The sequence below is a fragment of the Sulfurimonas sp. NWX367 genome, assembly GCF_039667065.1.
Lineage (GTDB): Bacteria > Campylobacterota > Campylobacteria > Campylobacterales > Sulfurimonadaceae > Sulfurimonas > Sulfurimonas hydrogeniphila.
This window is the reverse complement of the sequence record NZ_JALCZM010000003.1, coordinates 173,015-230,685: the sequence shown is the minus strand read 5'-3', so window position 1 is coordinate 230,685 and position 57,671 is coordinate 173,015. Positions and strand designations below refer to the sequence as shown.

At 37.3% G+C, this 57,671-nt stretch carries 57 protein-coding genes and 1 tRNA gene (2 of these 58 running past the window's edge); 39 read left to right on the top strand and 19 right to left on the bottom strand.

All coding sequences use genetic code 11. The features are described from left to right. The 4 genes from MNY28_RS09855 to MNY28_RS09840 form a co-directional block, all read left to right on the top strand. On the top strand, positions 1 to 232 hold the end of the coding sequence (locus MNY28_RS09855; protein ID WP_346389725.1) for a PD-(D/E)XK nuclease family protein. It extends 2,114 nt beyond the left edge of the window; 232 of the gene's 2,346 nt are visible here — the last part of the coding sequence; its start codon lies beyond the left edge, outside the window; its stop codon occupies positions 230 to 232. Between the two features lie 309 nt (positions 233 to 541). Continuing rightward, positions 542 to 829 carry a nucleotidyltransferase domain-containing protein gene (locus MNY28_RS09850; RefSeq protein WP_151899425.1) on the top strand — a complete coding sequence of 96 codons (288 nt, stop codon included), beginning with the start codon at positions 542 to 544 and terminating at the stop codon, positions 827 to 829. Beyond that, the gene (locus tag MNY28_RS09845) at positions 822 to 1,202 is read left to right on the top strand and encodes a HepT-like ribonuclease domain-containing protein (protein WP_230973290.1); all 381 of its coding nucleotides are present in this window, start codon (positions 822 to 824) and stop codon (positions 1,200 to 1,202) included. Before MNY28_RS09850 ends, MNY28_RS09845 begins: the two co-directional genes overlap by 8 nt. Continuing rightward, positions 1,195 to 3,912, top strand: a complete 2,718-nt coding sequence (locus MNY28_RS09840) for a RecB-like helicase (protein ID WP_346389724.1) — start codon at positions 1,195 to 1,197, stop codon at positions 3,910 to 3,912. Before MNY28_RS09845 ends, MNY28_RS09840 begins: the two co-directional genes overlap by 8 nt. 53 nt (positions 3,913 to 3,965) lie before the next feature. Here the strand turns inward: MNY28_RS09840 and MNY28_RS09835 are convergent, their stop codons facing one another. From MNY28_RS09835 to MNY28_RS09810, 6 genes are all read right to left on the bottom strand, one after another. Next, positions 3,966 to 4,343 carry a response regulator gene (locus MNY28_RS09835; protein WP_151899427.1) on the bottom strand — a complete coding sequence of 126 codons (378 nt, stop codon included), beginning with the start codon at positions 4,341 to 4,343 and terminating at the stop codon, positions 3,966 to 3,968. A gap of 10 nt (positions 4,344 to 4,353) precedes the next feature. Beyond that, positions 4,354 to 7,536, bottom strand: a complete 3,183-nt coding sequence (locus tag MNY28_RS09830) for an ATP-binding protein (RefSeq protein ID WP_346389723.1) — start codon at positions 7,534 to 7,536, stop codon at positions 4,354 to 4,356. 3 nt (positions 7,537 to 7,539) lie between these two features. Beyond that, positions 7,540 to 9,006, bottom strand: a complete 1,467-nt coding sequence (locus MNY28_RS09825) for an Hpt domain-containing protein (RefSeq protein WP_346389722.1) — start codon at positions 9,004 to 9,006, stop codon at positions 7,540 to 7,542. An 11-nt stretch (positions 9,007 to 9,017) separates the two neighbouring features. After that, on the bottom strand, positions 9,018 to 9,434 hold the full coding sequence (locus MNY28_RS09820) for a PAS domain-containing protein (RefSeq protein ID WP_151899430.1): 417 nt from the start codon (positions 9,432 to 9,434) through the stop codon (positions 9,018 to 9,020). A gap of 69 nt (positions 9,435 to 9,503) precedes the next feature. Beyond that, a complete protein-coding gene (uvrC, locus tag MNY28_RS09815) occupies positions 9,504 to 11,306 on the bottom strand; it encodes an excinuclease ABC subunit UvrC (protein ID WP_151899431.1) in 1,803 nt (600 codons plus the stop codon). Continuing rightward, a complete protein-coding gene (locus MNY28_RS09810) occupies positions 11,296 to 11,634 on the bottom strand; it encodes a hypothetical protein (protein WP_230973291.1) in 339 nt (112 codons plus the stop codon). Before MNY28_RS09810 ends, uvrC begins: the two co-directional genes overlap by 11 nt. 81 nt (positions 11,635 to 11,715) lie before the next feature. Here MNY28_RS09810 and MNY28_RS09805 point away from each other — a divergent pair, with 81 nt between their 5' ends. From MNY28_RS09805 to MNY28_RS09785, 5 genes are all read left to right on the top strand, one after another. Continuing rightward, the gene (locus MNY28_RS09805; RefSeq protein ID WP_151899433.1) at positions 11,716 to 11,910 is read left to right on the top strand and encodes a hypothetical protein; all 195 of its coding nucleotides are present in this window, start codon (positions 11,716 to 11,718) and stop codon (positions 11,908 to 11,910) included. Continuing rightward, positions 11,910 to 13,361, top strand: a complete 1,452-nt coding sequence (gene nadB / locus MNY28_RS09800; RefSeq protein WP_346389721.1) for an L-aspartate oxidase — start codon at positions 11,910 to 11,912, stop codon at positions 13,359 to 13,361. The genes MNY28_RS09805 and nadB overlap by 1 nt, the downstream gene beginning before the upstream one ends. Beyond that, positions 13,361 to 14,668, top strand: coding sequence for a sodium:proton antiporter NhaD (nhaD, locus tag MNY28_RS09795; protein ID WP_346389720.1), 1,308 nt, complete (start codon positions 13,361 to 13,363; stop codon positions 14,666 to 14,668). The genes nadB and nhaD overlap by 1 nt, the downstream gene beginning before the upstream one ends. 249 nt (positions 14,669 to 14,917) lie before the next feature. After that, on the top strand, positions 14,918 to 16,468 hold the full coding sequence (gene guaA / locus MNY28_RS09790; protein ID WP_151899436.1) for a glutamine-hydrolyzing GMP synthase: 1,551 nt from the start codon (positions 14,918 to 14,920) through the stop codon (positions 16,466 to 16,468). Between the two features lie 126 nt (positions 16,469 to 16,594). After that, on the top strand, positions 16,595 to 17,236 hold the full coding sequence (locus MNY28_RS09785) for a uroporphyrinogen-III synthase (RefSeq protein WP_151899437.1): 642 nt from the start codon (positions 16,595 to 16,597) through the stop codon (positions 17,234 to 17,236). 50 nt (positions 17,237 to 17,286) lie between these two features. On the opposite strand, the gene MNY28_RS09780 is transcribed toward MNY28_RS09785, so the two are convergent. After that, positions 17,287 to 17,415, bottom strand: a complete 129-nt coding sequence (locus MNY28_RS09780) for a hypothetical protein (protein WP_346389719.1) — start codon at positions 17,413 to 17,415, stop codon at positions 17,287 to 17,289. A 119-nt stretch (positions 17,416 to 17,534) separates the two neighbouring features. On the opposite strand from MNY28_RS09780, the gene purD reads away from it, so the two are divergent. The 7 genes from purD to MNY28_RS09745 all read left to right on the top strand — a co-directional run bounded on the left by purD (position 17,535) and on the right by MNY28_RS09745 (position 24,914). After that, complete coding sequence (gene purD / locus MNY28_RS09775) at positions 17,535 to 18,800, top strand: phosphoribosylamine--glycine ligase (protein WP_346389718.1); 1,266 nt, start codon at positions 17,535 to 17,537, stop codon at positions 18,798 to 18,800. Positions 18,801 to 18,811: 11 nt separating this feature from the next. Continuing rightward, the gene (locus MNY28_RS09770; RefSeq protein WP_151899439.1) at positions 18,812 to 19,261 is read left to right on the top strand and encodes an RDD family protein; all 450 of its coding nucleotides are present in this window, start codon (positions 18,812 to 18,814) and stop codon (positions 19,259 to 19,261) included. Further along, positions 19,254 to 21,446, top strand: a complete 2,193-nt coding sequence (gene lptD, locus MNY28_RS09765) for an LPS assembly protein LptD (RefSeq protein ID WP_346389717.1) — start codon at positions 19,254 to 19,256, stop codon at positions 21,444 to 21,446. The genes MNY28_RS09770 and lptD overlap by 8 nt, the downstream gene beginning before the upstream one ends. Positions 21,447 to 21,457: 11 nt before the next feature. After that, positions 21,458 to 22,126 carry a phosphoribosyltransferase family protein gene (locus tag MNY28_RS09760; protein WP_151899441.1) on the top strand — a complete coding sequence of 223 codons (669 nt, stop codon included), beginning with the start codon at positions 21,458 to 21,460 and terminating at the stop codon, positions 22,124 to 22,126. Next, positions 22,123 to 24,303: a polyribonucleotide nucleotidyltransferase gene (locus tag MNY28_RS09755; protein WP_151899442.1), complete on the top strand. Its 2,181-nt coding sequence runs from the start codon at positions 22,123 to 22,125 to the stop codon at positions 24,301 to 24,303. The genes MNY28_RS09760 and MNY28_RS09755 overlap by 4 nt, the downstream gene beginning before the upstream one ends. Positions 24,304 to 24,444: 141 nt before the next feature. Then, positions 24,445 to 24,759 carry a F0F1 ATP synthase subunit C gene (locus tag MNY28_RS09750; protein WP_151899443.1) on the top strand — a complete coding sequence of 105 codons (315 nt, stop codon included), beginning with the start codon at positions 24,445 to 24,447 and terminating at the stop codon, positions 24,757 to 24,759. Between the two features lie 71 nt (positions 24,760 to 24,830). Beyond that, positions 24,831 to 24,914: transfer RNA gene (locus tag MNY28_RS09745), tRNA-Leu, on the top strand. A gap of 104 nt (positions 24,915 to 25,018) precedes the next feature. Here the strand turns inward: MNY28_RS09745 and MNY28_RS09740 are convergent. From MNY28_RS09740 to modA, 6 genes are all read right to left on the bottom strand, one after another. Beyond that, on the bottom strand, positions 25,019 to 26,671 hold the full coding sequence (locus MNY28_RS09740; protein WP_188110016.1) for a GGDEF and EAL domain-containing protein: 1,653 nt from the start codon (positions 26,669 to 26,671) through the stop codon (positions 25,019 to 25,021). Between the two features lie 101 nt (positions 26,672 to 26,772). Beyond that, positions 26,773 to 28,452, bottom strand: a complete 1,680-nt coding sequence (locus MNY28_RS09735) for an EAL domain-containing protein (RefSeq protein ID WP_346389716.1) — start codon at positions 28,450 to 28,452, stop codon at positions 26,773 to 26,775. 99 nt (positions 28,453 to 28,551) lie between these two features. Then, positions 28,552 to 29,406 (bottom strand): ATP-binding cassette domain-containing protein, encoded by an 855-nt coding sequence (locus tag MNY28_RS09730; protein ID WP_346389715.1) that lies wholly within the window; start codon positions 29,404 to 29,406, stop codon positions 28,552 to 28,554. Further along, entirely contained in the window at positions 29,403 to 30,074 is a 672-nt protein-coding gene (gene modB, locus MNY28_RS09725; RefSeq protein ID WP_151899447.1) for a molybdate ABC transporter permease subunit, read from the bottom strand. Before modB ends, MNY28_RS09730 begins: the two co-directional genes overlap by 4 nt. Continuing rightward, positions 30,071 to 30,469 (bottom strand): TOBE domain-containing protein, encoded by a 399-nt coding sequence (locus MNY28_RS09720; protein WP_151899448.1) that lies wholly within the window; start codon positions 30,467 to 30,469, stop codon positions 30,071 to 30,073. The genes modB and MNY28_RS09720 overlap by 4 nt, the downstream gene beginning before the upstream one ends. Next, positions 30,466 to 31,212 carry a molybdate ABC transporter substrate-binding protein gene (gene modA / locus MNY28_RS09715; RefSeq protein WP_346389714.1) on the bottom strand — a complete coding sequence of 249 codons (747 nt, stop codon included), beginning with the start codon at positions 31,210 to 31,212 and terminating at the stop codon, positions 30,466 to 30,468. Before modA ends, MNY28_RS09720 begins: the two co-directional genes overlap by 4 nt. 118 nt (positions 31,213 to 31,330) lie before the next feature. Between modA and rplM the strand changes: the two genes are divergently transcribed. The 15 genes from rplM (at position 31,331) to MNY28_RS09640 (ending at position 43,624) form a co-directional block, all read left to right on the top strand. Then, the gene (gene rplM, locus MNY28_RS09710) at positions 31,331 to 31,753 is read left to right on the top strand and encodes a 50S ribosomal protein L13 (RefSeq protein WP_151899450.1); all 423 of its coding nucleotides are present in this window, start codon (positions 31,331 to 31,333) and stop codon (positions 31,751 to 31,753) included. Positions 31,754 to 31,764: 11 nt separating this feature from the next. Next, complete coding sequence (gene rpsI, locus MNY28_RS09705) at positions 31,765 to 32,157, top strand: 30S ribosomal protein S9 (protein ID WP_151899451.1); 393 nt, start codon at positions 31,765 to 31,767, stop codon at positions 32,155 to 32,157. A 127-nt stretch (positions 32,158 to 32,284) separates the two neighbouring features. Then, positions 32,285 to 33,640: a hypothetical protein gene (locus MNY28_RS09700; RefSeq protein WP_346389713.1), complete on the top strand. Its 1,356-nt coding sequence runs from the start codon at positions 32,285 to 32,287 to the stop codon at positions 33,638 to 33,640. Then, positions 33,640 to 35,157 carry a peptide-binding protein gene (locus tag MNY28_RS09695; RefSeq protein WP_346389712.1) on the top strand — a complete coding sequence of 506 codons (1,518 nt, stop codon included), beginning with the start codon at positions 33,640 to 33,642 and terminating at the stop codon, positions 35,155 to 35,157. The genes MNY28_RS09700 and MNY28_RS09695 overlap by 1 nt, the downstream gene beginning before the upstream one ends. A gap of 1 nt (position 35,158) precedes the next feature. Then, complete coding sequence (locus MNY28_RS09690; RefSeq protein WP_346389711.1) at positions 35,159 to 35,812, top strand: HAD family hydrolase; 654 nt, start codon at positions 35,159 to 35,161, stop codon at positions 35,810 to 35,812. Between the two features lie 112 nt (positions 35,813 to 35,924). Beyond that, on the top strand, positions 35,925 to 36,482 hold the full coding sequence (locus MNY28_RS09685; protein WP_346389710.1) for a pyruvate flavodoxin oxidoreductase subunit gamma: 558 nt from the start codon (positions 35,925 to 35,927) through the stop codon (positions 36,480 to 36,482). A 10-nt stretch (positions 36,483 to 36,492) separates the two neighbouring features. Beyond that, positions 36,493 to 36,888: a 4Fe-4S dicluster-binding protein gene (locus MNY28_RS09680; protein ID WP_346389709.1), complete on the top strand. Its 396-nt coding sequence runs from the start codon at positions 36,493 to 36,495 to the stop codon at positions 36,886 to 36,888. Beyond that, positions 36,889 to 38,112, top strand: a complete 1,224-nt coding sequence (locus MNY28_RS09675) for a 2-oxoacid:ferredoxin oxidoreductase subunit alpha (RefSeq protein ID WP_346389708.1) — start codon at positions 36,889 to 36,891, stop codon at positions 38,110 to 38,112. A 9-nt stretch (positions 38,113 to 38,121) separates the two neighbouring features. Beyond that, complete coding sequence (locus MNY28_RS09670; protein WP_226066313.1) at positions 38,122 to 39,078, top strand: thiamine pyrophosphate-dependent enzyme; 957 nt, start codon at positions 38,122 to 38,124, stop codon at positions 39,076 to 39,078. Between the two features lie 352 nt (positions 39,079 to 39,430). Continuing rightward, positions 39,431 to 39,946 carry an S-ribosylhomocysteine lyase gene (gene luxS, locus MNY28_RS09665; RefSeq protein WP_346389707.1) on the top strand — a complete coding sequence of 172 codons (516 nt, stop codon included), beginning with the start codon at positions 39,431 to 39,433 and terminating at the stop codon, positions 39,944 to 39,946. After that, the gene (locus MNY28_RS09660) at positions 39,946 to 40,248 is read left to right on the top strand and encodes a hypothetical protein (protein ID WP_151899464.1); all 303 of its coding nucleotides are present in this window, start codon (positions 39,946 to 39,948) and stop codon (positions 40,246 to 40,248) included. The genes luxS and MNY28_RS09660 overlap by 1 nt, the downstream gene beginning before the upstream one ends. Positions 40,249 to 40,256: 8 nt before the next feature. After that, a complete protein-coding gene (locus MNY28_RS09655) occupies positions 40,257 to 40,748 on the top strand; it encodes a hypothetical protein (protein WP_346389706.1) in 492 nt (163 codons plus the stop codon). Positions 40,749 to 40,918: 170 nt separating this feature from the next. Then, positions 40,919 to 42,019 carry a tyrosine-type recombinase/integrase gene (locus tag MNY28_RS09650; RefSeq protein ID WP_346389705.1) on the top strand — a complete coding sequence of 367 codons (1,101 nt, stop codon included), beginning with the start codon at positions 40,919 to 40,921 and terminating at the stop codon, positions 42,017 to 42,019. Positions 42,020 to 42,101: 82 nt separating this feature from the next. Beyond that, positions 42,102 to 43,151 (top strand): hypothetical protein, encoded by a 1,050-nt coding sequence (locus tag MNY28_RS09645; protein ID WP_346389704.1) that lies wholly within the window; start codon positions 42,102 to 42,104, stop codon positions 43,149 to 43,151. Between the two features lie 8 nt (positions 43,152 to 43,159). After that, on the top strand, positions 43,160 to 43,624 hold the full coding sequence (locus MNY28_RS09640; protein WP_346389703.1) for a hypothetical protein: 465 nt from the start codon (positions 43,160 to 43,162) through the stop codon (positions 43,622 to 43,624). Between the two features lie 142 nt (positions 43,625 to 43,766). Here the strand turns inward: MNY28_RS09640 and MNY28_RS09635 are convergent, their stop codons facing one another. After that, on the bottom strand, positions 43,767 to 43,967 hold the full coding sequence (locus MNY28_RS09635) for a hypothetical protein (RefSeq protein WP_346389702.1): 201 nt from the start codon (positions 43,965 to 43,967) through the stop codon (positions 43,767 to 43,769). Positions 43,968 to 44,103: 136 nt separating this feature from the next. Between MNY28_RS09635 and MNY28_RS09630 the strand changes: the two genes are divergently transcribed. The 6 genes from MNY28_RS09630 to MNY28_RS09605 all read left to right on the top strand — a co-directional run bounded on the left by MNY28_RS09630 (position 44,104) and on the right by MNY28_RS09605 (position 49,604). Continuing rightward, positions 44,104 to 44,307, top strand: coding sequence for a hypothetical protein (locus MNY28_RS09630; RefSeq protein WP_346389701.1), 204 nt, complete (start codon positions 44,104 to 44,106; stop codon positions 44,305 to 44,307). Further along, positions 44,300 to 45,256 (top strand): replication initiation protein, encoded by a 957-nt coding sequence (locus tag MNY28_RS09625; RefSeq protein ID WP_346389700.1) that lies wholly within the window; start codon positions 44,300 to 44,302, stop codon positions 45,254 to 45,256. Before MNY28_RS09630 ends, MNY28_RS09625 begins: the two co-directional genes overlap by 8 nt. Then, positions 45,256 to 46,221: a hypothetical protein gene (locus MNY28_RS09620; protein ID WP_346389699.1), complete on the top strand. Its 966-nt coding sequence runs from the start codon at positions 45,256 to 45,258 to the stop codon at positions 46,219 to 46,221. The genes MNY28_RS09625 and MNY28_RS09620 overlap by 1 nt, the downstream gene beginning before the upstream one ends. Positions 46,222 to 46,676: 455 nt before the next feature. Continuing rightward, positions 46,677 to 47,909, top strand: a complete 1,233-nt coding sequence (locus MNY28_RS09615) for a hypothetical protein (RefSeq protein ID WP_346389698.1) — start codon at positions 46,677 to 46,679, stop codon at positions 47,907 to 47,909. 268 nt (positions 47,910 to 48,177) lie between these two features. Continuing rightward, complete coding sequence (locus MNY28_RS09610; protein WP_346389697.1) at positions 48,178 to 49,002, top strand: hypothetical protein; 825 nt, start codon at positions 48,178 to 48,180, stop codon at positions 49,000 to 49,002. A gap of 176 nt (positions 49,003 to 49,178) precedes the next feature. Beyond that, complete coding sequence (locus MNY28_RS09605) at positions 49,179 to 49,604, top strand: hypothetical protein (protein WP_346389696.1); 426 nt, start codon at positions 49,179 to 49,181, stop codon at positions 49,602 to 49,604. Between the two features lie 217 nt (positions 49,605 to 49,821). Here the strand turns inward: MNY28_RS09605 and katG are convergent, their stop codons facing one another. Further along, complete coding sequence (katG, locus tag MNY28_RS09600; RefSeq protein WP_346389695.1) at positions 49,822 to 51,984, bottom strand: catalase/peroxidase HPI; 2,163 nt, start codon at positions 51,982 to 51,984, stop codon at positions 49,822 to 49,824. Between the two features lie 150 nt (positions 51,985 to 52,134). Between katG and MNY28_RS09595 the strand changes: the two genes are divergently transcribed. Then, positions 52,135 to 52,926 carry an MnmC family methyltransferase gene (locus tag MNY28_RS09595; RefSeq protein WP_346389694.1) on the top strand — a complete coding sequence of 264 codons (792 nt, stop codon included), beginning with the start codon at positions 52,135 to 52,137 and terminating at the stop codon, positions 52,924 to 52,926. Here the strand turns inward: MNY28_RS09595 and recQ are convergent. The 4 genes from recQ to MNY28_RS09575 all read right to left on the bottom strand — a co-directional run bounded on the left by recQ (position 52,923) and on the right by MNY28_RS09575 (position 56,452). Then, the gene (gene recQ / locus MNY28_RS09590) at positions 52,923 to 54,794 is read right to left on the bottom strand and encodes a DNA helicase RecQ (RefSeq protein WP_346389693.1); all 1,872 of its coding nucleotides are present in this window, start codon (positions 54,792 to 54,794) and stop codon (positions 52,923 to 52,925) included. The genes MNY28_RS09595 and recQ overlap by 4 nt on opposite strands. A 78-nt stretch (positions 54,795 to 54,872) precedes the next feature. Then, positions 54,873 to 55,487, bottom strand: coding sequence for a riboflavin synthase (ribE, locus tag MNY28_RS09585; protein WP_346389692.1), 615 nt, complete (start codon positions 55,485 to 55,487; stop codon positions 54,873 to 54,875). A gap of 75 nt (positions 55,488 to 55,562) precedes the next feature. Then, positions 55,563 to 56,249, bottom strand: coding sequence for a tetratricopeptide repeat protein (locus tag MNY28_RS09580; protein ID WP_151899468.1), 687 nt, complete (start codon positions 56,247 to 56,249; stop codon positions 55,563 to 55,565). Then, a complete protein-coding gene (locus MNY28_RS09575) occupies positions 56,249 to 56,452 on the bottom strand; it encodes a hypothetical protein (RefSeq protein ID WP_151899469.1) in 204 nt (67 codons plus the stop codon). Before MNY28_RS09575 ends, MNY28_RS09580 begins: the two co-directional genes overlap by 1 nt. A gap of 428 nt (positions 56,453 to 56,880) precedes the next feature. Here MNY28_RS09575 and mnmG point away from each other — a divergent pair, with 428 nt between their 5' ends. Beyond that, a protein-coding gene (gene mnmG / locus MNY28_RS09570; protein ID WP_346389691.1) for a tRNA uridine-5-carboxymethylaminomethyl(34) synthesis enzyme MnmG crosses the window boundary here: on the top strand, positions 56,881 to 57,671 show its 5' end (the start). 1,093 nt of this gene lie beyond the right edge of the window; the window shows 791 of its 1,884 coding nt (coding positions 1-791); the start codon lies at positions 56,881 to 56,883; its stop codon lies beyond the right edge, outside the window.

The window sequence follows — 57,671 nt, the reverse complement described above, 5'->3', positions numbered from 1 at the left end:
GCTTGAATTTTACGCTCTTTTGGCCGGCGGTTTTGGAAATGTTGAGCGTTGCGGTTTTTATGATTTGAAAGAGTCTCAAATCATCCCGGAAGCATTTTTGCAAGAAAAAACAGAAATATTAAAATCTCATATCAAAGATCTTCTTTCCATAGAGTCCGTCAACTTTGAAAAATGTGAAGAGACAAAGCCCTGCCAGTTTTGTGAATATGCCATCATGTGTAATAGAGATTAATTGTAAGTATAATGCAAAATATTATTTATGAATACAGTAAAATTGAAAATAAAGGTCTGAAAAGCCATATCATCAACACGCCTAAACTATATAAATATTTTAAACTTGATTGGAATGTTTTATAATCACGACAGTATTGTGGGATATTGAATTTTGGGGCATTATACATTTGTAAAAGAGTATTTTTATGCCGATGAAAAAAGTGCAGATGAAATAACGGAAGAGGTCTTGAGAGAAAATAATGGCTAAGTTTGTTATTTACAGAAATGCTATAATACACTTAAGAAAGCAAAAAAGAGGTATATTATTATGACAAAACGTGATGTACTTAATTATTTAAAAGAGCATTACCCCGAGTTCCATAAACAATATGCGGTTGAAAAAATTGGATTGTTCGGAAGTTATGCAAGAGATGAAGCAACACCGCAGAGTGATATAGATATTTTTGTAAAAATGAGACCTAATATGTTTGATATGATTGCAATAAAAGAGCAGATAGAAGAAGATTTGCATATAAAAGTGGATATTGTGCGTGAACATAAAAATATGAAACCTTTTTTCCTGGAAATGATTCAAAAAGATTTGATTTATGCTTAATGATAAACAAAGAATGATTTTATCCACACTTGATGATATACGAATATCATTAGAACTCATTATTCAAAGATGCCAAAAAATAAATTCGAGTGATGATTTTTTAGAAAACGATGAGGGACTTTTAAAACTTGATAGTATCTCAATGCGACTAATTGCTATTGGAGAGGGTTTTAAAAATATTGATAAATTGTCTGAGGGAAAAATATTGCCTCAGTATCCAAATATTCCGTGGAGACAGGTAAAGGGAGTGCGAGATGTTTTATCTCATCACTATTTTGATTTGGATGCGGAGGTAATATTTGAAATTTGTCAAAATGATATACACAATCTTTTAGAAGCAACTGTTGAAATAATAAAAGATCTTCATGTCTAAGTTTAAAAATAATCTTGCCTACGAAGCGAGTGCGGGGAGCGGGAAGACTTTTATGCTTGTTGTGCGCTATCTTTCTCTACTTTTTAAAGGTGCGGAGCCTGCGAAGGTTTTGGCTCTTACTTTTACAAATAAAGCGGCTGCCGAGATGAGTGAGCGGATTGTCGAGACACTGCAGGCATTGGAATCACGTATGGAATTGCATGAAATTGCCAAAGAGTGTGGGATGTCTGACAAAGAGATTTTGGCAAAACGGTCGCAGATTTTGGCCGAGTTTTTAAATGCACATACGAAGATTATGACGATAGACAGCTTTTTCGCTCAGATTTTGAGAAAATTTTCTCTGTATGCCTCTTTGATGCCCGATTTCTCAACGGCGAATGCCCAGCATGAAGTCAAACTGATGTCTCGTTTTTTAAAAGAAGTCAGTGTTGCCAACAAACGCAAGACACTTATCAATCTCTCTTTGGAATCAAACAAACGTGTCAGTGACATTTTTGCGCTGCTGGATGATTTTTATCTTAAAAAAGAGGAACTTTCTCATCTGAAGTTTCAAAAAAAATCGATACAGGCGTATGAAGAGGAGGCGATGCAAGGGCTCTCTCTTTTGCAAAATATTGTAAAAAACTGCAAAGAGGCATCGGTGACACTGCAAAAAGCCGTTGTTGCCCAAAATTTTGAAGCACTCAAAGCAAAAACATGGGTCTATAAAGAGAGCCTGAACTACTGGGTCTTTAAAAAATGCTTCAGCCCTGCAATGGATGCGGCTCTGTTGCAAATTCAGCGTGCCGTACAGTCGCATGCAAAGGCAAAAGAGCAGAATTTTTTCTATGCCCTGAATGAACTTGTTGCGCTTTACAAAAAGGCAAAAAAAGCACTCTATGTAGATGAGGGAGAACTCAGTTTTTCTGATGTGACGCTTCTGGTGTATGAGATTTTGCACGGTCTCAATGAGAGCGAATTTCTGTACTTTCGCCTCGATGCAACGATAGAACACATGCTGCTTGATGAATTCCAAGATACCAGCATATTGCAGTATGAGATTTTAAAACCGCTTATCACAGAGATAACTTCGGGTGCGGGTGTCTGCAGCGAGGGAAGTTTTTTCTTTGTGGGGGATGTTAAACAGTCTATTTACCGTTTTAGGGGAGGTGTGTCGGCTCTTTTTGGGGAGGTGGCAAAAGAACACCACACCGAGGTGAAGAAACTTTTGACAAACTACCGTTCGCAAAAAGAGGTTATAGAGTTTGTCAACAGAGTCTTTGCGGATAAAATAAAAAACTACACTCCTCAGCTTGTTCGCAAAGAGGCACAGGGCGGTTTTGTCGAAGTGATTGCAGATGAGGAACTTTTGGATGCACTGGTTGAGCAGGTAAAGCGCTTGATAGATCTTGGCGCAGATGTGAATGACATTGCCGTTTTATGTGCGACCAACAGTGACGGACAGGTCATTAAAAACGTACTTGATGAACAAAATATAGAGGTTGTGACTGAGACAACCACAAAGCTTATCAACCAAAGAAGTGTCAAGGCTGTTTTGGAGTATTTGAAATATCTCTATTTCAGAGAAGAGATTTACAGACAGAACTTTTTTGCTTTGATAAATCAGGAGGTCAGGGCTGTTGCCACTGTAGATTTTAACAGTGTCAAGCTTGTAGATGTTGTGAAGAGATGTATAGAAGAGTACAGACTTTTTCAAGATGATTTTCACCTGATTCGCTTTTTGAATGCTGTATCCAAATATGCAGATATTGAAGCGCTTTTGTTTGAGTATGAAAGACTTGATACTTCTGCAGCGGCGGCTGATATCAGTGGAGTGAGGGTTTTAACGGTACATAAATCAAAAGGTCTGGAGTATGAGCATGTGATTGTCATGGACAGACTGAAAAAGGCTCCTGCCCCAAGAGATGCCATTATTTACAATTATGACGGCATCAAACTGCAAAATCTTTATCTGAGAACAAAAAACAGAGAGCTTATTGACCATGACTATGCCTATGCTCTTTCCAAAGAAAAAGAGCTTATACGGGAAGACAGTTTGAATGCCCTGTATGTTGCTTTTACAAGAGCAAGAGAAAACTTGATCATCCTTGCAAAACCAAAAGATTCCATATTTGCATTGCTGGATTTACAACCTCAAAGCTTCGGAGAACTGCGCTCTACATGTAAAGCCAAAAACATACCGCAGGCATATAAAAAACTTTCGTTTGAAAATATCTATTACGGAACACAGAGTGATTTGTTGGCATTAGAAAAACACAATGAAGAAGATTTGCAAGCCATTAATTTTGGAATTGCTTTGCACTATACTCTGGAGATGATGCAGGAGTTTACACAAGAAGCGCTTGCTTGTGCCAAAGATATGATGCTGAACAAATATGGCTTTATGCTCACAGAGTCAGAGATAGATGATATACAGCAGAGAATAGAGCGGCTTGTTGCTGCACCGGAGTTTTTGACTTTGACCCGGGGAGTATGCTATAAAGAAAAGGCTCTGCGCTATAAGAACAATCTGCGTTATCTTGATTTGTTGGTCAAACATGAAAAGGGAGAGTGGAGTGTGATAGACTACAAAAGTGCGATGCATTTTACCGAGGAACATCGCAAGCAGGTTCGATACTATGTAAAAGCAGTGAAAGAGATAACGGGAGATGAAGTGCGTGGCTATATCTGCTATATCTTGGAAGATGCCGTTAAAATAGAGACCGTTTAAACGGGTAGAAGAGGTATTAAAAACAGGTTCTTGTGCAGAACCTGTTTTGCAGTTTAGACGATGACTGTTTTGATTTTTGCAATCAAATCGTCATTGCGTATAGGTTTCATTAAAAATCCATTTGCACCGCACTCCAAAGCTTCTGCTTTTTTTGTTTCATCTGTTGTAAGAACCAAAATAGGAAGTTGACGCAGACTTTCATCGGCACGCACGACTTTAAGCATATCGATACCACCCATGATAGGCATGATGATATCCAAGAGTATCAAGTCAATATCATCACGGCTTTTTAAAACACCTATGGCATCTGAGCCGTTTTTTGCTTCGACAACCTCTTTTACATTTCCGCTTTTCATCAGCATAGATTTTAAAAGCTTCAAATTAATGAGATCATCATCAACTGCAAGCACAACCAAATCAGTTTTTTTCATAGTTATTTCCTTAAATAAATTTTTCTATAACAAGTCTCAGCAAGTCTTTGTTTATAATATTTTTAATCGTTTCATCTACATATTTTGAATCTTCTTCACTTACAGGTACAGCCGGATCTACAATCAATACCAGGTAGGTGGAGAGATTGTTTTTTTGACTTTTCTCTTTGACTGACCGGGCGAAATCTTTCAAGTCTAAAGTTTCTGTCTCTTTGTCAAACAATATAAGTTTATAGCTCTCCTCTTCAATTTTCTTTTGCAATTCATCTATATTGTCTATGACTTCGTAAGTATATCCAAGTGAACTGAGAATTTTTGTAAAAAGCTTTGTTTCAAAGGGACTTTTTTTAGCAAGAAGAATATCAGCTTTGTATTTTGCCGGAACTTGTTCCGGTACTGCTTTTTCTTCTTTTTCCGGTACTGCTTTTTCTTCTTCTTTTGCTTCTTCTTCCTGCTGTTGTGCTTTTTCTGTTTTCTTTTCTTCTGTCTTTGCATCATTGACATCCACAATGTGGTCTGCTAAAAAATGATTCAGCAGTGTTATGATCTCTTCACGTACTAATGGTTTTGTTGTATATTCATCAAGTCCGGCTGCTAAAAATCTTTCACGATCACCCTTGAGTGCATTTGCTGTTAAAGCGATTATTGGAACATGGGGCTGGTTGTATACCTCTTCATATTCAAGAATCTCCTGCGTCGCTTCTATACCATCAAGGAAAGGCATTTGGATATCCATAAAAATCAGATCATAGTTATTGTCTTTGCGTTTTTGGAATGCTTCAAGTCCATTGGATGCGATATCAACAGTGAGTCCCAAGTCTTCAAGTGTCCGTTTTATCAGTTTCTGGTTGATTATATTGTCTTCTGCAACAAGTACTTTTGCTGCAAATTTAGACGAACCGACTGTAAAGACTTTGTTTGAAGTTGTTTTTAATTTTGGTGCTGTAAAATTTTGACTTTGGTAATTTTCAAGGGCTGCTTTTAATTTGGTATTATTTAATGGCTCATATATGGTCTTAAATATCTCTATACCCATAGAGTCTATTTTTCTCATAAAATAAGATTTTGTAAGAAGTATCAGCTTTTGCGGAAGAGTGCTGTATGCTTTTAATTCTTCTTCGGTTGCATATTCATAATCTACAAAAAGCATATCATAATTTATTTGTCGCTGGAGTGTTTCAATTTCATTTTTGTTTTTAAATGTTGTATAGCTTACGCCGTAAAAATCAAGATACTCTTTGAGATAGGTGTCTTGTCTCTTTGTTTTATGAGCAGACTCTAAAATTAAAGCATTGATTCCCAGATATTGTTCTTTGGCACTTTCGCTGATAACTTCTATTTCTTCAAAATCAAGTGTAAAGAAGAAAGTTGTTCCTTCTCCCGGTTCACTGTGCAGATCAAGTTGTCCGCCCATCAGTTCAATAAAACGCGCAGAAATTGTAAGACCAAGACCTGTACCGCCGTATTTACGTGTAATGGATGTGTCTGCCTGTGAAAAAGCTTCAAAAATTCTGGATTTTTGCTCGCTTGTAACACCGATACCGCTGTCTTGCACTTCAAATCTGATACGTGTTGTTCCTTCCTGAGGTGATTGCAGTTTTCTGATATCGACATTGATAGCTCCGGAACTGCTTGTAAACTTCACAGCATTAGAGAGCAGGTTAATGAGAACTTCTTTAATTTTTGTCGGGTCACCTTTGAGCGGCTGTTCAAGTTCAGGGTCAATAAAACATCCCAGATCAATGTGCTTTTCACTTGCACGGACAGCATATACATCAACGGCACTTTCAAACTCTTCTATAGGATTAAAGATTACATCTTCAATTTCAAGTTTATTGCTCTCGATTTTTGAAAGGTCAAGAATATTGTTGATAATTTCAAGCAGATTTTCTGAAGATTTTTCAATAATTTCAACAAACTCCTGTTGCTCTTCTTTGAGTCCTGTATCTTTAAGAAGTTCCGTAAAGCCAACAATTCCGTTGAGCGGTGTACGAATTTCATGGGACATATTTGCAAGAAACATCGATTTTGCTTCACTCGCTTCCTGTGCTGCTTCTTTATCCCGTTTTGTCTGTTCAATGATTTTTTCCAAAAGACTGTAGGCTTCTTCTGTCCCTTTGGCTGTATGAAGATTGATCTCAACTGCTTTGTCGCTTTCATTCGTGTCTTCTGCAACTTTTCTGAGGACACCTTCAAGGTTGTGAATATTTCTGGCAATTTCATTAGAGAGCAAAAAGCCCAAAACTGCCAATATGATTGAAATCAGCCAAATTGTCAATGTAATGGTCAAAAACTGTAAAGCTTCTGTTTTTACCTGAACGGCTCTGGTGTCCATGGCACTCAGGACAACATTTTCTCCCTCTGAAATAAGGTTGCTTTTTTCTGAAAGCATGGCAAACCAGACACCCGGGTTTGTTTCATACTCTCCGCTTGCTGCAGCAATTAAAATAGAAGCACGTTCTGAGTTAAGGTCATCAAAGAGCTCAAGAGCATCATCACTTTTAAATAGTTCATCAAGCTTTTTCTCAAGATTTTTGTCTTTGAGGTTATAGAAGTTGATAGCATCGGCTTTTGCGATTAATGAGAGCCATTGATTTATCTCTTCTTCTTCCATTTCTGTTGAACGGGCAAGGGTATAAGAGATAAAGTCACGTTCATCTGCAGTATAGGCATTTGCACGTACCAGCGAAATATAAACAGAAGCATAAGTGTTGATTTTACTGTCAAGCTGGTGCGACGTAATCGTTTCAAGCTGCTTGATAATTATTTTTTCTGCTTTACCGTATACCTTATTGTATATATCTTCAAAGTTTATTTTATGTGTATCAACCAATGTTCTGGCATGTTTTATACTTTGCATCGCATTTTTTAATGCCGTGTCTTTTTGTGAAAGTGCCTGTAGCTTTTGAAAATAGAGTTTTTCCTGTTTGTCAACGATCTTTCTCTGCTTTAAGAGTGATTTTAATGTATTTGGTGAGGAATTACCAAGGTACATTACGGTCATACCTCTTTCCCGGGAAACATTTCTCAGAAGGTTGTTGAGTTGCCTGTTTGTGGAAAGTTTATCCTGAAGAAGTTGTGCTGCTTTATAGTTTTCGTATGAGTTATATACAAAATAACTTGTAATAGAAATTAAAATAATAATCGGTAATAAACTAATAAGTCGAAGTCTGTTTTTTAGTCCTATTTGCATTGCCTATTCCTCTTCTTTTGAAATTGCTGTAAGTATATTTTCTATCTCTTTTACAGTTTGTGTCAGCGTCTCTTTATCTGTAGAGTGTGTGAGTGTTTCAAGTTCATTTGTAAAAGTGTGCATTCTCATATTGTCACTCATTCCTTTTAATTTTAAGGCCTGCCGCTTCAGTGCAGGGTAGTCTTGGGTGGCGAGAGCATCATTTATTTTTGCAATTATAGCATGTGCTTCTTTTATAAAGTCTTCAAAGAGTTCATTGAAACTCTCTAAATCCAGGCCTATCTCATTGGCAATTTTTTCTTTAGAATATTTTTTCTCATTTTCTGATTCTTCCTGCGTTTCTGTCTCTTCCTGCGTCTCTGTCTCTTCCTGCGTCTCTGTCTCTTCCTGAATTTCCTGTTCTTCTTGAATCTCCGGCTCTTCTTTAAATTCCAAAGTCAGTTCAGGTTCATCATCTTTAAAAGTGAGAATTTCTTCAGATTCCTGTGGTGCAACAAAATCATCATCATAAAGTTCCGGAATTTCAATTTTTTGAGGCACTTCATCATCTTTTATGGTGGCAAGATCTTCTTCACCGGCTAATTTTGCAATAATTCTGTAAAAATCATCCAGATTTGTCTGTATGATATCGACATCAGAAGTAGCATTTATAATTGAAAGTACTTCATGTGCATCTTCAATACGAAGATTCGCTGCGACTCCTTTAAGCTTGTGCGAAAGAGTTTTAACATTATCTATATTTCCTTCTTCAAGTGATTTGTAAAGTTCATCTTTAAAGTCGTTTGCCTGGGTTATAAAATCCTGTATAAACTCTTCAATCAAATCAAGTGGCAAACCAAGCTCTTTTGATGCGATATTGGGGTCAAAAACATAGGTGCTTTTCGGTTTTTGAGGAGATTCCTGAACGAAAGGCTCTGTCTTTGTTACTTCCGGGGTTTCGATGCTTAAGTCACCTACATCCAGCATTGCATCAAGGTCTTCTTTCTCTTGTGTTTCCACATGCAACGGAGTGTCATACTCATCTTGTATGACTGTTGCTTCTTCTGTTGTCTTAAGGATTGGTTGTGACTGCTGTGGAGATACTGTTTCCGGTATTGTTCTTTGCGTAATATCTCCTGAAATAGCATCATACTCCTGCGCTGTAAGTGTTCGCAGATTGTTTAAGTGTACTATATAGGCTTTTTGAGTCGGATTGTCTACAAGGTAGGCATTTGTAATTGTAATTATTGCTTTGTAGTTTTTTGAATTGGCATTAATGATGACTTTGGATTCTTCATTAGACTCTGCACATGTTATATAGTCAATCCAGTGCACATGCTGAAAATTATGTATATATCCTGGTGTTTTTACAAACAAATCTGCGAAATCTGTCACTTCTGCGCGCAGATCAGCCAAATCTTTATATCCCAGTGTATGCAGGTTTTTTTCGTCAATACCCAAAAACTCTTTTTGAAAATTATAAATTAGCATTCTTCCATCCCTTATTCCTCTTCTGTCTCAAGCATCTTTTTATATGTTTCTTCTGTTTCTTGAATATCTTTGCGAGAGGCTGCTTTTCTGGCAGCAATATAACCTGTTATATTTTCATCATTATCTCTGATTGGCAGAATTTCTGTCTCTACCCAGTAGTACAGACCGTCTTTTCTAAGGTTTTTTACAAGTCCGTTCCAAGCCTGTCCACTTTGAATAGTTTCCCACATTTTTGCAAATATGCTGCGCGGCATATCCGGATGTCTGAGTATGTTGTGGGGTTGTCCTACCAGTTCATCGGCTTTATAACCGGATACACTGCAAAATAGTTTGTTTGCATAGGTAATAACACCTTTTAAATCTGTCTGAGAAATAATGACATTTCCGTCAAAAAAATACTCTTCGTCTACAGGGATAATTTTGCTCATTAAAAAACCTTATAATTAGTGATTCACTTGAATTCTCACAAATATATCATAAAGGAGTGAAAAAAAAACTTATTTATAAAAATTTTTGATGGTTTTTGCATCTTTTGTATTTAAAAGTGAACGAATATCATCAAATGTGGCACTTTTGAGTGCTTCAAAGGTGCCATAATGATTGAGCAGTTTTTGAATTTTTGCAGCCGATATTCCATGTAAACTTAAAAGTCTGCTCTCCTGGTCAAGTTTGAGTTTTGTTTTTTTGTGAAATGTGATCGCTGCTCTGTGTGCTTCATCCCGTAAATTTTGAACCCACTGCAGACGTTTGTCACTTGTTTTGAGTCTGAAAATTTTCTCTTTTGTATAGAGAATATCCTGAGCATTTCCTTTGGCCCGGTGTGCCTTGGCATCAACTTTTTCTTTTGAAATAGCTATGACATCAAGGGCGATACCGTTGGATTCAAGTATGTCAAGTGCAAGTTTAAGCAGTGTTGCTCCTCCGTCGAGTATCCACAGGTCCGGCGGTGAATTTTTAGAAAAACTCTCTACTCTTTTTGTAAGTGTTTCGCGCATTTGGGAGTACTCGTCTTTTGCCTCCAGATGATAGGTTCTGTAGGATTTCTTGTCAAACTTTGCATTTTCATATACGACCATAGCTCCGACTGTTGCAACACCGGACATATGGGAATTGTCAAATATTTCCACTCTGTTTGGAATTTTTTGCAATTGACACAGTTCCTGGAGTTCTTCGAGTATTTTGACATTAAGTGTTTCTTTGTCTTTTTTCAATAACTCCGCTGCATTTAATTTTGCCAAAGCAATCAAGTCTTTTTTCTTTCCTCTTTGAGGGATGAGAATGTGTGCTTTTTGACCAAATACTTTTGTGAGGTGATGCGCTATAAGTTCTTTGTCCTCAAAACTCTGAGGAAGAAGAATCGGAGCAACGATGGGAGGCTTTTCATCTTTGTAAAATCCAAGCAGTGCTCTTGAATAGAGCTCATTCAAATCCAAGCCTTCATGAAGCTGCAGATACTCATGAGAAGAAGAGATTATTTTGCCGTGTCGCATAAATATTTTCACAACTACCGCTCTTTTTTCAGAATTTTCTATTGCAAAAATATCATAATGTTCATTTGTGGCAAAATCAATTTCGCTTTTAATCTGGGACCGTTCTATTCTCTCTATGGTGTCTCTGAGCTCGGCGGCTTCTTCAAAGCGCAACTCCTGGGCATAAAACTCCATTTTTTCTTCCAGTTTGCCAAGAAGCAGTTTTTTGTTTTTAATCAGCTGCGATGCAAGTGTTACTTCCTGCTGATAACGCTCTTTGCTGATTGGCAGTTCACAGGGACCGAGACATTTGTCTATCTGATAGTAGAGACAAAGTTTTTTTGACTTCAGACAGGATTTTTTCTGTACAAGTTTGCAAATATCATAAATGGAGTTGAGAATATCTCTCGCACCGACAGAGTAGGGACCATAGTAGGTGATATCTTTGGAGTTAATCACCTTTCTTGTAATGTCGAACCGAGGGTACTCCTGAGAGTTGTCTATATAAATGTAGGGGTAGGTTTTGTCATCACGGAGCAAAATATTGTATTTCGGACCCAGCTGTTTGATCAGTGAATTTTCAAGTATGAGCGCATCATGTTCGGAATTTACAATGATATAATCCATGGAAACGGTTTGGTTTATCATTTTTGAGATGCGCAAAGAGAGCTGCGGATTTGCACAAAGTTCGGGAGTAAACTGCCAGTAGCTTTTTACACGCTTGGCAAGGTTCTTGGCTTTGCCCACATACAGGAGATGGCCGTTTTTGTCAAAATACTGATAGACTCCCGGGTTGTTCGGCAGTTGTTGGATTTTTTCTTTAAGTGTCATTTTTTTCTTTTATAATTTTTTGGATAGAGAGAATAAGTTCTCTGAGTTTTTCATCATGAACAGGAATGTCAAAGTTTCCCGTTGCTCTTTCCCTGTAGGATACAATTTTTCTGGGTTGTGTCAATGCTGTTGTGTCTCCATGTAAAGCAGGTTTATGTGTAACAAAAGCTTTTATATCTGTTATAGTTTCATTTTCACATTCTGCGGGAGTGTGAAACTTTAAAGCACTTTTAATGCTTTGTATACTATTATCAAATTCTTGTTTGGCACCGGGATGATTGAGAACGAAAAAAAGTATTTTATTTTTTATATATGAAAACTTAATCATCTTTTGTAAAGGGGGGCTGAATGCCGATTGTATTTTATGAATGCATTTGTATTGAGACAGTTTGGAAAATTGAGGTTTATTTTGAAGAGAGTTGAGAATATCACTGCTGTTTTTCATAGGCTAATTATAGCAAGCTTTTTATTAAGCGTAAGCGGGTGCGGCTATAAAGCACCCCCTTATTATGAACAGAGTGTACCAAAAGAGGATAAAAATGTGAAGTTTATTATTCAAAAGAAAGAGTTTAATAATGATACGAATGAAAGCTGTGCACCGTAATGACTGAATATGATGTAGTAATAATAGGCGCAGGTGTGGCAGGACTCTATGCAAGTATGAATATCCCTGCTGAGAAAAAAGTGCTTATTATCAATAAGCGGGAAACTTTTAAATGCAATACATTCTATGCCCAGGGCGGAGTAGCGCTGGCTCGTGATGAAGCGGATATTCCGGTACATATAAAAGATACGCTTGCCGCCGGTGACGGGCTGTGTGATCCGGAAGCGGTGGATGTGCTGAGCCAGAATTCACGTCAGGCGATTGATGACCTGATAGAACAGGGGTTTCGTTTTGACACCAATGAAGAGGGGGAACTTCTTTATACAAAAGAGGCGGCACATTCCTGCGAACGGATACTGCATGCAGGCGGTGATGCGACGGGGAGATATCTGCACCATTTTCTTCTTGAACATACTGCCCATGCGATGCTCAGTGATGCAAGAGTCGTTGATCTGCTGATTGATAATGGCGAATGTTATGGCGTTACCGTACTTGATCACAGACAGCGCAGAAACATATATGCAAAAAATGTCATTATAGCGAGCGGAGGCGTAGGTTCTTTGTATGAATACCATACAAATGCACCCTGTATCAGTGCTGATATACAGGGACTTTGTGTGATGAAAGGCATAGCCCTTGACAGAATGGAAATGTTGCAGTTTCATCCCACTGTATTTGTAAATTCCAACAATGCCCAAAAAATGCTCTTGACAGAAGCTCTCCGTGGAGAAGGGGCAACCATAGAGGATGAAACCGGAAAAAGATTCCTGTTTGATTATGATGAGAGAGGCGAGCTGGCTTCACGCGATATTGTCAGCAAGGCAATATATAAATATAAAAAGAAGACAGGTATGCATGTGTATCTCAACTGTGAAAATTTTGATAAAGAGTATTTTGAACACAGGTTTCCAAATATTTGCAAGAACCTAAGGGAACTGGGCTTTAATGTTCCTGCGCAAAGGGTTCCGATATCGCCTGCTTTTCATTATGCCATCGGTGGTATTCGCACCGATTTGAATGCCAGAGTGCCAAATGTAAAAAATTTGTATGCTGTTGGCGAAGTTGCTTCAACAAGGGTGCATGGAGCAAACAGACTGGCATCGAACTCACTGTTGGAGGGTTTGGTTTTTGCAAAAAGGGCAGTGGATGATATTTTAAAAAATATTGACACTCCTAAAAGTATGAAAACATTTGAACTCCGTGATGAGGTGATGAGTCTCAAAGAGGACAAGGCGAAAAAAGACCAGCTCAGACGAATAATGTGGGAAAATGTTTCTATAATTCGTACAAAAAGCGGATTAAACGATGCTTTATCCACAATTAATGCACTTTTAAATGAAAATATTGGTAAACTACTAAAATTTCGTTTACTGACGGCAAAAGAGATAGTAATATCTGCATTAAACAGGCATGAATCCATAGGGGTTCATACAATACAAGAGGAGAATTAATGGAACACGAAGCAATAAATCTTGCAACAACCTGGGTAGGATGGCTGAGCTTAGCTGTCTTTGTTATAGCGTATTATTTTATCGCTACAGAAGAAAAATATGAGATAAACAAAGCAAAACCGGCACTGTTTGCCGGTACATTTATGTTTATGCTTATCGGTATTTATTATGCTATTAACGGGATGAATCCTGATCCGCTGCATGATGAACTGGAAAAACTGATTTTGGAAATAGCCGAAATTTTCTTTTTCCTGCTTGTTGCAATGACTTTTATTGAGACGCTTTTAGAACGCGGTGTTTTTGATCTGTTAAAGTATAAACTTGTTTCAAAAGGGTATACCTATAAAAAACTCTTTTGGCTGACCGGTCTGCTGGCATTTTTTATCTCCCCTGTCGCAGACAATCTGACAACTGCTTTGATCCTTTCCACCGTGCTTTTTACGATTGACAAGAAAAATCTTTCATTTTTGGTTCCGGGAGCTATAAATATTGTCGTAGCTGCCAATGCAGGCGGCGCATGGTCTCCGTTTGGTGACATTACAACACTCATGGCATGGACTGCCGGCAAAGGAGAGTTTGTGGACTTTCTTTTCCTATTTCCTGCTTCTGTTGTCGGCTGGGTTGTTACAGCATTTTTACTCTCTTTGTCCGTTCCCTCAGGAGAACCGCCGTTTGATGCAGCGACAGAAAAGAAACCCAAAGTACTTGATGGCGGAATAACCGTTGCCTATTTGGGAGTATTGACCATTGCAATTGCTGTTCTCGGGCATACATTTTTTCATTTTCCGGCAATGTGGGGTATGATGTTCGGTCTGGCTATTTTAAAACTTTATGCGTTCCAGCTTGAAAGAACAGGAAAGAACAGTTTTAACATTTATGTCAATATGGAAAAGGTAGAGAACGATACGCTTCTTTTCTTCTTCGGTATTCTTTCGGCTGTCGGAGCATTGCACTTTTTAGGATTTTTGGAATACATCCATCATCTGTATGAGTTGCTTGGTTCAACCACAGCCAATATCGGTGTCGGATTCCTTTCTGCAATTGTAGACAATGTACCGGTAATGAGTGCAATTTTAAAATCTTCTCCAAACATGGGAATAGACCAGTGGATGCTTGTGACCATGACAGCGGGTATCGGCGGCAGTCTGATCTCTTTTGGTTCGGCAGCCGGTGTCGGAGTTATGGGAAAACTTCGCGGAATCTATACTTTCGGTTCACACATGAAGCATTCATGGACTATTTTAGTGGGATATGCGGTCTCTATTATAATCTGGTACGTTCAGTTTGAAATTATGGGACTTTATTAAAAATCCAAATTTCGGAACCCGCACTTTATGTGCGGGCTTTGTCTCTAATGGCTAAGACTTGGATTTCCAAGAACAAATCAAACATTAATCTTATTTATTGTATCCTTTCATAACTTAAATTCTTTTCAACTTTTCTTTTCTCAAAAAACATTGTTTTTTGTAGCTTTAGGGGGTTGTAGGGACGCAGAGTCCCTGCTGTAAAATGGGCTTTTGCTCATTTTATATATAAATTTATCAAAAGGCATTTCAATGACAAATGTTAGCATTATAGTTTTAGACTTTGGTTCTCAATACACACAACTCATCGCTCGTCGTCTTCGTGAAGATAAAATATACTGTGAAATCCTTCCTTTTCATACAAAAGCCCAGGATATTGCAGCGAAAAATCCTCAGGGTATCATACTCAGCGGAGGTCCCTCTTCTGTATACAACAAAGATGCCTATGAAGTTGACAAAGAGGTTTATAAAATGGGCATTCCGATTCTTGGTATCTGTTATGGAATGCAAAGGATTGCGGTAGATTTTGGCGGTTCGGTTATACGTTCTGACCACCATGAATACGGAAAAGCAGAACTTGACATAGTCGGGTATCCTGACAATGTTTCTCCTCTTTTTAAAGATTGTGACAATCACACTGTAGTATGGATGAGCCACTCGGACAGAGTAGAAACACTTCCTGAGGGTTTTAAGGTAATCGCCACATCTGACAATTCACCGTATGCGGCCATTGCAAATGATGAAAAACGTGTCTATGCGCTTCAGTTTCATCCGGAAGTACAGCACTCTGAAGAAGGATACCTGATGCTTCGCAACTTTGCAAAAAATATCTGTGGCGTCACAGAAAAATGGAAAATGGAGCATTTTCTCAAGCAGCAGATTGAATCCATTCGCGAACGTGTCGGTGACGCCAAAGTGCTTTGCGGATTAAGCGGGGGAGTTGACAGTTCTGTTGTGGCAGCAATGCTGTATGAAGCAATCGGGGATCAGCTTATTCCTGTGTTTGTAGATAACGGACTGTTACGCAAAGGTGAGAGAGAGCAGGTTGAAGAAGTTTTCAAAGTAAATCTCAAAGCGCCTCTTGTTACTGTGGATGCAGCGGATAATTTCTTAACAAAACTGGCAGGAGTGAGCGACCCTGAACAAAAACGCAAAATTATCGGGCATACTTTTATAGAAGAGTTTGAAAAAGAGGCGAAAAAACATGACGGTATTAAGTTTTTGGCACAGGGAACACTCTATCCGGATGTCATTGAATCTATCTCTGTCAACGGTCCCTCAGAAGTGATTAAATCTCACCATAATGTCGGCGGTCTTCCTGACTGGATGGATTTTGAACTGATTGAGCCGCTGCGTGAACTTTTTAAAGACGAAGTACGTAAAATCGGACTGGAACTGGGACTTCCGGAGAGTATGATTAACCGTCATCCTTTTCCCGGACCTGGTCTTGCTATTAGAATCATGGGGGATGTCAATGTTCCTGATTTGGATCTTTTACGCGAAGCAGATGTTATTTTACTCGATGAACTCAAAGCAAGCGGATATTATGCAAAAACATGGCAGGCTTTTGCCGTGCTTTTAAATGTAAAATCAGTAGGGGTTATGGGTGACAACCGTACCTATGACAACACGGTATGTATCAGAGTTGTAGAAGCAGTTGATGGTATGACAGCAACATTCGCACATCTGCCGCATGACCTGCTTGAGAGAATTTCAAGAAGAATCATTAATGAGGTTGATGGAATAAACCGCGTAGTTTATGATATATCATCTAAACCGCCCGCAACAATAGAGTGGGAATAAAATTGAGAAAAATTTCGGCTCATCTTGAAAGGATTGAGGAATCAGCATAGTTTAACTATGCCTTAACCTCAAAACATTCCAATCTGAACCAAACTTTTTACGATTTCCATAAACGAGGAAATTTCAATGCATAACAAGCCCATTTACCTTTTTTCTGTCTCTTCTCATCCTGATGCTCACCATGTAAACTCTTTGGATATTACTTTTTTTCAGCCTGATATTGATTTTTCCAAATATGATTATCTGATAATTACCTCAAAGCAGGCATCAAAAGCGTTGCAACAGTATGAGAAAAAAGAGTATATAAAGAAGCAGGCGCTGTGTATCTCAAAACAGAGTGCAAAAAGTTTTGAAGATTTAGGGGGTCAGGTCCTGGCTGTCGGTAAGGGGTACGGCGATACTCTTGCGGAAAAAATAAAACAATACCCAAAAGAGACAAAATGGCTTTATTTGCGTGCTGAACTTGTTGCTTCTGATTTTGTCCTTACATGTAAAGAAGAGGGATACTGTATAGATGAAAAAATTGTCTATGCAAGCAAGTGCAGTGAAGAGTTGTTACATGTAACAGTGCCGCAGGAGGCTATACTTATTTTCACCTCTCCTTCAAGTGTAGAGTGTTTTTTAAGCAGGCATTCTTTGCTGCACACACATAAAATAATCGTTATAGGCAAAACAACGGCAAAAGCACTGCCAAAAAACTGCTCCTGTATTCTCTCTGATGAGACAACTATTGAGAGTTGTATGCAAATAGCGCATTCCCTAAAATAAAAACAAGCATATTTTTAGTATAATTATCCTGTTAATCTGAGTAGTTCGTGTCAGCACATATATGCGGGTTCTACATATTCAACCTGTGAATCAGTAGGGTTGTCGTGTGTCGGTGGTTTCGCTTGAGGTATGTTTACTCTGCCGATGAAATTGCCGCCGTCAGGCAACCCTCTCTTCACCCAAATTCGGCTTTTAGAACCAAGCCAGTAGTGCGACGGCTGCTCGGGTTAATGCAAAAAAAGTTTATTTATTTCATCAGGGTGGGCTAAATAAATTTTTTAATTATATGGAGATACAAATGAAAATATTGATCTTGGGGAGCGGTGGACGAGAATACTCTATTGCCCGTGCTATAAAAAATGAAGAAGAGGAACATGAACTTTTTTTTCAGCCTGGAAACGGTGCAACAAACAATCTGGGAACAAACCTCGATATCAAAGATTACAATGATTTGGCAGCATTTGCAAAAAAAAATGAGATTGATTTGACTATAGTAGGTCCTGAAGCGCCTCTGGTGGATGGTGTTGTTGACATATTTAAAGCACAGGGACTGACAATTTTCGGACCGGGTAAAGAAGCTGCTCAGCTTGAAGGCTCAAAAGTCTACATGAAAAACTTTTTGGCAAAATACAATATTCCTACCGCAAAATATATAGAGAGTGATTCGATAGAAGAGCTGTTCAGGTTTACAAACACCCTGCAGACACCTATCGTTGTAAAAGCAGATGGTCTGTGTGGCGGAAAGGGTGTTATCATCGCACAATCCCATGATGAGGCAAAAAAAGCAATTTCCGAAATGCTCAGCGGAAAAAGTTTCGGTGATGCGGGTAAAAAAGTAATCGTGGAAGAGTTTTTAGACGGCTATGAACTTTCTATGTTTGCAGTATGTGACGGGAAAGATTATATCTTGCTTCCGGCTGCACAGGATCACAAACGCCTGCTTGACGGTGACAAAGGTCCAAATACAGGGGGAATGGGTGCCTATGCCCCGACTCCGCTTGTAGATGAAACACTGTACCAAAAAGTACGAGAGCGTATTATCCGCCCTACACTTGAGGGCATGCAACAAGAGGGTGCACCTTTTGAGGGTGTACTTTTTATCGGTATTATGGTGGTAAACGGTGAGCCGATTACTCTGGAATTTAATGTACGTTTCGGAGATCCTGAATGTGAAATTCTTATGCCGTTAATGACTTCAAGCGTATCTGACATGTTTTACAAAGCGGCAACAAACCGTTTGGGCGAAATCAAAGTAGAATTTTCAGACCAGTATGCTGTCGGTGTGGTTATGGCGAGTGAAAATTATCCGTACGGACCATCAACGCCTGCTGAAATTATTTTAGATGATGTCAAGCATAAAGAAATAGAAGAAAATACACATATATCTTTTGCCGGTGTTACAATGGAAGACGGGAAACTCTACGCAACGGGTGGACGTGTTTTGGTATGTGTCGGTTTGGGTGAGAGTATCAAAGAGGCACGTGACAGAGCCTATATGAGATGTGGACAGGTTCATTTTGCAGGAAAAAAACTTCGTACAGATATCGCCTACCAAGCTCTTTAGGAATTTGAATTTTGAATGAAGAGATTGAAAAACTTCTCAACCGAGAACATTTACAGCTCGCCTCTGTTAAAAAAAGGGCAATGGCATTTTTTATAGATGAAATGCTGCTCTCTTTTTTACTTATTATCGCGATGTCTGATTCATTTGCCAATGCGCAGACGGTTGAAGATATTATTATACTGACAAATACCTATGTATTGCAGTATATTGCGATGAAAATAGTCTATCAGACTTTTTTTGTAATGCAGTACGGGGCTACTTTAGGGAAGCTGGCAATGAAAATAAAGGTTATTGATGTACGCACACTGGACAATCCGAACTTTGCAGCAGCACTCAACAGGGCAGTTTTCAGAATTATAAGTGAAATGATTTTTTATCTTGGTTTTTTATGGGGAATGTTTGATCCGCAGCGCCAGGCATGGCATGATAAAACCGCAAAAACTTTGGTGATAGATGCTTAAATATTTTCTTTTTTTCCTTCTCGCCTGTATGGGTATTCTGATTGCAGATGACAAGATTGAAATATATGCATCCTCTGTCAAATCAAAAAACAATATTGTGTATGCGGACGGAGGAGTCAGTGTTGTTTACAAAGATTATTTTTTAACTGCTCAAAGAGCGGTGTATAACCAAAAGACGCAAGATTTGGAACTCTTTGGGAAGGTACGGCTCAACCATAACAAAAAGTACAAGATACTCGGAAAATATGCAAAACTCAATTTGGCAAAAAAAGAGCGGTATTTTAAACCGCTTTATCTGCTTGAGAACAAATCTGATGTCTGGATCAGTGCAAATGAAGGTGAATCAAAAGGAGTGCTGCTGGATATCACTTCAGGTTCAGTCAGCGGATGTGACCCTGTAGACCCTTTATGGACAATGGAGTTTTCTTCATCGGACTACAATACAGATTCCAAATGGATTAATTTATACAATGCACGGCTTTATATTTACAACATACCGGTATTTTATACGCCCTATTTTGGCTACTCTCTTGATACGACACGGCGTACCGGTCTTTTGAAGCCGTCTTTTGGAGTATCCTCAACCGAAGGGTTTTATTATGAACAGCCGATTTACATTGCCGAACAAAACTGGTGGGATTTAGAAATCAATCCGCAGATCAGAACCACAAGAGGAAAAGGACTCTATACTACTTTCAGATTTGTGGATTCTGCTGTTTCGCACGGAGAATTCAAAGCAGGATATTTTAAAGAAAACGAGGAGTATTATTTAAAATATAATCTGCAAAATCAATCCCATTACGGATTTAATTTTAAGTATGACAATACAAATCCTCTGAATCAATGGCTTGGACTGGACTTGCCGGGACAGTCCGGAATATATGCAGATATTAACCATATGAATGATGTTGACTACATTAACCTTGCACAAAACAACAATGCACTGCAGCAGGCAACTGCAACACAGGTACTTTCACGAGTAAACCTTTTTTATAATACAAATGACAACTATATAGGTGCCTATTTTAAATATTATGAAGATTTGACACTCCAGACAAATGACAATACACTGCAAAAACTCCCAACTGTTCAATACCATCATTATGTAGATACTTTTTTGAAAGATCATTTGCTGTACTCCTTTGATGTGCAGAGTAATAATATTCAAAGAATCATAAACAAAAAAGTAATTCAAACAGATGTAAATCTGCCTGTAACACTTCAGACGCCATTGTTTGGTGAATATGTCAATCTTTCATACAAGGCAAATCTGTATCTGCAACATTCTCAATTTAGCGGGCATGAACAAAATCCAATTCCGGGTTTTGAATATCATGACGGCTTTTATGCAAGCAACTACAATACTGTTACTGTTTCAACACAGTTAACAAAGGCATATGCAAATTTTAGTCATGTTGTAGGCTTTGAAGTGAGTTATAATGCGAAAGGCTGGAGTAAGAAAGACGGTTTTTATCAGGACAATATGGACTACTGTTCAGATTTTACAAATAAGGCAGATCCAAATTTTGCACAAAGATGTGAGTTTTATAATATAGCAACAATTCAAAATGATACACAGCTAAACTTTCAGCAATATTTTTATGACAGTACCGCACAGGAGATTATCTATCACAGACTTTCCCAAAACATCTCTTACGAAAATACAAAAGAACGCTATGGTGACCTGGAAAATGAGCTTGACTATAAGATAACGAGTTTTTTGTCCTATTACAATAACATGTTTTATAATTATAAGGAAAAAAAGTTTTCAAAGATTTTGAATCAGGTGTCATTCAACAGGAATGGCGTGAAAATTGCACTCTCACATCTCTATAAAAATACCTTTTTACCAAAAACAGCCACTTATACGCCCTATACAAGTTATCTCACATCAAATGTAAAATATACTTACAACAAACACTATTCTTACAATACAAGCTATAATTATGATTTAGAATCAAAAGAGAGAAAAAGTTTTTCTTTCGGATTTTTGTACACAAAGCGATGTTGGGATTTTGGAGTGCAGTATACCGAAAACAACAGACCTGTCTTGACTACAGTCGGGAGTACAAGTTCCTCTGTGTATGACAGGTTTATATACTTGACTATTGTATTAAAACCGTTAATGAAAGCAAATGCCGGCAGCTCTTTTTTATCGTATAAATTGCCGGATGATACAAAATAGGATGCAAAAAGATGCAAAAGTATAAGCATATTTTACAAGACAGGGAAGATGCAGCACAAAAGCTTCGTGATGTACTTCCTATGCAAAAATTAAAAGAAGAAGCGTGGAATATTGTTGCAGTGTCAAAAGGCGGACTTGAATTGGCTTCACTGATAAAAGGCAAGTTGAAAAATAACCTGGAAATTCTTTTTTTAGAAGCAATTATGGCGCCAAACAATCCTGAATGTGAAGTTGCCAGAGTCAGTGAGACAGAGGAGATTGTCCTCAATGAAGAGTTGATTAATGCCTTTGGAATACAGTATGATTATATCTACGGAGAAGCTCACAGAAAGCATGAAGAGGATATACTTAGCTATATATACAAGTATCGCAAAGGAAGACCGTTTCCTCCTATGAAAAACAAGATTGTTTTACTTGTAGATGAGGGAAGTGAGACAGGAAGCAAGTTTATGACTGCACTCAAAACAGTTTTGGCCCAGAAACCAAAAGCAGTTTATATTGCCAGTCCTGTACTGCCAAGAGATGTTTTGGAATTGTTAGAAACATTCGTAGATGACATATTTTTTCTGTATGATATAGATGACTATGTAGAAACATCATTGTATTATAAGAATTTAACAATAATGGACGATGAAGAAATAGAAGAAATACTCAGTAAAGATTTAAAGGATAACAGATGACGTATGATGTAAAATTAGAATTAGAAAACAGAGTAGAAGAATACTCCTTTGGTGATGTTGCCAAACAGGCAAACGGTTCGGCATGGCTTAAATCAGGTAAAACTGTAATACTGGCGACGGTAGTAATTGATGAGACTGAGGTTGTCAAAGATGACTTTTTGCCTTTGACTGTACAGTATATAGAAAAAACATATGCAGCCGGAAAAATTCCGGGAGGGTTTTTCAAACGTGAAACAAAGCCGAGTGATTTTGAGACTCTGACATCACGAATAGTAGACAGAAGTCTGCGTCCCTTGTTTCCAAAAGGATTCGGGCACCCGACACAAATTACCATTATGGTATTTTCGGCAGATGCTGAGTCTGATATGCAGCTTCTTGCGCTTAATGCCGCTTCGGCTGCACTTTTTACTTCGGACATAGATATAAACAGCAGTGTATGTGCGGTTCGCGCAGCTAAAGTAGACGGAGAGCTTGTACTGAACCCAACACTTTCACAGTTGAAGAACTCTACACTGGATTTGTATCTTTCAGGAACGAAGAAAGATTTACTGATGATAGAGATGCGTTCCATCGGCAGTGAAAAGGTTGAAGTCGAAGAGACCTACGAGCCGATGCTTGACCCGATGATGGATCCGAGTCTTGGTACAATAGTGGTAGATACACATGTATCCAATGCAATGAGTGAAGATGAACTGATAGAAGTGCTTGATAAAACAGAAAAAATTCTTTTTGCTTCAAATGTTGAATATGAAGTGGCCTTTGGACCGTATCAAAAAGAGATAAAACCTCTGGAACTCAAAACAGACGGTTTAAATGAAGAGATGGTGGCTTTTGTGAAAGAACGTCATATGCAAGATATCATAGATGCCATGAACCAAATGGCAAAGTCTGAACGCTCAACTGCCTTAAGAAACCTCAGAAAAAGAATTCTTACCAATAATCTGGAGTGGGATGAACTTGAACTCAAAGCGGCAATAGAAGCGGTTAAAAGAGAGCAGGTGCGTGCACAGATACTCAATGAAAAAGTAAGAGCCGACGGACGTACACTGACAGAAATACGTCCTATCAGTATTGATACAAATGTATTGCCGGCTGCGCATGCCTCTTGTCTCTTCACCCGTGGACAGACACAGGCTCTTGTGGTCTTAACGATGGGCGGACCCAAAGATGCGCAAATGTTTGAAGGTTTGACAGATTCCGGCACTCAAAATGAAAACTTTATGGTGCATTATAACTTTCCGGGATTTTCGGTAGGGGAAGCTTCTCCTATTATGGGAACAAAAAGACGTGAACTCGGACACGGAAATTTAGCAAAACGTGCGCTTGAACCGATACTCAACCTTGATGGACAGACAGTCCGTCTGGTGTCTGAAATACTGGAGTCAAACGGTTCTTCTTCAATGGCAACTGTGTGTGGCGGGTATCTTGCACTTAAAGCTGCAGGGCTTGAGACAAGTGATACGGTTGCTGGCATTGCCATGGGTATGATAAGTGACGGAGAGCGTTATGCAATTCTTTCTGACATTATGGGTCTTGAAGATCATGATGGTGATATGGATTTCAAGGTTACCGGTTCGAAAGAGGGTATTACCGCTATGCAGATGGATATCAAACTCGGCGGTGTGAGTCTGAACATTTTAAAAGAAGCATTGTATCAGGCAAAAGAAGGACGTGCGCATATTATTGACATTATGCTTGATGCAGAGGCTAAAATAGAATTTAATGACGGCGTACTCCCTGTTACAGAATTTTTTCATATTGATCCGGGATTTATCGGTGAAATTATAGGTCAGGCAGGAAAGACAATCCGTGAAATGATAGAAAAATTTGAAGTGGCGATAGATATAGATAAAAAAGAGGGAAAAGTTAAAATTACGGGTAAAAACAAAAATGGTGTAGAGGGAGCAAAAGAGCATATTCAAAAAATTGTCAATGCACCGAAAAAAGAAAAAATAAAATATGAAGTAGGCGGAAAATACGAAGGGACTGTAAAAAAAATCGTTGACTTTGGTGCTTTTATAGAGTTGCCTGACGGAACAGACGGCCTGTTGCACATATCCAAACTTTCAAAAGACAAACGTGTGGAGAATGTAAGTGATATTTTAAGTGAAGGCGATAAAGTAAAGGTGGAAATTTTAGAATTTAAAGGAAATAAAATTTCTTTAGGTCTTGCATAAGAGAATATTTAGCAAAACTTTCATATAATGCGCTTATCAATTTCTAGTAGGGAAATCTGGGCATTTATGTTCAGGTTGCTTCATTACATGTAATGAGGTTACGCTATCCGAACGGATTGTAATTATTTCAAGGAATATATTATGAAAAAAATTCTTTTTCTTTTAGTAGCTTTTTCTGCTGCTGCATTCGCAAATGACGGTGAGGTTGCCAACCAAACTCTTAAAGCATACTCGATGATCGCTGCGGGTCTCGGTCTTGGTCTTGCTGCATTAGGTGGAGCTATCGGTATGGGTCATACTGCTGCTGCAACTATTGCCGGTACTGCACGTAACCCTGGTCTTGGTGCTAAACTTATGACTACAATGTTCATCGCTCTTGCAATGATCGAAGCACAGGTTATTTATGCACTGGTAATTGCGTTAATCGCACTTTACGCTAACCCGTATTTAGGATAATCTTCAAAGATTACTAAATATACCTCAGACCTGGCTCCCAAAGAGTCAGGTCACTTTTATACCACACAAATGCGCAGGTGGTGGAACGGTAGACACGCAACGTTGAGGTCGTTGTGCCTTCGGGTGTGGGGGTTCAAATCCCCCTCTGCGCACCATAACCCCCTATTTTCGAACTTTCAAAGCAATATTTAAAAACCGGCATAAAAGACAACGGAAGATGAAGTGCATGGACATATATGCTATATTTTGGCAGATACCGTTAAGATAGTTCAGGCTTAGGTTCCGATATTTCATAACCCTGGGCATAATCTATCCCCATTTTTTTTACATAATCATAAACTTCCAAAGAACAGACAAATTCGGCAATGACCGGAATATTTTTCTGGTGCGCATAGTCGAGTATTGTTTTTGCGGTAATCTGGGAGTTTCTGTCTGCAACGATGTTTTTGATAAATACCCCGTCTATTTTTATAAAATCGATTTTTAGGTTGTTGAGCTGTCCGAAATTTGAACACTCAGCGCCAAAGTCATCAATGGCAAGTTTACACCCGAGGTCATGCAAAATATTAAGCGTTTTTTGAATCTCTTTGTGTTTTGCGATACTGTTGTTTTCCAAAATTTCAAAGGTCAGTCGTTCCGGACTGATACTGTATTTTTCAATATTTTTTTTCACAACTGCCATAAACTGCGGATGTTTCAGGTCATAGTCACTGATGTTGACGGTAAAATTATAAACACTGGTCTGAATTTTTTTACAGGCCTCTTCAAGAATTATTTTAAATATTTCAAAGAGCTGTCCGCTGTAGCGGGCGGCATCCAAAAAATGGTAGGGAGAATAGATTTCACCTTCATACTCTATGCGGACAAGACTTTCATATTTTTCAATTTTATCTGTTTTGAGATTTTTTATAGGCTGAAAATAGGTAAGAATTCTATGCTCACTCAGGGCGTCCCGGATTCTTCCTGTCCACAAAGAGTTTGAATGGATAGTGCGGAGAATTGTCAGGTCATCACTGTATTTCTTCAGATTGTTTTTTCCATACAGACGGGCTTCTTTTAAGGCAAATTCTGCTTTTTGTATAATGTTTCCATAGTCATCGATGACAACACCAATGCTGGCAGTCAAATGTATTTTAATACCGTTGATGGAGAAAAGATGGTTGTAAATATCATCTTTTACCTTTGTAATTCTCTGCTCGGTTGTGAGCGTGTCTCCCTGTGTATAGAGCATGGCAAAAACATCTGCTTCAAGGTGAAAAACCTGGGCATCCTGTGTATATTTTTCCAATAAAAAACGGGAAAAAGCCCGCAGAACTTTGTCTCCAAAATCAAATCCGTTGTGGTTGTTAATAACACTGAAATCATCAATATTGATAAGTATGAGAGATTTCTTGCCGCTACTGCTGAGATTTTCAGAGAGTTTGAGCCGATTTGGCAGTTTTGTCACCTCATTTGTAGTCATCTTAGTGTAAATTTCATCTTTTTTGTCTTGAATGTCTTTAAACTGCTGGTACTGTTTGATAGCTGCACGCACAGTCAGAAAGAATTTTTGAGACTCTATGCAGGCGCGTGACCTGTAGTCATTTATATCATAATGCTCAAGAATTTCATCAGTGGGAACAGCTGAGTCTACACTGTCTATAATGACTATGCGCATTGTAGTACTGATTTGTGCCCGAATGTAGTTGATTAATTGCAGTCCGCCGCTTAGTTTTTCTATATTGATATCTATAAAGGCAACAGCGATATCTTTATTGTTTTGAATGATTTTTCGTGCTTCTTCTGCGTTGTGTGCATGAAGTACTTTGAGCTTTTTATGGAAAATGACGGCATCTCCCAACTTTTCCTTTAAAATATCGTGGACAAAAGCATCATTGCCAACCAGTAGTATTTCCCAAAATTTTGTAGACATTATGAACTCCATGCGTTAGTAACTATTATATATCGCTGCTCATAAAACTTTTATTAATCAATTAAATGAGGATTGTCAGAAGGAAAGGCTTTTTATCTGTACTAAGGAGACAAGGAGTCTAATTCCTGCAGATCAGGTTTCGGTTCTGCTATTTCATACCCCTGCACATACTCCACGCCCAAAGCCTTTACATAATCATACACCTCTTTGGAGCAGACATATTCTGCAATGACCGGAATCCCTTTTTTATGGGCAAAGTCAATAATGGTAGTCGTGACTATCTGGGAGTTTTCATCTGTTATGATATTTTTGATGTAGGCTCCGTCAATTTTAATGAAATCTATGGGCAGGTTGTTAAGCTGTCCAAAGTTTGAACACTGGGCACCAAAGTCATCTATGGCAAGCCGAAAGCCCTCTGCATGGAGTTCATTTAAAAGTGCCTGAATATTTTTGTTGTGGGCAATGCTGTCATTTTCCAGAATTTCAAAAGTAATACGGGAATGGGGCAGGTTATATTTCTTTACTATCTTTTTGACTGTCGGAAGAAAATCAGGATATTGCATATCGTACTGGCTGATATTTACCGTAAAAAAGTAAGTGCTTTGGACAGCCTTTTTGCAGGCCTCTTCCAAAACAAACTGAAATATTTTAAATATCTGTCCGCTGTAGAGTGCCGCATCCAAAAAATGAAAAGGGGAGTAGATCTCATTTTCGTATTCCAGTCTGACAAGGGCTTCGTATTTAATGATTTTACCGGTTTTTACTTCTAAAATAGGCTGAAAATAGGTATGCATTTTATGGTTGTGCAGGGCATCACGTACTCTTGTACTCCATAGTGAATTGGTATGAATCGTCCGGAGTATGTTCAAATCATCTGTATACTTTTGAATACTGTTCTTGCCGTAACGGCGTGCCTCTTTGAGGGCAAACTCCGCTTTTTGGATGATATTTCCGCGTTCGTACAGTGCAATGCCTATACTTGCTGTCAGGCGTGTTTTTATACCGTTGACGTTAAAAATATATTTTGCAATATCGTCTTTGATGCGTAAAATATTCTCTTCGGTTGTTTCATTTTCGAGTTTGACACACAAAAGTGCGAAATTGTCGGAGTGCAGATGAAAAATCTGGGCATATCTGCCATATTTTTTCTCCAAAAATTTTGCAAAAGCACGCAGTACTTCATTGCCAAAGTCAAACCCGTTATGTTCATTGATGAGGCTGAAGTCGTCTATATTGATGAGTATAAGAGATTTTTCTCCCATTGTGTCCAGATATTCTGAGAGTTTGATTCTGTTTGGCAGATTGGTTACATTATTGGTCGTCATCTTTTTATAGATTTCGTCTCTGCTGGATTTGATCTCTTTGTATTGTTCATACTGCTTAAGTGCATTGCGGATGATAAAATAAAATTTACCGCTTACAATTTCTTCTCTTTCTTTGTAGCCGTTAATATCATAATGGTCAAAAATTTTATCAGGAGGAACCGGCGAGTTTCCGCTGTCTATCATGACAATTCTTATGTTGCTGTTGTGCAGAACATTTCTTATATGTTCAACAAGCTTCAAGCCTGCGTCGGGTGTTTCCATGGATATGTCAACAAAAGCAATAGCAGTATCAGCATTGTTTTTTAAGAGTTCTTTCGCCTCTTGTGCATTGTGTGCATGGAGGATTTTTACGGGTTTGTTTTGAATAAAGATATTTTGCAGTTCTTTCTTAATGACATTATGCGTAGAAACATCATCATCAACGACTAAAATTTCCCAATATTTTTCAGACATCATTATATTTCCTAGTAGTATTAACCATAGACTAGCATGAAAAAGATTAATATTTGTTTATAATAAACGGGGGGGGGAATACCGTTAAGCCAATAAAAAGCTTTAGTTTTGTGTGACAGTCGGAGCAAAAGCCTTTGTACTGAGTCTGACACTTTGTCCGATTTGGAGATTTTTGGCTTCTGTGGAACTGACGACAACCTCGACGAGTTGCTGTCCTATGGCTACAACAGCGATGTAGATGACATCTGCTTTTTTAATATCGAGCAGTTCTCCCTCAAAAGAAAATTTTTGACTGCCCTGCGTCTTGAGCAAAACCTCTTTTGGTGCGCCGTCATTGATTATTTTTCCGTTTTGTAAAATGATGACACGAGAGGCAAGACGGTATATTTCGCTCGGGTCGTGACTGACCATAATGGTTGTCGTGCCAAACTCTTTATGCAGCACAAGCAGTTCGTTTTGCAGTTTTGTCCGCATAGCAGGGTCAAGTGCCGAGAGCGGTTCGTCAAGCAGTAGTATTTTTGGTTTTTTCATCAAGGCACGGCAGATGCTGACTCTCTGTTTCTGCCCGCCGCTGAGGCTGTTTGGATAGCGTTCTTTGAGACTGGAGAGTTCACTCAGTTCCAAAAGATGCTCGGCTAATTTTTTGTCATTGTTGACAAAAAGCAGATTTTTTTCTACACTCATATTTTCAAAAAGGGCATACTCCTGAAAAACAAAACCGATGGCTCTTTTTTGAACAGACAGGGCCCCTTTTGCATCAAGCCAGACGCTGTTTTGTACAGTGATGCTCCCTTTGGCCTCTTCAAGCCCTGCTAAAATTCTCAAAAGTGTAGTCTTTCCGCTGCCGCTTTTCCCACTGATGGCTACAAACTCGCCCTCTTTAATATTGAGCTTTACATGTAAAGGCATAACGCCCTGGGCTCCGTGAAGTGTTTTTGTGACATCTATATGTATCATAATCCAAACCTTCTGTTGTGTCTGGCATTAAAGATGTAGACGCTCAGAAGTACTGCAAAAGAGATGCCCACCATTATGGCGCTGTAGATATGAGCGGCAGTGTAGTCCATATTTTCCACCATTTCATAAATGGCTACAGAGGCCACCTTTGTCTCACCCGGTATGCTGCCGCCTACCATTAAAACTACGCCGAATTCTCCGACTGTATGGGCAAAAGTGACAATGACGGCAGTGAGTACCGCCGGTTTCATATTTGGCAGGGCGACAAAAAACAGAGTCTGGAGTTTGCTTTTGCCGGCAATGTAACTCGCCTCAAGCATATTTTTGTTGAGACTCTCAAACCCGTTTTGAAGAGGCTGCACCATAAATGGCAAAGAGTAAAAACAACTTGCCACAACAAGTCCCGTAAAAGAAAAAACAAGTTTGACATCAAAAGTCTCTTCAAAAAAGTGACCGATTGGGGAGCTGTATGCAAATGCCCAAAGCAGATAAAACCCCAAAACAGAAGGGGGCAGAACAATTGGCAAAGCTGTAAGGGCTTCTAAAAAAGGTTTTGTTTGTGATTTTGTCTGTGAGAGAAACCATGCAAGCGGCAGGGCGATACAAAAGAGAATAAAAGCTGTCAACGCCGCAAGTTTGAAGGAGAGCACAAAGGGTTCAAAACTCATGAAACTATCTCCTTGAGTGACAAATCACTTGATTTTATCAGTGCGATGACAGATTCCCCTACATGCAACTGCATTCTTTGCAAAGAATCGCTTGTGATGATGGACTCCAAAACATTGTCATAAAACTGTAACTCTACAACAGACAAGAGCTCTCCGACTTCTATAGAACGCACCGTTACATGTAACTGGTTTGCATGGCTCAGTTCTCCCTGAAGATTTTTTGCTATGGCGATGGCTGTGGGTTTACATGTAAGGAGAACTTCTGTGTTTTGTGTGAGTGTTTGGGGCAATTCAAGGCTCATCATGCCCAGCGTGCTCTCATTACATGTAAAGTGTACTACATGTAAGTTTTGTACTGTTTGGATTGTCTCTGCTTTTGCTGGAATTGTATTCATTGTACACTGTATCCGTACGCTTTGAAAATCTCTTTTGCCGGTTGTGAGAGTAAAAAGGTGTAAAAAGAGTGTGCGTCTGCATTGTCTGTGGCATGTTTGAGCAAAACAATACCCTGTGCAATGGGTGTGTAGAGTTTTGGATCAACATCTTTAAAATTGACGCCTTCTTCATACTGTTTCATTTTAGGAGAAAAGAGTGCTGACTTGGCGATAAAACCCAAATCAGCTGCCGTGACTGCATAGGCAACAGTCTGTCCGACAGACTCTCCGTAAACAAGTTTCTTTTTGATTTTTTTATACAAAGAGGCATTTTGCAGTGCCTGACGCGCTGCTATTCCGTAAGGTGCGGTTTGCGGATTGGCTATGGCTATTGTTCTGATGTTTTTGTCAAGAACGAGAGCTGTTCCCTGCTGAAACTCTCTTTTTTTTGTGCTAAAAAGAGCAAGCGCGCCCCGGGCATACACAACCGGTTTGGTCAGAGCAAAGCCTTTTTCGTATAATTTTTTTGGATAGGCCATATTTGCAGAGAGAAAAATGTCATAAGGTGCGCCGTGCATTATCTGTGCTGTGAGTTTTCCACTGCTGCCTATAGTCATTTGTATTTTTGTTTGCGGATTATTTTTCTGAAATTCTTTTATCAGTCGGGGAAGGGCATAACTGACATTTGCCGCGGTTGCAATGTTGAGAGTACCCGCCAAAACAGTTGTAAAGGAGAATAAAAGTATAATAAGATAATTTTTCATTACAAGATTATAGCAGAGAAACCCTAATCGGCAAAACTTACAAATAACTTAAATTCAGTTGTTTATAAGTTTATACGGCTATACTTCCATCAAATAAAATTACTTGAAGGGTTCGAGAATGAAATTTACAAAAATTGCAACTCCTGAACAAATCGATCAAAAATGGGTTTTGATTGATGCTGAGGGTAAAACATTCGGTCGTATGATCACTGAAGTAGCTACTATACTTCGTGGGAAAAATAAACCGTGTTTTACTCCTAATATCGACTGTGGTGACTATGTAGTTATCATCAATGCTTCTAAGGCAAAATTTAACGGTCTTGGAAAAATAGCAAACAAAGAATATTTTTCTCACTCTGGGTACTTCGGTAGTACAAAGAGCGTTAAAATGACTGAGCTTTTAGAAAAGAACCCTGAGAAACTGTATAAGTTGGCAACTCGCGGTATGCTTCCTAAAACAAAGCTTGGTGCTAAAATGCTTAAAAAATTAAAAATTTATGCAGGTGCTGAACATCCTCACACTGCACAAATTGCTAAATAAGGACTGATTATATGGCAAATAAAATATATGCAACAGGTCGTCGTAAAGCCTCTGTAGCAAAAGTATGGTTAACTCCAGGAACCGGTAAAATCACTATCAACGGTCTTTCGTTAGACGCATGGTTGGGTGGACTTGAAGCGAAAAAACTTCGTGTAAAACAGCCATTGGTAGTAACAAAACAAGAAACAAATGTTGATATCGTTGCTACTACTTTAGGCGGTGGTTTCGGTGGTCAGGCAGATGCACTTCGTCACGGAATTTCCCGTGCTTTGGTAGCATACAACCCGGAATTAAAAGCAATGCTTAAACCTGAAGGTATGATGACTCGTGACTCACGTGTTGTTGAACGTAAGAAGCCAGGTAAGCGTAAAGCTCGTCGTTCTCGCCAGTTCTCTAAACGTTAATCGTTTGGAATTTTTATCAATGCCTTTTGCATTGGTAAAATTCTTTTTTATCTCCTCTTTGCAAAGTACACAATAAATTAACTCTATTAGTATATAATGTCTGTTCCATAAAAAAGCAGGTATTTATATGAAAAAAACAACGCTCATTCTCACACTGTTTACCATGCTCATAATGCTTCTTTTTCCGTTTCTCGGCAACAGTTTCATGCAAAAACTTATAGATGAAAATATTCAGGTTTTGCAGTCACAGGGTCTGGTACTTAAAAAGAGTACAAAAGAGAGCGGTTATCTTAACACAAAACAGCATTTTGAATTTGTTTTGCAAGATACACAGGCACTGCAAAACTATTTACGTTCTTACACAAAATCAGCAGTGCCGCCGGCTGTAGAGAAAGTTTTTCAAGGTGCGACAATAGGCGCAGATGTTGCCTACAGCAATATTCCCTTTTCAAAGGCTGTGACTGTAGAGGTATATCCTTTGCAGCTTGCAAATACACTTATGCAGGAGATGAAAAAAAACAATCCGCAAGCCTACAGATATTTTACTGATTTTCTTAATACAAAAGGGCTTTTGTATCATGTAGAGTACAATGTGCTCAGTAGTGATTTTAACGGCTTTGTCAAAGATATAGATACGCATTACAGTGTAAAAAAGAATGCAAATGTGCGTATGCAGTTAGAAGGTGTCAGGTTCAGCGGAGAGGGAAGCCTTTTTGCAGCAGAAAATATGACTTTTCATCTACAAACAATGAAGCTCGCTTTGGAAGATGCTGCAAATGCACTCTCTTTTGAGATAAATAATTTGCAAAACAGGAGTGAATTTACATCTTTTTCCCACTATACAACGGATACTAAAGTATTTCAAATCAAGTTTTTGATGAAAAATTCTCAGGATGATATCAATATATCTCTTGGTAATGTGGATATGGCTTCCTCTTCTTCTGAAAAAGACGGCAAAGTGGCATTGCATTCAAAAAGCTTTATAGATACTTTGATATTTCACGCAAATAAATTAAATTTTTCTCTCAAAGCATTCAACAGCGATATCTCTATTGAGGACCTGGACAAACAAAGCTATGAAAAATTTTCGCAGTTACTCACACAGTCAAAACAGATAAAACAGCAGGCCTTGCTTGCCATGCTTGCACACGGTTTACATGTAAAGGTATCGGACCTCTCCTTTGAAAATATAACACTCAACAGGATTGAAGAACTTGGCAGTATGAAAATTCAAAGTGATTTGAAAATAGCACAGGACAAAGATTTTGCCAAAAAACTCAAGATGTCACCTCTGTTGCTGCTTGCAAATGCACAGATGAATATGAAAATAAAAGTGGCAAAAGCACTCTATCTCAAAATGATAGAAGATACACCTCTGGCAGCAGTGATTGTATCCTATGCAAAAGAGGATGCGCAGAGTGTCTATTTTGATATAGCATTTACAGACAGCAGACTTACAGTAAACGGTAAAGTTGTACAGTAATGGCAAAGACGGTTTTTTTTCTTTTTTTTTCCTGGAGTTTCTTCTTGGGCTCTCTCAACGGAGCCACTTTGCATCTGGCTACATCGTCAAATCCTTCAAGGCTCAATCCTGTTTTGGCAACAGATTCTTCTTCCTCGGAAATCAGCTCTTTTATATTTAACGGGCTTGTCAAATATGACAAAGATTCCAAAGAGATTATAGGGGATTTGGCAGAGAAATTTTATTTTAAAGACAATAAAACACTTGTTTTTGAACTGAAAAAAAATGTTTTGTGGCATGACGGCAAAAAATTCAGTGCCAAGGATGTACTCTTTACCTATAAAACACTTCTCTCAGATAAAATAGTTTCTCCTTACAGTTCAGATTTTCGTTTTGTCAAAAGCGTCAGGATTATCAATGACTACAAAATAGAAGTACGATACACAAAACCTTACTTTAAGGCACTTGAGACATGGATGATGGGGATACTCCCCGAACATATTTTAAAAAACGAAAAAAACCTGATGAACGCCTCTTTTAATACACATCCGACAGGGACAGGTCCCTATAAACTGACGCGTCTTGAATACTCAAAAAATATAGAGCTCTCTGCTTTTGATGCGTATTTCGAGGGCAGACCAAAGATAGATACTGTTTCTTTCCATGTTATCGGTGATGCAATGACAAGATTTTTGATGCTTAAATCAGGACAACTGGATATCGGCAGTGTAGAGCCTTTCGTCTATGAAAGACAGCTTACTCAGAAATTTTTTGAAAACTTCAATATATATGAAAAAATCACTCTCTCCTATACATATCTCGGATTTAATCTGCGAAAAAAGAAGTTTCAAAATCCGAAAGTCAGACGCGCACTCTCTTTGGCGATTGACAGGCAGGAACTCATCGACATCCTTTTTTTAAAACATGCAAAGGTCTGCACGGGTCCGTTTCTGCCGGGAACAATTGCCTTTAATCCTGATGTCAAAGCTCCGACACAAAATATTGGGGAGGCAAAAAGACTGCTTAAAGAGGCAGGTTATGACGAGCAGCACCCTTTTACTTTTGAAATAGCCACATCAAACGCCAGCTCGATTCGCCCCTATGCGGCAGAAATCCTGCAGTATCAGCTCAAAAAAGCCGGTGTAATTGTCAAGCTGAGAGTCATGGAGTGGCAGGCCTTTTTAAATATGGTGGTTTTTCCGCATAAATTTGACACGGTTCTTTTGGGCTGGGGACTCTCACCTACACCCGACCCCTATATGTTCTGGCACTCAAAAAGCGATAAACCGGGCGGTTTTAACCTTGTAGGCTATCACAACAGTGAAATAGACGCAATGATAGAAAAATCACAGGCGACAATTGACAGAAAAAAACTGGGAGAGCTGTGGAGAAAGATGTTTAAAATCATTGCAGAGGACAACCCTTATCTTTTTTTGTATATTCCAAATTCCATCACGGCCGTGAACAAAAAGATAAAGCATATTCAACCGGCACAAAGCGGTATATGGCACAACTACATACAATGGGAGAAAAACTGACGTGATAATATTATTTGATTTGGACGGCACACTTATAGACTCGACAGAGGCAATTTTGGAGAGTTTTCACAACTCTTTTGCAGTGCACGGCTTCTCTGTACCCGCTGATGCACAGATAAAGGCGCTTATCGGCCATCCTTTGGATGTAATGTACAGAGAACTCGGGGTGGATGAAGCGCTTGTTTTGGATTTTGTCACTACCTACAAAGAGCATTACAGAGAAATTTCCACGCAAAAAACAAAACTCCTGCCCAATGCCAAAGAGGCCGTAGAAGCGGCAGCAGCATTTGCTTCTTTGGGAATAGTGACAACAAAAACAGGAAAATATTCCCGGATTTTAATGGAACATTTCGGATTAATGGATAAATTTGAGGTCCTTGTAGGCAGAGAACATGTGCAAAATCCCAAACCGCATGCGGAACCGATTTTAAAAGCACTGCAGAGTTTTGATACAAAAAACAAAGAGATATGGATGATCGGAGATACACAGATGGATCTGTTGTCGGCAAAAAATGCCGGTGTCAATTCCATCGGTGTTTTGAGTGGATATGAAGAGAAAAAAAGTTTAAAAAAGTTTTCTGACATTATATTTAATGATTCTTTGGATGCAATCGGTTACCTGAAAAGTAGAAAAACCGCACACTTTATAGTATAAGTTAATCTTAATCATATTATCAAGCTAACTTTAAGTGGGTCTGTTCTAAAATAGAGCTTAAGAATTGACAAAAATTGTTAAAGTAAGTTTCTTGAAAATTGAAGGAGAATTTATGCTAGAGATTAGATGGCATAGTCGTGCTGGCCAAGGTGCTGTTACAGGTGCCAAGGGTTTGGCAGACGTTATTTCTACAACTGGTAAACATGTACAGGCATTTGCGTTTTACGGTTCTGCAAAACGTGGGGCTGCGATGACAGCATATAATCGTGTGGATGATAAAGTAATCATGAATCATGAAAAATATATGGAGCCTGATTATGTCTTTGTCATAGATCCCGCTTTGGTATACACAACAGATGTTACGGTAAACGGGAAAGACAATACAAAATACATCATTACAACGCATATGAGTACAGAAGAACTTGTCGCCTCTCAGCCAAAACTTGAGGGCAAAGATGTTTACACGGTTGACTGTATTAAAATTGCGCAAGAAACGATTGGGCGTCCTATTCCTAATACACCGATGCTTGGTGCTTTTATGAAGATATCGGGTATGTATGATATTGAATTCTTTAAAGAGAATATGATGAGAATATTAGATAAACTGCCTAAGAAAATTGTTGATGCAAATATGATCGCCATACAGCGCGCATATGATGAAGTAAAATAAGGAGCTATAGATGGCAAATACAGGTTGGGACGAATTTGAAATCGGAGCAATGCTTCGTACATTTGATGGTGCAGTAGAAGATATTGCGGGTACACTCCAAGAAGACCGTCCGTATTCACAAAACAGCTCTTTTTCTGCAAGTGTTGCTGACTGGAGAATTGAAAAACCGGTTTTTAATAAGGATTTTTGTATTGATTGCCAATTTTGCTGGGTCTACTGTCCGGATATTTCAATTATTTCAAGAGACAAAAAGATGATAGGTATAGATATGGATCACTGTAAAGGGTGCGGAATTTGTGTTGAGGTTTGTCCTACAAACCCAAAATCACTTTTAATGTTTCCGGAACAGGCAGACGAAGAAACAGAAATAGCAAATTGGCCTGCTAAAGAGACAAAGGAGAAATAGATGGCATTTGATAAAATGGAATTAAGAGATATCGAAGTATGGGATGGAAACTTTGCAGCTGCGCAGGCAATGAGACAGTGTCAAATTGATGTTGTTTCCGCATACCCGATTACGCCGTCAACTCCTATAGTTGAGGGATATGCAAAATTTTTGGCAGACAACTATGTCGAGGGTGAATTCGTAATGGTTGAGTCTGAACATGCGGCAATGTCAGGATGTATCGGTGCTGCAGCTGCCGGCGGGCGTGTTGCTACCGCAACATCTTCACAGGGTTTTGCTTTAATGGTTGAAACGCTTTATCAGGCTTCCGGTATGCGTTTGCCGATTGTCTTAAATGTCGTAAACCGTGCATTGGCTGCACCGCTGAACGTAAATGGTGACCATTCAGATATGTATCTTGGACGCGACTGCGGTTGGATACAGCTTGATGCATACTGCCCTCAGGATGCGTATGACTTGAACTTTATCGCTTTTAAAGTGGCTGAAGATCATGATGTGAGACTGCCGTGTATGGTACACCAGGATGGTTTCATGACTTCACATACAGCACAGGGTGTGCATACACTTGATGATGATACCGCATACAGTTTTGTAGGTGATTTCAAGCCTATGAACGATATGCTTGATTTTGAACACCCGGTAACACACGGAGTACAAACAGAAGAAGACTGGCATTTTGAACATAAAGCACGCCAGCATAATGACCTTATGACAAAAGTAATGCCAAAGATTCAAGCAGCCTTTGATGAGTTCGAGAAACTCTCAGGACGCAAATACAATATCGTTGAAAAATATGATATGGATGATGCGGATGTGTGTGTTGTATGTATGGGTACTTCAGTGGAAACTGCCCGTGAAGTGGCAACCGAGATGAGAGAAAAGGGTGTTAAGGCCGGTGTTGTCGGACTTCGCGTTATTCGACCGTTTCCGTTTTTTGAAATTCAAGAAGCGCTTAAAGATGTAAAAGCTATAGCAGCACTTGACCGTTCGTCTCCAAACGGAGCGCCGGGTATGCTTTTTAATGAAATTGCGGGTGCACTTTTTAACACAGATACAAAAGCCTTACTTTCGGGTTACATTTATGGTCTTGGCGGGAGAGATTTAACAAAAAGACATCTCACAGACCTGTATACTGAACTGCAGGCAAATGCTGATGCCGGCAAGGTGCTTACTCCACTACAACAATTTATCGGTGTTCGTGGACCGAAATTACAATTTTTATAGGAAAAAACGATGAGTGAAATGAAAAAAATTAAAAACTTAAAAGAGTTTTCTACATCAGCAGACCGTTTTGAAGGGGCAAACCTTCTTTGCCCTGGTTGTGCACACTCTATCATTGTTCGTGAAGTTTTAAATGCAACGAATGATGACCTGGTTCTTTCAGCATCTACCGGATGTTTAGAAGTTTGTACAGCAGTGTATCCTTATACTTCATGGGATGCTTCATGGATTCATATCGGTTTTGAAAACGGCTCAACTGCTGTTGCAGGAGCTGAAGCCATGTATAATGCATTAAAACGCAAAGGCCGTCTCAAGCAGCCTGACCGTAATCCTAAATTCGTATCTTTTGCCGGTGACGGTGCTTCTTACGATATTGGTTTTCAGTGGATTTCAGGCTGTATGGAGCGTGGGCACAATATGATGCATGTTGTTTTAGACAATGAAGTATATGCAAATACGGGCGGACAGCGTTCCTCTTCAACACCGATCGGTTCAAGCACAACAACTGCACCGGCAGGTCGTGTAAGCTACGGTGAGAAGAAAAACAAAAAAGACATGGTAAGCATTATGGCAAGCCACGGTATTCCGTATGCGGCGCAGGTAGCTCCAAACAAATGGAAAGATATGGTGAAAAAAATCCAACACGGTATGGCAGTGGAGGGGCCTGTATTTATCAATGCAGTTTCTCCTTGTACAACCGAGTGGAAATTTGACCCAAAAGATACGATGCTGTTAACGGACCTTGCGACTGATTCGTTGGTATTTCCGCTTTATGAAATCATTGACGGGCATGAGTTAAACATAACATACAGACCAAAAAACGTTATTCCTGTTGAAGAATATCTGGCTGCACAGGGACGTTTCAAGCATCTTTTTAAAGATGAATACAAACATCTTATTAAAGAGTGGCAAGAACGTGTAGATGCAAACTGGGAGTACTTAAACCGCCGAGAAGAAGCTCGCGTTTAAGAAGTTTCATCTTCACCGCATTAGCGCCCGAGCAAAGCGACAAAGTGCCCTTGGGGTACACAAAAGTCAGAAACGGCAGGCTGTTAGCCTAGCCTTTTTCTGACTTTGGCACAAACTACAGTAAATCTAAAACTTCTTTATTTTTCGGAACCCGGACTTCAGTCCGGGCTGGGAGTGGCAAGACTATTCCAACAGCCGGCACTGAAGTACCGCTTCCGAGAAAGCATTATTTTCTTAACTTAACGGCATAGAGACTTCAGTCCGGGCTAAAATTCATGCCTGCTTTCATCCTTCAATTTATCATCAATTTTTTTCGCTAAAATACATATAATATAAACTAAGGAATAGACTCATGCCATTATTAGACTCATTTACCGTTGACCACACAATTATGCCGGCACCTGCAGTGCGTAAAGCAAAAGTTATGAAAACACCGTGCGGAGACAAAATTACAGTTTTTGACTTGCGTTTTTACAAACCAAACGAAGACAAAATGGACGGACGGGGAATTCATACCTTGGAACACCTTTTTGCAGGATTTATGCGCAATCATTTAAATTCCAAAAATGTTGAAATTATAGACCTCTCGCCGATGGGATGCCGTACAGGATTCTATATGTCGGTAATTGGAACTCCTGATGAAAAAAGAGTGGCAAAGGCCTGGAAAAAATCTATGGAAGATGTCTTACATGTAAAGAGCAAAAAAGATATTCCTGAACTCAATATTTATCAGTGCGGAACCTATAAAATGCACTCTCTTAAAAATGCCAAAAAAATTGCCAGTGACATTCTTTCGAATAAAATAGGCGTGATGGATAACAAAAAACTGCAACTGAGTAAAAAGAAACTTAAAGAGATAAACAGCTAATGTTGGTTTTAGTACCGATGAACACTGCAGATGTGCAAGAAGCCGAGATTACACCGGTTTTAGAAGCAAAAACATGGGCACAGCTTCGTATAGAAGAGGGTGAACTTGTAGAGGTACTGCATTGTGACACATACGACGGTTTTGAGAACTGGTCTGAAGCCGTTGTTGTAAACAGCGATGGTGAACCTGTTATGGACTTTATGAATATGTCCATGATGGTACTCGTTGCACATACGCAAAAAACGATTGATGAGATTGTAGAAGCGTATTTATTTCGAGAACTGCATGATCTTGCATATTAGGAAAAACAATGGAGTTAAAACAGTTTTTAGAACTTTTTAACCCTCTGCCGGGAAATCACTATATTCAGATTACCGACAAAATTGATGCAACGACCCTTGCTTTGCAAAAAATGATTGCAGCAGTTGAGGGTGAGTTTCATTTAGCCCTTTATACAGAAAAAAAGCTGCAAATTCCCGATGCCCTCAAAGAGATTAAAATAGAGTATATACCAAATTTTTCAAAACCTTTTCGTGCATTGCCCAGAGATCATGACATCGTAATTTTCAAAGATGTTTTTTTTAGGCATCAAAACCCGGAGCTGCTCCTCAGAATTGCCTACACAACACTTGCAAATACGGCAAATGTGATAATTATGCAAAAAAAAGGAACAATGGATATAGAAAAGACAAAAGAGCTGTTGGAAAAATTTGAATTTCGTGCCCCCAATGCCATAGACATACTGCCTGAATATGATCTGGTCATGGCAAAAAAAATGCACATGTGGGGCAATGGTTTATAAACATTTCCATAACTCCTTAAATACCTACTTAATACCCCTATTTGTGGGGTCTAATCAATAATCTGATTTTTATTTTGAACCACTTTGAACCACTTTATTACAGTTTAACTCGTATAAAAAGTCGTATAAAATTAAAATACTGCTATACTGTCATAAGACAAGGAAACGGTATGAAAAAAGATAATATAACAGTTAAGACTTTGAAGAATGGAACAGAGAATTATTATGTAAGATTTATGTATCAGGGTAGAGAGTATCCAGTGAAAAATTTTACTAAATTGTATGGGTGTAAAACTAAAAAGAAAACATTAGAAAAATTAGCAGAAATCAAGATTGAAATTTCAAAAGGTAGAAACCCATTTGTTTTGACAAAAGAAACACTAAATGAACTTTATGACGAAAGAAAGAAAATTTCGTTAAAAAATGGTACTTGGAGAGCAAGAACAGTAGAAAGTTATGATTATTTTTATAATAAATATATTAGAAATACAATCGGTTATAAGAAATTATCAAAAATCACTTATGAAGATTTAAGAAAATTATACGATGACAATATGTCCCATGTTGAAAATTCAACGAAAAATCAATTTAAAAGAATTGTTCGTCCTATTTTTATTGAAGAAATGAAAAACGGAAGAATACATACTAATGTCGTTGATATGATAGAAACATATAATATGCCAGTTCGTGAGAAAATAGAGTTAAGAACATTTGAAAATAATCTTGATATAGTAAGAAAATTATATAATGCAGTTCCGAAATATGAAGCACTTGCTTATAATCAAAAAGAAGAAATGAGAGCATATTTAATGATGATTGTAATGACAGCTCATAGACACGGAGAATTAAGACAATTAACGATTGAAGATTGTTATTTAGATAGAAAAATGATTATCGCACCAAAAACTATAACAAAAACAAAAGAAGATTATAGATATCCCATCCCCGAAGAAGTTATACCATATTTGAAAACTATAAAATCAGGTTTGATTTTCCCAACAGTCAAAAAAGGTTCTATGTATCAAGTATTCCAAAGATTGGTAAAGTTAGCAAATATTGAAACTTTTAACAATAAGAGAATATCTCCTCATGACATGAGACGGCTACTTTTGTCAATTATGATTAAAGATTTAAAGATTGATAGTGTTCTTGCTGATAGTTGTCTAAATCATAAACAAAGAGGAGTTATCAATCACTATTTAAGTTTTGAATATAAAGATATTGAAGAGGCATATAATAGATATTGGGAATTAATTAGATTGAAATCATAAAAATTGATAAAAAATGTTAATTTTAATATTTATATAAGGGGGGGGAGATATAATACTTTCCACAAAAATATAAGGAAAATTAATGGCATACACTGATAAAGATGGAAAGCTTTATTATGATAACTCTCGAGAAGAAGTTAATTTAAATCCTAAAAGTGGTTCAGCAGTAAGTGAAGTTATGTTGGGAAATGCACAAGGATGGGCTGGACTTGTGGCTATTGCTCTAATAGCAATAGTATTTGGATTGGCAGCTCCTTTGGCACTTTTAATTTGGTTTTATTTTTATGGTTATAAAACAAAATTTTTAAGCCCTACAAATATGAGTAATTTTTATTTAAAATATTATAGAAGTTTAGCGTTGGTTGTGGCCGCTATTTATATATTTACTATTATTAAATTATTTATGGGTGGAGCAAAATTAGATGCTATTTGGCCTGTTGTTGCTATCTTTGGAGTGATTGCTTTGGCTATAATATTACTGCCTTTGACATTGAAAATCTTAAATTTTGGGTTCCAAAAAATTAACTTGATTTTTAAAACTAAAATAATGAGATTTATTTTAAAAACTGCTGCAGTATTGGTAGTTCTGTTTTTTTCAACAATGGCATTACACTTATATATTGGTAGTATGACAGAAAAAACTGAGGAGAAATTGAGTTCAATAAGCTACAGCAATATAGCAAATTTATTGACAGACAATAATTTTAAAAGTATTAAAGATAACAATTACAAAAAAGCCTTTAATGCATTTGAAACATATTATTCGGATCCATTAGTTGCTTCTGGAATTTCTGTTTTTGGATTCGGTATATATGCTTCTGGTTTTGATGATATTGATACCATCGAAGAGGCTATGGCTATAAAAAAGATTCGTGGAGATGAATATTATTTCACTGAGCATGAGTATATAGATATAATTAATGGTTTAAAATATCTTGATAAAGGATATTCTAAAGAATTAGCAGACTTTTTTACTAAATATATGGATAGAGATACTGTTGAATATTTTTCTGGTCTTGAGAAATACAAGGAGGAATCAGATAATCTCGTTGTATTATTAAAAAAATACAACCAGCTATCTGCTTTGAGAGCCTATGAAGCATTAAAGAAAAAATATAATATTAAGGCATAGATAGTAAAGTGAAAAAAACTATATTATTACTTTTAGTATCTTTTAGTTTATATGGTCAACCATACACCACTAAAAATATTACAGGTGTGTGGGAGGTATCATCACTCAAACTGAATGGTTTTACCTCCTTTGGTAAAGAGTTCTCCAAAAAAAGAGGAGAGGTTTATACTCTTATTTTTAATAAGACGGGAGAAGTGAAAAACCAAACTACAAATACTATCTATAACTACGAGATTGTAAATAATCAACTAAAAATCTACCAAACAAAAACTTACAAAAATAACTATAAAATCAAAGATAAAAAGCATTATGATTTATGGAAAATATCAGGGACTTACGAGAACTGCTATAAATCTAAAATAGTAAAGAAAAAAATCCCAGGGTATTATCGCAAAGAGGGTTATAAGTGGTGTAAGGTTCAAGAGTATCCACAGCTTATATCTACAACTACACCAAATTATAATTTTAGATAAAGAATTCTTCTTTCTTTCTTTCTTTCTCCTCTTTCTGTCTTCACTCGCAAGAGTGATTTAAAGATACAAAACATTAAACTTTTAATGCAGTAATTTTCAATAAATCAAAAAATCGAACTATATTAGATTATCTTAGACTATATTAGTATATATTGGGAAGTCTGAAAGATATGTGATTTATAGGTGTTTCGAGAATAAATTTCTTTTTTTCAGGGAGGTTTTTCTTTTTTTCAGGGAGGTTTTTCTTTTTTTCAGGGAGGTTTTTCTTTTTTTCAGGGAAATCTAATTTCATATAATCAATTATACATAATTTCTTTTTTTTAGAACCATTAAAATACTTCATAAAATAGGGACTTTCAAAAAACTTTCAATATTCTTTTTAAAAAACTTCTTTTTTTTAGAAAAAGTAGAAATTATATACTATAATAATAATAACTTATAAAATATATTAAATATTTTGTAATTAATAAGGGATAAAAATGAAAATTGAAAAAATGGAAAAAAGTTATTTATTAGTTTTAGGAAAAGATATAAATATTAGTTTTGACAGATGGGAAGCAGAGATAACTAAATCAGCAAGTGGTTATATCTCTCTATGGTTTAAAGGTATTCAAATAGGTTTCATTATAGACAAAAAAGAACAACTTGAATTTATGGGTAAATGGGAGGCAATAAATGAGTAGTTTAATCAAAGATATTCTTAAAGATGACAAAAAACAAACTAAACTTAAAAAGAAGCAAAAACAAGAAAATTATAACATTCCTATTGTTTTTAATGATATTCCATCCATAGAGGAAACTTTTAAAAAGAGCAATAGAATAATTAAAGGAAAAAGCAATATTAAATCAACTAAACACTCTCATAATTTGGGAAATTTTTTATACAGAGAAATGAATTTAAGAATGGTTAAAAATAATGGTGTTTTAGAAAAGAACGAAATATCTATACCTCTGATTGATATGAAAAAAACTTTAAAAATAAGTGGTAAAGGATACGACACTATTATTAAAGAAGCAATGGAAAATTTACAAGAGGGAAAGATTGAATTAGATAAATACACAGACAAACAAGGTAGAACTTTTGATTATGTTGTTATGTCTTTAATATCAGGGTTTGATAGGGAAAAACTTCCAAGTGGAGAAGTAATATATAATATTGAAGTAAGTAAAAAAATGATGAAATTTTTAAATGAAAATTCAAGTGGTAGTTATACAATAATTCACAATAAATATACTGCTATATTATCAGGAGTAAAACAAATTAAATTATATGAATATTGTAAGCAATATGTGGGTTTTAATGGTGGAGTTATAAAGAATTTAACATTAGAAAAATTGAATATTATTTTTCAAAGTGATTATAAATATTTATCAAAAGCAAAAGAGCAGATGGTTAAATCAATCAAAGGTATAAATACAAAAACAGATATAACTATTGCTTTCATAGAACAAGATAATAAAAAAGTAATTGAACTTCTTGTCGTTGAAAATGAAAGAGCTGTAAAAGATAGACAACAACAGAAAAAAAGAAAAGAGATGTTAGATAAAAGTAAGGGACAAGATATATATATTTTTAAACATACAGAAGAAGAACAAGAAATAATAAGTAATTTATCAAAAGGAGAAGAATAATGATTGATTTTATCAATGAATATTTTAACGATAAAGAATTATTCTTTATCACTGCAAAGGAACATCCGAACGATTTTAAATTATCTGTATATAAACATAAATATTCTTTTAAATATTTTGTTGAAGAACTTAAAGAACGACAAGAACTTAAACAAAGCATTTATTTTAGTATAAACACTTTTAAATATATTGATGGAGAAATAAGTCGAAAAGAAGATAATTTACATAAAATTAAGTCGTTATTCTTTGATTTTGATAAAGATGGTTATGAAGTAGGAAATAAAGTTAAAGAAATTTTTGGAAGACCAAGTTATATTATTCAAACTTCGCAAGACAAGTATCAATTTATATATCAATTTGATAAACCTATTGAAACAAATTTTGAATATATCTATGAAATATCTAAAACATTGACAAAATACCTGCAAGAGGAAGTATTTAACGAAGATAAAGAGAAGATAGACAATACATTTGATATGTCAAGGGTTGGAAGATTACCGAATACCATAAATGCCAAAAATGGTTTTAAAGTAAAATGGTGGAAAACAGACATCTTATATTCACTTAAATACTGGGAAAACTTAATCAAAGAACTTAATATGAAGTGGCGAACAAGAGATGAAGACAAAAGAGTTAAAAATAATAACAAAAACACACTTAAAACAGTTAAAAATAAAAAATCAATAGAAAGTATAGACAAATATGATTTTATTAATTATGAACGATATTTGAAGACATATAAATCTATCGAATATAACAGATTTAAAAGAAGAAAGCTAAAAATTGACAAAAGTATTGTTGATATGTCATTTTTGAAAAGATTTAAAAATGAGTTTGAAAGTGAATTTGGCAACGATATTGAAGTTATTAAATCTATTCTTGCTTATTGTCGTGAAGATTTAATTGAGAAACACGGACACGAAATCGAAAGATATATTGAAAATAAAATCAGAGATATTTATTAAATAACTCCCTATTTTACGACTGCCCATCTAAATGGAGTCTAAACTCCATACAAAAAAACCATATATATTTCTAAATAAATAGGTATTTAATTACATTAAACGAAATGAAAGAAAAATATCACTTATACCCCATCAAAAAGTAAACTCCCATTTTTATTTTAGTATGAAAAATTTTAGACATTTACCAATCCGAAAAGTTTTTCGTTTTGATGTTTTGAAATCAATTTTTAGCAAAATTGAAGACGGGAAGAGGAGAAGAAGAAAATAAATTAATTAAAAGAAAATTTGTTGCTTTATAATTATACATATGTGAATATGTTATCTCCTATTCTCATACTCCAAAATCTACTGCGTATATTTAGAAGTATGAGGGAGACTTTTCTACGAAAAGGGAAAAATCAAAGATTTTTTAAGAGCAGAAACACACACATATTTATAAAAGAAAATTATAAAAAATGGAGAAAAAAATTATGAGAAATGGAAGTGCTTATTTATCAACAATTATTTACACTACTAAAAAATTAGCAAAATTAGCAAAGTCGTTAAGACACAGTTTGAGAGTTGAAATTGATGGAGAAAGTTCAATCAGTTATAAACGAGAAAAAGAAAATTTAAATAAGATTTTATTTAATGGTAAAAGTGAAGATTTTTTGCAAAATTTAAATGAAATGACACAAGAAACATATTTAGATTATATTGATACTGTTATTAAAACAAATCAAAATAAAGAAATCGGAAAATTAAAACCAGTAAAATTATCAAAATCAGATTCAAATAAAAGATATAAATCTTTAAAGTATTTAAGAGAAAAGATTGAAGATAAAGAGTTTCACGAACTATTAGAAAAGTTTGCTAATGAACCTCATAGAGTCAATAGAAATAATTTAATTGTCTATTTTGAAACATTAAACACTAAAAAAACAATTAGAAACAACTTAGATAAATATATTGAAGTCATCGAAAAAGTGGGAAAAGCACAAGAGAGGAGAGAAGCAAAGTTATCAGTTGATAAAGTTGAATTCGTTGAATTTGTCGTTAAAATACCATTTGAAAATAATATTGACGACATATCAAGTGAAGATATGTTGTTATACAGTCAAGATTTTTTTAGAAGACATTTTAAAAATTATGATATTGTTGTTGGAGTTTCACATAATGACGAATTACATATGTCAAAAAAACCCGAAAATATTGAGAAATGGGAGAAAGAACATAATCAAAAATATGAACAAAAAGAAAGCGGATATCACTCTCATTTATTTATAAATACAAAAAATAAAGAGACGGGAGAATTTGATTATTACATACAACAACATTTATTAGTCGTTGAATATCTGAAAAGCAAGGGATTTAGTGATGAAATTATTAAAAAAGATGTCGGATATATTGATGAAAAAGGAGTAAGAAAACAAACACTTACACAGATTAAAAATCAAGGGAAAAACTTACAAGAATTCATTTATGAAGATATAAATAAACACTTGTTTCATAAGAAAAATTACAATGCAGTTTTAGGTTTTAATGACTTTACAATTACACAAAAACAAGAGATTGAGAAGAATAAAAGATTAAGTATAAATAACAGACAATTCAACGGTAGAAGTTTAGATATTGAATTGGAAAAACAACGGAAACAAGAGTTAATAGAAGAGATTGAACAACTTGAAGAACAAGAAATAGATAAGTGATAATGTATCTTCACTTGAAGAACAAGAACAAAAATTAGAAGATAATATATCTTCACTTGAAAATATTGAAATAGATTTCAAAAGTGAAATTGATTATGTATCAAAGGAATTACAGAGAGAAGTCGCATTAAAATCTGAAAATGATAAATTAGAAGAAAAATTACAAGATAAATACAAAGCACTTGAAACAGTCGATGAACAAATAGACAAGGGAAATAAAGAAATTGTTAAAATTAAAGAAGCAAGGGAAAAAGTATCAAAAGAAGATATGACACCACTTATAAAAAGAAAAATAAATAATATTTTAGAAGATGGAAAAAATTACAAATATGGTGGCACTCTCCTAGATAAAGAGAAAGTAAAAAATTCATTGGTTAATGAGGTTAAAAAACTTGTGAAAATTGATACTTATGACAATGAAGTTAAAAAGATTGAAGATAGAATTTACAAAGAAGCAAATATTGAAAATCTTAAATTAAAAGAAACTATTAAAGATTTACAATCAAAAAATGGGAGTTTGAAAGAAGATTATGATGTATTATATCAAAATACAGAAACTATTATTGAAACTGCTGTAAATAAAGCAAACAATGAGAAAGACAAAGAAATAGAGGGAAAGATTGAAAAAGTTAAAACAACTTATGAAAATAAAATAACAACTCTTGAAAGTGAAATTAATACATATAAAACTACTTTGTTAAAAGCAGATAGTTTAATATCGAGCCACGAAGTAGTTATAAAAGAACAAGAACAAAAAATTAAATCTCTTGAAAGTATCGTTTCAAAATTATCAAAACGATACGATAGTTTCAAAAGTAAAGTTAAATCAATGTTTAATAGAAGTTCTGAATTAAACAATGGTTTGAAAAAAACTTCTAATTATTTGAGAAACAAAGTAGATGAATATAATTATAATATTAAATTAATTGATAAACACGATAACAATTTAATCAAGAAATTAAGAAAAGAAGAAGAATTAAGAAAAGAAGAAGAATTCACTTTTACTTCTTCACGAGATAAACTACCAAAATTAGAGTCTAATACTTTAAAAACAGACATAAAGATAAAAAATAAAAAAATCACACAATCATAGTTCTTTTAGATATAATTTTATGTGAAATTCTTGTGGGGGTTTCCTTTTGATACAGATTTAGAAAAACACGGCTAATGTTTTTTGGGAAGATAGAAAACAATCTAAGACGATTGTTTTTGTATCTTTTAATATTTGTGTCATTAAAATTTAAGTTAGTTGATTTTGAGGAATGAAGTTTGAATAAAAGAGATATATCAGAGATTAAAGAGGTTATAGAACATATTTTAGAGTATAGAAATAAAGAAATATTTGAAAATGAAAATATAAGAACAAATACCTATGATTTTGAAGAAAAAGACAAATTAAACAAAATAACCACCGATAAATATGATAAACCACTCATAAAATTAAACAATTTATTAAAACAAGAAGAACGATACAAAGAAATTTTAGAAATTGAAAAACATATGATTAAGATACAATCAAAGAAAAATATATCAGTTAAAGAGTTTACTGAAATATATAATGTCTCAAAAACTGCACAGCAGAATTATAGAGGAAGACATAATAACCCTTTACCATACCATCAAAAAGTAGAGGGTGGAAAGATTATTTATAATGTCGAAGAAGTGGAGAGATGGTTTGAAAATCAACACAAGTAAAATTATTATGACTCGTATAAAAAGTCGTATAACTTTTTTTATGACATTTGATAAAACCCTAAAAATAGGGACTTATTTTAAAAAGTCTTCTATGTGGGGCAACGGGTTATAATTTTTCTCAAACTTCACCTGCCCCTTTTGCAGTTCGTTTGACACAGGAGATGATTCCTTTTGATGAGCTAAAAGAAGTGTTTCATCAAGAAATCATCAAATAATTTTATAAAACATCAAACCTGTCTAAATTCATCACTTTATCCCATGCCGAAATGAAGTCATCTACGAACTGTTCCTGTTTGTCATCTTGGGCATAAAATTCTGTTTGTGCTCGCAGTTGCGAGTTTGCACCAAAAATCAAATCTGCGCGTGTGGCTCTGTATCGAATTTCGCCGTTTTGGCGGCCCTCAAATAAGCTGTGTGTTTCATCTGTTGCAGACCATTGTATATTCATATCTGCCAAATTTACAAAAAAATCATTGCTGAGTACTTCTTTTTTGTCGCTGAGCACTCCATAATCACTTTGGCTATAATTGATCCCGAGCACTCTCAGCCCACCGATGAGCACTGTCATTTCAGGAACACTCAGTGTCAATTGCTGTGCTTTGTCGAGTAAAAGACGTTCAGCAGGCACCTGAGACTCTTTTGGAAGATAATTTCTAAAGGCATCTCCCTCTTTTGGTTCAAGGTATGCAAAACTGTGAACATCAGTCTGCTCCTGTGTCGCATCAACTCTTCCCGGCAGGAAAGGAACTTTTTTTGCATAGCCGCCATTGTGTACAGCTTTTTCAAGTGCCGCTGCTCCTCCAAGGATAATCATGTCCGCAAGTGAAATTTTATTTTTATGATTTTCATTGAAATCTTTTTGAATTTCTTGCAAAACAGATAATACTTGTTGCAGCTGTTTCGGATCGTTCACCTGCCAGTTTATTTGTGGTTCCAGAGCAATTCTTGCACCATTGGCACCGCCTCTTTTATCTGAATCTCTGTAGCTTGCAGCAGATGACCAGGCGGTATACAGCAGCTCGGAGATTTGCAGGGAGCTTTGTAAAATCTCTTCTTTAAGAGCCTCTGTTTCATCGTCATTTATCAGCGTATCCTCATTAACAGCAGGAAGCGGATCTTGCCACAGGAACTCATCTTGCGGTACTTCCGGCCCAAGATAACGTGATTTTGGACCCATGTCCCGGTGTGTCAGTTTAAACCATGCTTTTGCAAAACTTTGGGCAAATAATTCCGGATTTTCTAAAAAAGAGCGGGAAACTTTTTCAAATTCAGGATCCATTCGCAGCGCCAAATCTGTTGTAAACATAATTGTTTTGTCTTTTTTCCCTGCTATATGTGCATCAGGGACCAAATCTTCTGCATCAGGATTGACAGGGACCCATTGCCACGCACCTGCAGGGCTTTTTTCAAGATTCCATTCATATTTAAACAGGATTTCAAGATAGCTGTTGTCCCATTTTGTGGGAGTCGGTGTCCAGGCACCTTCCAAGCCGCTTGAAATAGTATCGGCTCCTTTGCCGCTTTTATAGCTGTTTTTCCAACCAAAGCCCTGTTGTTCCAATGGGGCTGCTTCAGGTTCGGGACCTACATACTTCTTTGGATCAGCGGCTCCATGGCTTTTGCCAAAAGTATGGCCGCCTGCAATAAGCGCAATTGTTTCTGCATCATTCATACCCATACGACGAAAACTTACCCGTATGTCCTCAGCGGCAGCCAAAACATTGGGTTCTCCGTTAGGGCCTTCAGGATTCACATAGATAAGTCCCATCTGTACAGCAGCTAATGGGTTTTGAAGCTTTTTGTCCTCTGAATGGCGCTTGTCTGCAAGCCACTCCTCTTCCTCTCCCCAGTAAATGTCTTCTTCTGTCTGCCAGATATCTTCACGGCCGCCGCCAAAACCATAAGTCTGTAAACCCATAGATTCCATCGCCACAGTTCCGGCAAGTATCATTAAATCCGCCCAGGAAATTTTTTCTCCATATTTCTTTTTCAGAGGCCATAACAAACGGCGGGCTTTGTCCAGGTTAACATTATCGGGCCAGCTGTTAAGCGGGGCAAAGCGCTGGTTGCCTGTTGCTGCGCCGCCGCGTCCGTCTGTGATTCGATAAGTTCCGGCGCTGTGCCATGCCATACGAATAAAAAAAGGACCGTAATGCCCATAATCGGCAGGCCACCAGGAAACGGAAGTCGTCATAAGCGAAATAAGATCTTTTTTGAGTTCTTCATAGGGGAGTGTCCCAAAAGCTTTTTTGTAAGAAAACTCTGATATTGCAGGCGTCAGACACGGATTGTTCTGTGTAAGTATTTTAAGATTAAGCTGATTTGGCCACCATTTTGCGATTTCATCACCATCTACAATGGTATGTTTGTATGATTGCATAATAAATCCTTTAAAGAACTATTTTCTTAATGGAAAATAATTATCCTTTATTATTACAGAACTAAACTTAAACGATTATTTATTATTAGAAATTTTTACAATTTGTTTCTCTGTGCAATATTTTGAGTAACACAATGGTAAAATAGCATCATGAAAAAAGATACAGACAGATTCGACACAGATATGCATACCCTGGAACTTACAAAAGACGGAAGCTATACGGCCTACTCAAAAGAGTATGCCCAGCACTATCATTCAACAAGAGACGGCGCTCTGCATGAGTCCTTGAAAAAGCATATACTTCCTGCTTCTTTACATGTAAAGGAGAAAAAAGAGGTGGCTATTTTAGATATTTGTTACGGACTCGGGTTTAATACTCTGGCAACAGTATTGCATTACAAAAAATATGCACCGCAGATAAAACTGCATATATATTCTCCGGAGTCGGATGCAAAACTGGTGCAATCCCTGCCTTCTTTTCACTATCCGGAGGAATTTAAAATACTGCACGAGGTAATAACAGCACTCAGTACACAGGGAAGATATGAGGATGAGACGCTTTGCATAGAACTTTTTTTAGGGGATGCACGGAAGTATGTAAACAAATTTGAAAACAAATTTGACATTGTCTATCAGGATGCTTTCTCGCCTGACGCAAATCCGATGCTCTGGACACAGGAGTATTTCAGTGATATAAAAAAGAGTATGAAAAAAGATGCGATTTTGACAACATACTCTACAGCACTCAAAATCCGTCTGGCCTTACATGTAAACGGGTTTTATATTTATTTAAACAAAGGAGAGGATTTCAGAGCTGCAACGGTGGCATCTCTGAGGGAGTTAAGCAACTTTGAACCGGTGAATATGCAACACAAGATTACATGTAACCCTGACGTACAACCCTTGCGAGACAGTGAACTGAATTTTTTGTCACCTGTTTAGTCATTGATAACATCCAAAAACTCTTTTCCAAACTGTGCGAATTTCTTTTCTCCCACACCGTTTACTTCAAGCATCTCTTCTTTGTTCGTCGGCATGTCATTGGCTAAATGCTTGAGTGTTTTATCTCCAAAAATGATGTAGGCAGGTACCCCCATTTCACTTGCGAGTTCGGCTCTTTTTGCCCGAAGTTTTTCAAATAACTCTTCATCATAATCAAACTCTTTTGCCTGTTTGATCTTTTTTTCTTTTATGTTTATCTGGAGTCTGGAAGATTTGATATCTACAAGTTTTTGTGATTTGAGTACGGCTATGGCATCATTTGTGAGTTTTAAAACGCTGAAATCACCCAGCAGTAAGATTTTTAATTCCAAAAGGCGTTCAATGATGACAAACCACTCTTTTTTGCTTAGTTCCAAGCCGATGCCATAGACTGAAAGCTTGTCAGCACCGTTGGCAAGCAGCTTTTGTTCAGTGGAACCGCGAAGAATATCTATGATGTAGTTTTTTCCAAAACCCTGATTGGTCTTGTAGATTGTACTGAGAATCATTTGTGCCTCTTTGGTGATATCCTGGCGTTTGTCATCGGATGTCAGACAGTTGTCGCAGCGTTCTTTACAGGCATCAAGAGTGTCGTTAAAGTATTCGGCAAGCTGTTTGTGAAAGCAGATTTCGCTGGTGGCATATTTGTATATTTTGTCTATTTTTGTATCAAGATGGGCTTTGTACTCTTCATTTTCGATGTCTGCCAGAAATCGTTTATGCTGTGCCATATCGCCTGCATTAAACAGCAACAGCACTTCGCTGTCTTCACCGTCACGTCCCGCACGTCCGATTTCCTGATAGTAGTTCTCCTGTGACTTTGGCAGGCTCATATGCACGACAAAACGGATGTCGCTTTTGTCTATGCCCATGCCAAAGGCAATGGTCGCCACCATAATGTTGATCTTGTCGTTGACAAAGATTTTAAAATTCTGTTCTCTTACATGTTGAGGCAGGCCTGCATGGTAGGCAAGAGATTTGTAGCCGTTGACATTTAAAAAAGTGCTGAGTTCTTCGGCTTTTTTTCGCGAACTCACATATATGATTCCGCTTTCGTCTTGGTGTCTTGCCAAAAAGTTTTTAAGCTGTGCATGACCGTTGCTTATGCGTCTTTGCGCAGAAATAAAAATATTTTTGCGAAATACTCTTCCTTTGAGCAAAAGAGGGTTTTCAAGACGCAGTTCTCTTAAAATATCCTGTGTGACATTGTCTGTTGAAGTTGCGGTAAAAGCGGCGATTGTCGTATGTGGAAAGTTGTGTTTGAGATTTCCCAAGGCACGATAATCATCACGAAACTCATGTCCCCACTGGGAGATACAGTGTGCCTCGTCAATCACAAAGAAGTTTACATGTAAACCGTGCAGCAGTTCAATGGTATGTCCGTTGTTTAAGCGTTCGGGAGAGAGATACAAAAACTTTAAAGCACCGCTGTATGCCTGTGATATAATATCCTGCACCTCTTCATAACTTTGTGCCGAGCTTATCATTTGTGCAGATATGTTTTGTGCCTGCAGTGCGCGGACCTGATCCTGCATCAGGGCGATTAGAGGAGATATGACAATAGTAATGCCCTCCATCATCATCGTCGGGAGCTGATACACAAGAGACTTTCCGCCGCCGGTTGGCAGTATCATCAGTAAATCCTGCCCCTTTAAGATGGCATCCACACCCTCTTCCTGGAGTTCTCTAAAGCTGTTATGTCCGAAATTGTCTTTTAATATCTGATTTTTGATTTGTACTCCATTGGTTGTCAACTTTTTTTCTGCACTGCTGATTGTTGTTGCTTTGCTTTTTCTCTCAGCCCACCCTGAAGGATGGGTTCCTGGCATTTATTTTCCCGGAATCGGTACTTCAGTGCCGACTGCCACAACTTTCCTGGCGTTTTCAGCCCGCACTACAGAAAAAAATTAATAATTTGCACTTATTCGATCTACTTCATCCCATGAGAGTGAAGTTGATTTTTGATGTTTGATGATATGTGCGACGTACCGGGCAAACATATCTGTCTCGACATTGACACGACTGCCTTTTTTGTAGTTCTTAAAAAGTGTCTCTTTCATTGTATGGGGAATGATAGTCAGACGAAAACTGTTTTCGTCGACATCATTGACCGTAAGGCTGACCCCGTCAATGGTAATGGAGCCTTTTGGCACAATATAGGGAATAAATTTCTTCTCTACTGTGATAAAAACATCATAAGAGTTGCCGTTGTTTTTGATCTCTTGAATGGTGCCTACAGTATCAACATGTCCCTGAACGATATGCCCCTCAAACCGGTCACCCATTTTCATAGCAGGTTCTATATGCACCTCGTTTTTATAATTTTCAATGGCCAAAAGTTTTTGGCTCTCAGGAGAGAGTTCTACGGCAAAGCCGTCTGGATTTACTTTTACTACGGTTAAACAGGCACCGTTTACGGCAATTGAATCACCGATACCGGCTTTGTATGTTGCTCTGATACTGAGAGTGGAACCCACAAAGCTTTTCACTGTTGCAACTTCTCTGATTAGTCCTGTAAACATATATCTGTTTCTCCTCTGCCTCATGAGAGGCTAGCGCAGTGAATCGGGACGTGTTCCGATTCACGTGTTAAAAAACTAGAAGACGATTTTACCGTCTTCTTGAAGACCCTTAATGATAGCTTTGGCTTTTTCATGTCCTTGATAGGCAGCTTTTCGGCACAGGTCAAGGGCTTTGTCATGATCCTCTTCACAGCCTATTCCCTGATCATACAGGAGTCCAAGATTATACAGCCCTTCTGTGAGTCCGCCATCAGCTGCACGCTTGAAACAGATAAAAGCTTTTGCATCGTTCTGTATCACGCCATGGCCCTCTTTGTAGAGTGCGCCAAGATTGTTAAATGCCTGCAAATGTCCGCGTTTTGCCGCCTCTTCATACCAAAATGCGGCTTCTGAGTAGTTTTGCATACAGCCAAGCCCGCGCTCAAGCATAAGCGCAACTTCATACATGGCAGGAGGAACGCCTCTTGTTGCCGCTTCCATATGCAGCTCATATGCTTTGAACATGTCATGTTTGACACCGCCAATACCGTTTTCATATAAAATAGCGAGATTAAAAAGGGCATAAGGCTGTTTTGCCTCGGCTGCCTTTGTGTACAGCTCCAGTGTTTTTGCCTCATCCTTTTCACACCCCTGTGCCATTTGGTGCATATAGCCCAAAGAGGTTTGCGCATCGGCATTGCCTTCTTGGGCAAGCTGTGTATAAAGTTTGTATGCAGTTTCAAAATCACCGGAATTATAGGCTTCGTTTGCTTTTTGTATCATTATTCTTCATTCTCCGTACGAATTGGTTGTCTAAAAGTTGTTGTATTGCCTTTGGCGGCTGCTTTTGCTTTTCTTACTTTTTCTAATAATTTTTCTTTGCTGCTGAGATGTTCGTCCCGTATTTTATGCTTGTAACTGCCGTCAATTTCTGGGTCATAAACCAGTATTTCGGGTACATAATCTTGAAATAAATCTGTACGCATCTTAAAAACCTCAGGTAATTTACTTTATATTATGCAAATGATACTGAAAAATGATAAAATTCGTATTAATAAAGTAAGTTTATATAAGTAATTTAAGGGCATCTCTAAAAACCCTGATATCCCTCAAAGCCAAAAAGAGGAGTGAGATTGTGCAAAACTTTTCTTGAAGCATAGCCGTAGCTACGGTGATCGAAAATTTTGTGCAAGATTGCTTCTCTTTTTGGCTCCGGCAGGGCATTATAGCAAAAGCACTACTGCTTCGTTAAAACCACTTGAAGCTACTCGTAGCTCCTGCGTAGTTTTGCCTTGCATTAGTACCTTCGCTATAATGTTGAGATATATCAGGGTTTTTAGAGGTGCCCTTAATTAGCCCATTCTCAAAAAATTAAACTACTTATATAAACAAGCTATGCTAACAGGATGTATAAATGAATTATGATGTAATAGTAGTAGGCGGTGGACATGCCGGTATAGAGGCTTCTTTGGCGGCAGCTCGAATGGGGAACAAAACACTGATGATTTCCATGCTTGCGGAAAATGTCGGGGCAACTTCCTGTAATCCTGCCGTAGGCGGACTCGCAAAAGGGCATTTGGTACGTGAGCTTGATGCACTCGGCGGCGAAATGGGACTCATTACCGATGAAGCGGGCATACAGTTTCGCATACTCAATCAGACAAAAGGGCCTGCAGTTCGCGGAAGCCGTGCACAGATAGATATGGACAAGTACCGTGTAATCGCCAGAAATGTTGTACTCAATACGCCTAATCTTGATTTGGCACAGGATACGGTTGAATCATTAATCATAGAAGAAGATGAGGTAAAAGGTGTCCGCACAGCATTGTTAAATGAGTACAGAGCCAAAAAAGTCATCATTACTTCGGGGACATTTCTCAACGGTATAATCCATATAGGCGAGGTGCAGCAAGAGGGCGGACGTTTTGGAGAACCACGAAGCGTCGGACTTTCTGCTTCGCTTAAAAATGATGCAGGGCTGAGTATGGCACGCCTCAAAACCGGTACCTGTGCGCGTATTGACAGTTCAAGTATTGATTTTTCCGTCATGGAAGAACAAGACGGGGATGCCTTGCCGAATCCTTTCAGTTTCAGAACAGACAGAGAAAAATTCCGTGCGACAAAAAAACAGCTGCCGTGCTATATCGCCTATACAAATGAAACGACACACAAAATCATTGAGAGCAATTTTTACAGAGCCCCTCT

Excerpts from the sequence above, each read along its gene's own strand:
- MNY28_RS09575 (WP_151899469.1), bottom strand. The coding sequence starts at position 56,452 with ATGCGTACAGATTTATTTCAAGATTATGTACCCGAAATACTGGTTTAT.
- nhaD (WP_346389720.1), top strand. The coding sequence starts at position 13,361 with ATGGAACACGAAGCAATAAATCTTGCAACAACCTGGGTAGGATGGCTG.
- MNY28_RS09670 (WP_226066313.1), top strand. The coding sequence starts at position 38,122 with ATGAGTGAAATGAAAAAAATTAAAAACTTAAAAGAGTTTTCTACATCA.
- MNY28_RS09820 (WP_151899430.1), bottom strand. The coding sequence starts at position 9,434 with ATGAGCAAAATTATCCCTGTAGACGAAGAGTATTTTTTTGACGGAAAT.
- MNY28_RS09785 (WP_151899437.1), top strand. The coding sequence starts at position 16,595 with ATGCATAACAAGCCCATTTACCTTTTTTCTGTCTCTTCTCATCCTGAT.
- MNY28_RS09750 (WP_151899443.1), top strand. The coding sequence starts at position 24,445 with ATGAAAAAAATTCTTTTTCTTTTAGTAGCTTTTTCTGCTGCTGCATTC.
- MNY28_RS09610 (WP_346389697.1), top strand. The coding sequence starts at position 48,178 with ATGACACCACTTATAAAAAGAAAAATAAATAATATTTTAGAAGATGGA.
- MNY28_RS09645 (WP_346389704.1), top strand. The coding sequence starts at position 42,102 with ATGGCATACACTGATAAAGATGGAAAGCTTTATTATGATAACTCTCGA.
- MNY28_RS09730 (WP_346389715.1), bottom strand. The coding sequence starts at position 29,406 with ATGATACATATAGATGTCACAAAAACACTTCACGGAGCCCAGGGCGTT.
- MNY28_RS09755 (WP_151899442.1), top strand. The coding sequence starts at position 22,123 with ATGACGTATGATGTAAAATTAGAATTAGAAAACAGAGTAGAAGAATAC.
- MNY28_RS09700 (WP_346389713.1), top strand. The coding sequence starts at position 32,285 with ATGAAAAAAACAACGCTCATTCTCACACTGTTTACCATGCTCATAATG.
- uvrC (WP_151899431.1), bottom strand. The coding sequence starts at position 11,306 with ATGACACTTAAAGAAAAAATCCAACAACTGCCGAACAACCCGGGAGTC.
- MNY28_RS09620 (WP_346389699.1), top strand. The coding sequence starts at position 45,256 with ATGATTGATTTTATCAATGAATATTTTAACGATAAAGAATTATTCTTT.
- modB (WP_151899447.1), bottom strand. The coding sequence starts at position 30,074 with ATGAGTTTTGAACCCTTTGTGCTCTCCTTCAAACTTGCGGCGTTGACA.
- MNY28_RS09660 (WP_151899464.1), top strand. The coding sequence starts at position 39,946 with ATGTTGGTTTTAGTACCGATGAACACTGCAGATGTGCAAGAAGCCGAG.
- MNY28_RS09680 (WP_346389709.1), top strand. The coding sequence starts at position 36,493 with ATGGCAAATACAGGTTGGGACGAATTTGAAATCGGAGCAATGCTTCGT.
- purD (WP_346389718.1), top strand. The coding sequence starts at position 17,535 with ATGAAAATATTGATCTTGGGGAGCGGTGGACGAGAATACTCTATTGCC.
- MNY28_RS09655 (WP_346389706.1), top strand. The coding sequence starts at position 40,257 with ATGGAGTTAAAACAGTTTTTAGAACTTTTTAACCCTCTGCCGGGAAAT.
- rplM (WP_151899450.1), top strand. The coding sequence starts at position 31,331 with ATGAAATTTACAAAAATTGCAACTCCTGAACAAATCGATCAAAAATGG.
- MNY28_RS09760 (WP_151899441.1), top strand. The coding sequence starts at position 21,458 with ATGCAAAAGTATAAGCATATTTTACAAGACAGGGAAGATGCAGCACAA.
- katG (WP_346389695.1), bottom strand. The coding sequence starts at position 51,984 with ATGCAATCATACAAACATACCATTGTAGATGGTGATGAAATCGCAAAA.
- MNY28_RS09595 (WP_346389694.1), top strand. The coding sequence starts at position 52,135 with ATGAAAAAAGATACAGACAGATTCGACACAGATATGCATACCCTGGAA.
- MNY28_RS09580 (WP_151899468.1), bottom strand. The coding sequence starts at position 56,249 with ATGATACAAAAAGCAAACGAAGCCTATAATTCCGGTGATTTTGAAACT.
- MNY28_RS09735 (WP_346389716.1), bottom strand. The coding sequence starts at position 28,452 with ATGATGTCTGAAAAATATTGGGAAATTTTAGTCGTTGATGATGATGTT.
- MNY28_RS09625 (WP_346389700.1), top strand. The coding sequence starts at position 44,300 with ATGAGTAGTTTAATCAAAGATATTCTTAAAGATGACAAAAAACAAACT.
- ribE (WP_346389692.1), bottom strand. The coding sequence starts at position 55,487 with ATGTTTACAGGACTAATCAGAGAAGTTGCAACAGTGAAAAGCTTTGTG.
- rpsI (WP_151899451.1), top strand. The coding sequence starts at position 31,765 with ATGGCAAATAAAATATATGCAACAGGTCGTCGTAAAGCCTCTGTAGCA.
- MNY28_RS09635 (WP_346389702.1), bottom strand. The coding sequence starts at position 43,967 with ATGAAGTATTTTAATGGTTCTAAAAAAAAGAAATTATGTATAATTGAT.
- guaA (WP_151899436.1), top strand. The coding sequence starts at position 14,918 with ATGACAAATGTTAGCATTATAGTTTTAGACTTTGGTTCTCAATACACA.
- MNY28_RS09695 (WP_346389712.1), top strand. The coding sequence starts at position 33,640 with ATGGCAAAGACGGTTTTTTTTCTTTTTTTTTCCTGGAGTTTCTTCTTG.
- MNY28_RS09830 (WP_346389723.1), bottom strand. The coding sequence starts at position 7,536 with ATGCAAATAGGACTAAAAAACAGACTTCGACTTATTAGTTTATTACCG.
- MNY28_RS09675 (WP_346389708.1), top strand. The coding sequence starts at position 36,889 with ATGGCATTTGATAAAATGGAATTAAGAGATATCGAAGTATGGGATGGA.
- MNY28_RS09650 (WP_346389705.1), top strand. The coding sequence starts at position 40,919 with ATGAAAAAAGATAATATAACAGTTAAGACTTTGAAGAATGGAACAGAG.
- lptD (WP_346389717.1), top strand. The coding sequence starts at position 19,254 with ATGCTTAAATATTTTCTTTTTTTCCTTCTCGCCTGTATGGGTATTCTG.
- MNY28_RS09835 (WP_151899427.1), bottom strand. The coding sequence starts at position 4,343 with ATGAAAAAAACTGATTTGGTTGTGCTTGCAGTTGATGATGATCTCATT.
- MNY28_RS09720 (WP_151899448.1), bottom strand. The coding sequence starts at position 30,469 with ATGAATACAATTCCAGCAAAAGCAGAGACAATCCAAACAGTACAAAAC.
- MNY28_RS09840 (WP_346389724.1), top strand. The coding sequence starts at position 1,195 with ATGTCTAAGTTTAAAAATAATCTTGCCTACGAAGCGAGTGCGGGGAGC.
- MNY28_RS09740 (WP_188110016.1), bottom strand. The coding sequence starts at position 26,671 with ATGTCTACAAAATTTTGGGAAATACTACTGGTTGGCAATGATGCTTTT.
- luxS (WP_346389707.1), top strand. The coding sequence starts at position 39,431 with ATGCCATTATTAGACTCATTTACCGTTGACCACACAATTATGCCGGCA.
- nadB (WP_346389721.1), top strand. The coding sequence starts at position 11,910 with ATGACTGAATATGATGTAGTAATAATAGGCGCAGGTGTGGCAGGACTC.
- MNY28_RS09810 (WP_230973291.1), bottom strand. The coding sequence starts at position 11,634 with ATGATTAAGTTTTCATATATAAAAAATAAAATACTTTTTTTCGTTCTC.
- MNY28_RS09825 (WP_346389722.1), bottom strand. The coding sequence starts at position 9,006 with ATGCTAATTTATAATTTTCAAAAAGAGTTTTTGGGTATTGACGAAAAA.
- modA (WP_346389714.1), bottom strand. The coding sequence starts at position 31,212 with ATGAAAAATTATCTTATTATACTTTTATTCTCCTTTACAACTGTTTTG.
- MNY28_RS09615 (WP_346389698.1), top strand. The coding sequence starts at position 46,677 with ATGGAGAAAAAAATTATGAGAAATGGAAGTGCTTATTTATCAACAATT.
- MNY28_RS09850 (WP_151899425.1), top strand. The coding sequence starts at position 542 with ATGACAAAACGTGATGTACTTAATTATTTAAAAGAGCATTACCCCGAG.
- MNY28_RS09630 (WP_346389701.1), top strand. The coding sequence starts at position 44,104 with ATGAAAATTGAAAAAATGGAAAAAAGTTATTTATTAGTTTTAGGAAAA.
- MNY28_RS09845 (WP_230973290.1), top strand. The coding sequence starts at position 822 with ATGCTTAATGATAAACAAAGAATGATTTTATCCACACTTGATGATATA.
- recQ (WP_346389693.1), bottom strand. The coding sequence starts at position 54,794 with ATGCCAGGAACCCATCCTTCAGGGTGGGCTGAGAGAAAAAGCAAAGCA.
- MNY28_RS09685 (WP_346389710.1), top strand. The coding sequence starts at position 35,925 with ATGCTAGAGATTAGATGGCATAGTCGTGCTGGCCAAGGTGCTGTTACA.